The organism is Luteolibacter yonseiensis (assembly GCF_016595465.1).
Taxonomy (GTDB): domain Bacteria; phylum Verrucomicrobiota; class Verrucomicrobiia; order Verrucomicrobiales; family Akkermansiaceae; genus Luteolibacter; species Luteolibacter yonseiensis.
The window spans coordinates 403,701-461,371 of the sequence record NZ_JAENIK010000012.1 but is presented as its reverse complement, the minus strand read 5'-3'; the positions used below and the strand labels follow the sequence as shown (position 1 = coordinate 461,371).

Annotated in this window: 51 protein-coding genes, 1 tRNA gene and 1 pseudogene (1 of these 53 only partly in view); 35 read left to right on the top strand and 18 right to left on the bottom strand. The window is 59.4% G+C overall.

All coding sequences use genetic code 11. From position 1 onward, the window contains the following. Positions 1 to 694, top strand: the 3' portion of a protein-coding gene (locus JIN84_RS17640) for a glycoside hydrolase family 16 protein (protein ID WP_200352389.1). The gene continues 83 nt to the left of window position 1, outside the view; 694 of the gene's 777 nt are visible here — the last part of the coding sequence; the start codon falls outside the window, past its left edge; the stop codon is at positions 692 to 694. Between the two features lie 150 nt (positions 695 to 844). Here the strand turns inward: JIN84_RS17640 and JIN84_RS17635 are convergent, their stop codons facing one another. Further along, positions 845 to 1,783 carry a squalene/phytoene synthase family protein gene (locus JIN84_RS17635; RefSeq protein ID WP_325099615.1) on the bottom strand — a complete coding sequence of 313 codons (939 nt, stop codon included), beginning with the start codon at positions 1,781 to 1,783 and terminating at the stop codon, positions 845 to 847. Between the two features lie 119 nt (positions 1,784 to 1,902). Here JIN84_RS17635 and JIN84_RS17630 point away from each other — a divergent pair, with 119 nt between their 5' ends. Further along, positions 1,903 to 3,534, top strand: a complete 1,632-nt coding sequence (locus JIN84_RS17630; RefSeq protein ID WP_200352387.1) for a SpoIIE family protein phosphatase — start codon at positions 1,903 to 1,905, stop codon at positions 3,532 to 3,534. Positions 3,535 to 4,022: 488 nt separating this feature from the next. Here JIN84_RS17630 and JIN84_RS17625 read toward each other — a convergent pair whose 3' ends face one another. The 9 genes from JIN84_RS17625 to JIN84_RS17585 form a co-directional block, all read right to left on the bottom strand. After that, positions 4,023 to 5,111 carry a nucleoid-associated protein gene (locus JIN84_RS17625; RefSeq protein WP_200352386.1) on the bottom strand — a complete coding sequence of 363 codons (1,089 nt, stop codon included), beginning with the start codon at positions 5,109 to 5,111 and terminating at the stop codon, positions 4,023 to 4,025. A gap of 269 nt (positions 5,112 to 5,380) precedes the next feature. Beyond that, positions 5,381 to 6,205: a hypothetical protein gene (locus JIN84_RS17620; RefSeq protein ID WP_200352385.1), complete on the bottom strand. Its 825-nt coding sequence runs from the start codon at positions 6,203 to 6,205 to the stop codon at positions 5,381 to 5,383. Positions 6,206 to 6,330: 125 nt separating this feature from the next. Further along, positions 6,331 to 8,013: a glutamine--tRNA ligase/YqeY domain fusion protein gene (locus JIN84_RS17615; protein WP_200352384.1), complete on the bottom strand. Its 1,683-nt coding sequence runs from the start codon at positions 8,011 to 8,013 to the stop codon at positions 6,331 to 6,333. Positions 8,014 to 8,053: 40 nt separating this feature from the next. Then, on the bottom strand, positions 8,054 to 9,385 hold the full coding sequence (locus JIN84_RS17610) for a dipeptidase (RefSeq protein ID WP_200352383.1): 1,332 nt from the start codon (positions 9,383 to 9,385) through the stop codon (positions 8,054 to 8,056). 92 nt (positions 9,386 to 9,477) lie between these two features. Next, positions 9,478 to 9,855 (bottom strand): PH domain-containing protein, encoded by a 378-nt coding sequence (locus JIN84_RS17605; protein ID WP_200352382.1) that lies wholly within the window; start codon positions 9,853 to 9,855, stop codon positions 9,478 to 9,480. A gap of 42 nt (positions 9,856 to 9,897) precedes the next feature. Further along, the gene (locus JIN84_RS17600) at positions 9,898 to 10,782 is read right to left on the bottom strand and encodes a transglutaminase family protein (RefSeq protein WP_200352381.1); all 885 of its coding nucleotides are present in this window, start codon (positions 10,780 to 10,782) and stop codon (positions 9,898 to 9,900) included. A gap of 1 nt (position 10,783) precedes the next feature. After that, positions 10,784 to 13,255 (bottom strand): circularly permuted type 2 ATP-grasp protein, encoded by a 2,472-nt coding sequence (locus tag JIN84_RS17595; protein ID WP_200352380.1) that lies wholly within the window; start codon positions 13,253 to 13,255, stop codon positions 10,784 to 10,786. A gap of 38 nt (positions 13,256 to 13,293) precedes the next feature. After that, positions 13,294 to 16,641, bottom strand: a complete 3,348-nt coding sequence (locus JIN84_RS17590) for a transglutaminase family protein (protein WP_200352379.1) — start codon at positions 16,639 to 16,641, stop codon at positions 13,294 to 13,296. Positions 16,642 to 16,746: 105 nt separating this feature from the next. Further along, positions 16,747 to 17,310, bottom strand: a complete 564-nt coding sequence (locus tag JIN84_RS17585; protein WP_200352378.1) for a hypothetical protein — start codon at positions 17,308 to 17,310, stop codon at positions 16,747 to 16,749. A 72-nt stretch (positions 17,311 to 17,382) separates the two neighbouring features. Here JIN84_RS17585 and JIN84_RS17580 point away from each other — a divergent pair, with 72 nt between their 5' ends. From JIN84_RS17580 to JIN84_RS17555, 6 genes are all read left to right on the top strand, one after another. After that, the gene (locus JIN84_RS17580) at positions 17,383 to 19,908 is read left to right on the top strand and encodes a ligase-associated DNA damage response DEXH box helicase (protein WP_200352377.1); all 2,526 of its coding nucleotides are present in this window, start codon (positions 17,383 to 17,385) and stop codon (positions 19,906 to 19,908) included. Continuing rightward, positions 19,908 to 20,558: a ligase-associated DNA damage response endonuclease PdeM gene (pdeM, locus tag JIN84_RS17575; protein ID WP_200352376.1), complete on the top strand. Its 651-nt coding sequence runs from the start codon at positions 19,908 to 19,910 to the stop codon at positions 20,556 to 20,558. Before JIN84_RS17580 ends, pdeM begins: the two co-directional genes overlap by 1 nt. Positions 20,559 to 20,786: 228 nt before the next feature. Then, positions 20,787 to 22,499 carry a circadian clock protein KaiC gene (kaiC, locus tag JIN84_RS17570; protein WP_200352375.1) on the top strand — a complete coding sequence of 571 codons (1,713 nt, stop codon included), beginning with the start codon at positions 20,787 to 20,789 and terminating at the stop codon, positions 22,497 to 22,499. Continuing rightward, positions 22,486 to 22,836, top strand: coding sequence for a circadian clock KaiB family protein (locus JIN84_RS17565; protein ID WP_200352374.1), 351 nt, complete (start codon positions 22,486 to 22,488; stop codon positions 22,834 to 22,836). The genes kaiC and JIN84_RS17565 overlap by 14 nt, the downstream gene beginning before the upstream one ends. Next, positions 22,833 to 23,228, top strand: coding sequence for a circadian clock KaiB family protein (locus JIN84_RS23120; RefSeq protein ID WP_200352373.1), 396 nt, complete (start codon positions 22,833 to 22,835; stop codon positions 23,226 to 23,228). Before JIN84_RS17565 ends, JIN84_RS23120 begins: the two co-directional genes overlap by 4 nt. After that, positions 23,225 to 24,901: an ATP-binding protein gene (locus JIN84_RS17555; protein ID WP_200352372.1), complete on the top strand. Its 1,677-nt coding sequence runs from the start codon at positions 23,225 to 23,227 to the stop codon at positions 24,899 to 24,901. The genes JIN84_RS23120 and JIN84_RS17555 overlap by 4 nt, the downstream gene beginning before the upstream one ends. A gap of 27 nt (positions 24,902 to 24,928) precedes the next feature. On the opposite strand, the gene JIN84_RS17550 is transcribed toward JIN84_RS17555, so the two are convergent. Together JIN84_RS17550 and JIN84_RS17545 are read right to left on the bottom strand one after the other, a co-directional pair. Further along, entirely contained in the window at positions 24,929 to 25,147 is a 219-nt protein-coding gene (locus JIN84_RS17550) for a hypothetical protein (RefSeq protein ID WP_200352371.1), read from the bottom strand. Positions 25,148 to 25,269: 122 nt separating this feature from the next. Beyond that, positions 25,270 to 25,800 (bottom strand): HD domain-containing protein, encoded by a 531-nt coding sequence (locus JIN84_RS17545; RefSeq protein WP_200352370.1) that lies wholly within the window; start codon positions 25,798 to 25,800, stop codon positions 25,270 to 25,272. A gap of 268 nt (positions 25,801 to 26,068) precedes the next feature. On the opposite strand from JIN84_RS17545, the gene JIN84_RS17540 reads away from it, so the two are divergent. Genes JIN84_RS17540 through JIN84_RS17520 form a run of 5 tightly spaced genes read left to right on the top strand, consistent with a single transcriptional unit; the run spans position 26,069 to position 33,711 of the window. Next, positions 26,069 to 28,162 carry a catalase gene (locus JIN84_RS17540; protein WP_200352369.1) on the top strand — a complete coding sequence of 698 codons (2,094 nt, stop codon included), beginning with the start codon at positions 26,069 to 26,071 and terminating at the stop codon, positions 28,160 to 28,162. Between the two features lie 24 nt (positions 28,163 to 28,186). Continuing rightward, positions 28,187 to 28,969 (top strand): alpha/beta hydrolase, encoded by a 783-nt coding sequence (locus JIN84_RS17535; RefSeq protein WP_200352368.1) that lies wholly within the window; start codon positions 28,187 to 28,189, stop codon positions 28,967 to 28,969. A gap of 28 nt (positions 28,970 to 28,997) precedes the next feature. Continuing rightward, positions 28,998 to 30,284: a zinc-dependent alcohol dehydrogenase gene (locus JIN84_RS17530; RefSeq protein ID WP_200352367.1), complete on the top strand. Its 1,287-nt coding sequence runs from the start codon at positions 28,998 to 29,000 to the stop codon at positions 30,282 to 30,284. Positions 30,285 to 30,312: 28 nt separating this feature from the next. Continuing rightward, positions 30,313 to 31,788, top strand: a complete 1,476-nt coding sequence (locus tag JIN84_RS17525) for an alpha-amylase (RefSeq protein ID WP_200352366.1) — start codon at positions 30,313 to 30,315, stop codon at positions 31,786 to 31,788. Between the two features lie 18 nt (positions 31,789 to 31,806). Next, positions 31,807 to 33,711: a hypothetical protein gene (locus JIN84_RS17520; RefSeq protein WP_200352365.1), complete on the top strand. Its 1,905-nt coding sequence runs from the start codon at positions 31,807 to 31,809 to the stop codon at positions 33,709 to 33,711. Between the two features lie 30 nt (positions 33,712 to 33,741). Here JIN84_RS17520 and JIN84_RS17515 read toward each other — a convergent pair whose 3' ends face one another. From JIN84_RS17515 to JIN84_RS17500, 4 genes are all read right to left on the bottom strand, one after another. Beyond that, entirely contained in the window at positions 33,742 to 34,548 is an 807-nt protein-coding gene (locus JIN84_RS17515; protein ID WP_200352364.1) for a hypothetical protein, read from the bottom strand. Between the two features lie 45 nt (positions 34,549 to 34,593). Then, positions 34,594 to 36,228 (bottom strand): AarF/UbiB family protein, encoded by a 1,635-nt coding sequence (locus JIN84_RS17510; protein WP_200352363.1) that lies wholly within the window; start codon positions 36,226 to 36,228, stop codon positions 34,594 to 34,596. 179 nt (positions 36,229 to 36,407) lie between these two features. Beyond that, positions 36,408 to 37,211: a glutamate racemase gene (gene murI / locus JIN84_RS17505; RefSeq protein ID WP_325099614.1), complete on the bottom strand. Its 804-nt coding sequence runs from the start codon at positions 37,209 to 37,211 to the stop codon at positions 36,408 to 36,410. 116 nt (positions 37,212 to 37,327) lie between these two features. Next, a complete protein-coding gene (locus JIN84_RS17500; protein WP_200352361.1) occupies positions 37,328 to 41,953 on the bottom strand; it encodes a LamG-like jellyroll fold domain-containing protein in 4,626 nt (1,541 codons plus the stop codon). 250 nt (positions 41,954 to 42,203) lie between these two features. On the opposite strand from JIN84_RS17500, the gene lipA reads away from it, so the two are divergent. From lipA to JIN84_RS17470, 6 genes are all read left to right on the top strand, one after another. Then, positions 42,204 to 43,214, top strand: a complete 1,011-nt coding sequence (gene lipA, locus JIN84_RS17495) for a lipoyl synthase (protein ID WP_200352948.1) — start codon at positions 42,204 to 42,206, stop codon at positions 43,212 to 43,214. A 4-nt stretch (positions 43,215 to 43,218) separates the two neighbouring features. Then, entirely contained in the window at positions 43,219 to 43,677 is a 459-nt protein-coding gene (locus JIN84_RS17490) for an EVE domain-containing protein (protein WP_200352360.1), read from the top strand. Positions 43,678 to 43,691: 14 nt separating this feature from the next. Next, entirely contained in the window at positions 43,692 to 45,017 is a 1,326-nt protein-coding gene (locus JIN84_RS17485) for a CCA tRNA nucleotidyltransferase (RefSeq protein ID WP_200352359.1), read from the top strand. 62 nt (positions 45,018 to 45,079) lie between these two features. Continuing rightward, on the top strand, positions 45,080 to 46,186 hold the full coding sequence (locus tag JIN84_RS17480; protein ID WP_200352358.1) for an Lrp/AsnC family transcriptional regulator: 1,107 nt from the start codon (positions 45,080 to 45,082) through the stop codon (positions 46,184 to 46,186). A 197-nt stretch (positions 46,187 to 46,383) separates the two neighbouring features. Continuing rightward, positions 46,384 to 46,459: transfer RNA gene (locus JIN84_RS17475), tRNA-Thr, on the top strand. A gap of 251 nt (positions 46,460 to 46,710) precedes the next feature. After that, complete coding sequence (locus JIN84_RS17470) at positions 46,711 to 47,193, top strand: hypothetical protein (RefSeq protein ID WP_200352357.1); 483 nt, start codon at positions 46,711 to 46,713, stop codon at positions 47,191 to 47,193. 73 nt (positions 47,194 to 47,266) lie between these two features. Here the strand turns inward: JIN84_RS17470 and JIN84_RS17465 are convergent, their stop codons facing one another. Beyond that, positions 47,267 to 47,536 carry a helix-turn-helix domain-containing protein gene (locus JIN84_RS17465; protein ID WP_200352356.1) on the bottom strand — a complete coding sequence of 90 codons (270 nt, stop codon included), beginning with the start codon at positions 47,534 to 47,536 and terminating at the stop codon, positions 47,267 to 47,269. A gap of 107 nt (positions 47,537 to 47,643) precedes the next feature. Between JIN84_RS17465 and JIN84_RS17460 the strand changes: the two genes are divergently transcribed. The 16 genes and pseudogenes from JIN84_RS17460 to JIN84_RS17390 all read left to right on the top strand — a co-directional run bounded on the left by JIN84_RS17460 (position 47,644) and on the right by JIN84_RS17390 (position 57,159). Further along, on the top strand, positions 47,644 to 48,099 hold the full coding sequence (locus JIN84_RS17460; RefSeq protein ID WP_200352355.1) for a hypothetical protein: 456 nt from the start codon (positions 47,644 to 47,646) through the stop codon (positions 48,097 to 48,099). A 65-nt stretch (positions 48,100 to 48,164) separates the two neighbouring features. Then, positions 48,165 to 48,302: pseudogene (locus JIN84_RS23550) on the top strand (DUF4339 domain-containing protein); the annotation flags it as partial. 231 nt (positions 48,303 to 48,533) lie between these two features. After that, complete coding sequence (locus JIN84_RS23115; protein WP_234043553.1) at positions 48,534 to 48,827, top strand: hypothetical protein; 294 nt, start codon at positions 48,534 to 48,536, stop codon at positions 48,825 to 48,827. Positions 48,828 to 48,994: 167 nt separating this feature from the next. Continuing rightward, the gene (locus tag JIN84_RS17450) at positions 48,995 to 49,198 is read left to right on the top strand and encodes a hypothetical protein (protein ID WP_200352353.1); all 204 of its coding nucleotides are present in this window, start codon (positions 48,995 to 48,997) and stop codon (positions 49,196 to 49,198) included. An 85-nt stretch (positions 49,199 to 49,283) separates the two neighbouring features. Then, positions 49,284 to 49,832 (top strand): hypothetical protein, encoded by a 549-nt coding sequence (locus JIN84_RS17445; protein WP_200352352.1) that lies wholly within the window; start codon positions 49,284 to 49,286, stop codon positions 49,830 to 49,832. After that, positions 49,829 to 50,680: a RecB family exonuclease gene (locus JIN84_RS17440; RefSeq protein WP_200352351.1), complete on the top strand. Its 852-nt coding sequence runs from the start codon at positions 49,829 to 49,831 to the stop codon at positions 50,678 to 50,680. The genes JIN84_RS17445 and JIN84_RS17440 overlap by 4 nt, the downstream gene beginning before the upstream one ends. Then, complete coding sequence (locus tag JIN84_RS17435) at positions 50,677 to 50,844, top strand: hypothetical protein (protein ID WP_200352350.1); 168 nt, start codon at positions 50,677 to 50,679, stop codon at positions 50,842 to 50,844. Before JIN84_RS17440 ends, JIN84_RS17435 begins: the two co-directional genes overlap by 4 nt. A 12-nt stretch (positions 50,845 to 50,856) precedes the next feature. Then, positions 50,857 to 50,997 carry a hypothetical protein gene (locus JIN84_RS17430; RefSeq protein WP_200352349.1) on the top strand — a complete coding sequence of 47 codons (141 nt, stop codon included), beginning with the start codon at positions 50,857 to 50,859 and terminating at the stop codon, positions 50,995 to 50,997. A gap of 99 nt (positions 50,998 to 51,096) precedes the next feature. After that, a complete protein-coding gene (locus JIN84_RS17425) occupies positions 51,097 to 52,116 on the top strand; it encodes a DUF3150 domain-containing protein (protein ID WP_200352348.1) in 1,020 nt (339 codons plus the stop codon). A 34-nt stretch (positions 52,117 to 52,150) separates the two neighbouring features. Beyond that, positions 52,151 to 52,714: a hypothetical protein gene (locus JIN84_RS17420; RefSeq protein ID WP_200352347.1), complete on the top strand. Its 564-nt coding sequence runs from the start codon at positions 52,151 to 52,153 to the stop codon at positions 52,712 to 52,714. Positions 52,715 to 53,051: 337 nt separating this feature from the next. Beyond that, positions 53,052 to 53,441 carry a DUF1257 domain-containing protein gene (locus JIN84_RS17415; RefSeq protein WP_200352346.1) on the top strand — a complete coding sequence of 130 codons (390 nt, stop codon included), beginning with the start codon at positions 53,052 to 53,054 and terminating at the stop codon, positions 53,439 to 53,441. Next, positions 53,438 to 53,644 (top strand): DUF2997 domain-containing protein, encoded by a 207-nt coding sequence (locus JIN84_RS17410; RefSeq protein ID WP_200352345.1) that lies wholly within the window; start codon positions 53,438 to 53,440, stop codon positions 53,642 to 53,644. The genes JIN84_RS17415 and JIN84_RS17410 overlap by 4 nt, the downstream gene beginning before the upstream one ends. After that, on the top strand, positions 53,641 to 53,889 hold the full coding sequence (locus tag JIN84_RS17405) for a hypothetical protein (RefSeq protein WP_200352344.1): 249 nt from the start codon (positions 53,641 to 53,643) through the stop codon (positions 53,887 to 53,889). Before JIN84_RS17410 ends, JIN84_RS17405 begins: the two co-directional genes overlap by 4 nt. A gap of 33 nt (positions 53,890 to 53,922) precedes the next feature. Beyond that, positions 53,923 to 54,276, top strand: a complete 354-nt coding sequence (locus JIN84_RS17400) for a hypothetical protein (protein WP_200352343.1) — start codon at positions 53,923 to 53,925, stop codon at positions 54,274 to 54,276. A 95-nt stretch (positions 54,277 to 54,371) separates the two neighbouring features. Then, positions 54,372 to 55,910, top strand: a complete 1,539-nt coding sequence (locus JIN84_RS17395; RefSeq protein ID WP_200352342.1) for an AAA family ATPase — start codon at positions 54,372 to 54,374, stop codon at positions 55,908 to 55,910. Positions 55,911 to 56,076: 166 nt separating this feature from the next. Further along, complete coding sequence (locus JIN84_RS17390; RefSeq protein WP_200352341.1) at positions 56,077 to 57,159, top strand: WGR domain-containing protein; 1,083 nt, start codon at positions 56,077 to 56,079, stop codon at positions 57,157 to 57,159. A gap of 256 nt (positions 57,160 to 57,415) precedes the next feature. Here the strand turns inward: JIN84_RS17390 and JIN84_RS23545 are convergent, their stop codons facing one another. Beyond that, entirely contained in the window at positions 57,416 to 57,655 is a 240-nt protein-coding gene (locus tag JIN84_RS23545; RefSeq protein ID WP_425602306.1) for a manganese efflux pump, read from the bottom strand. Between the last annotated feature and the right edge of the window lie 16 nt (positions 57,656 to 57,671).

Sequence of the window (57,671 nt, the reverse complement as noted above, 5' to 3'; positions counted from 1 at the left end):
TGACAAGGCAGGGCCACCCGACCCGGCGAAATGGGGTTTTGAAAAGGGAATGCTGCGCAACAACGAAAAGCAGTTCTACACCGATCGCATTCGGAACGCCAGGGTGGAGGATGGCAAGCTGGTTATCGAGGCTCACAAGGAAGTGATGGAAGGAGGCTCTTTCACCTCCGCCAGCCTGAATTCGAGAGGACACGGTGAATGGACCTGCGGACGTTTCGAGGTGAAGGCGAAGATCCCCGCGGCCCGCGGCACCTGGCCGGCGATCTGGATGCTTCCAACCGACATCGGCAAGGTTGCCTGGCCGAAATGTGGCGAGATCGACATCATGGAACACGTCGGCTATGACCCGGACATCATCCACGGCACGCTGCACACCGAGGCATACAACCATATCAAGCACACCCAGCGCGGCGAAAAAATCAACGTTCCAACAGCGACCACGGAGTTCCACATTTATTCAGCCGAGTGGACCCCGGAACGGATCATCATCTCGATCGACGGCAAGGCATACGGAACTTTTGAAAAAAAGCAGTCCGACACGGTGGACCAGTGGCCCTTCGACAAGCCTTTCTATCTGATCCTCAACCTCGCGATCGGCGGTGATTGGGGTGGACAGAAAGGGATCGATGACGCGGCATTCCCCCAGCGCATGGAGGTGGACTATGTCCGCGTCTACCAGCAGCAGAAAAAGTGACTCCGCCTGCGAAGGCATGCCTCGAACCGTGGACCGGAGCACGACGGCGACGGGCGGCGGGAAAATCGCAGGTCCACGCCCTGGCGGCGGGATGGCGGGCCAAGAAATGGTCACGGATCGCGAAAGCCGCCCATTGCCCCGGCCGGAAAATCAACGTTGGAGATCAGTCTCCACGTGAGGCAGCAGGAAAGCCTGGATCACCGAACGATAGATCCCATGGCGCGGAATCTTGATGCGGCCTTGCAGAGCCTCCCAGGTCGCTTCACGAAGCGCGGGCAAAGTCTTTCGCGCGATGAGCGCTGGCAGGATGGTCGCCGCGCGCAGCCGCCGTAGATGCAGGGACTCCGCATAGCGTTCTCCCTCCCCTATCCAAAGCTCCGCCGTCTCCAGCCATCGCCGGTGGGCCTCCAACACCTCCACACGGTCGAACGGGTTTCCGACCGGCAGATAACAGCGCCCATGGGAGAGATCTTCGGTGACGTCACGCAGGATATTGACGAGTTGCAGGGCTTTCCCATAGCGGATGCCCCTCTCCAGGAGTTCATTTGCCGGGGTGCTGGAAAACCTGTCGCCCATGGTGAGGAAACCCAGCTTTGTCCAAAACGCACCGACACAACCCGCCACCCGCCACGTGTAGTCCTCCAGCGCGGATTCATCCGCCAAAGCGACGGGATGCTCCCCGGTGGCACGGGAGAAACGCTCCATATCCAGCCTCTGGCCGCTGATGATGGTGGCCAGCACCTCCCTCACGAGATCACCTTCCGGTTCGCTCAGATTCTCCAGCCATTGGAAAATCTCGCCGCCGCATTCGAGAAGATGGCGCTCGCGCGGGTCGGGAATGGCGTTCAGCAACGTGACCGGCCAGCGTGGTGCGTCCGTCTTCTCCGCCACCGCACGGCGGAACTGATCCATGCAGGAAACCCGCAACTCCAGCGGGGCGGTGACGGTGTCGGCGAGGGTGTCGCTGGTCCGGGCCAGCAGATAGCCGAGGCTGGCCGCCTCGCGCATGGGTCCGGGCAACAGCCGCAGGCTGAGGTAGAACGAGCGCGACACCCCCTTGAGCACTTGTTTTCCCAGTTCATCAGTCACTGGCTCCAAACAAGAGACATGGAGAAAGGATGTCAACCCGCCACGTCGGGGCGAAACACCGCATTTCCTCATGAAATCCGGTTGCGATCCGTGCGAAGAACACGCAACCTGCTAGCGGAATGAACGACAATCCGGATCCATCCCAGGAGAGAAACCGAGTGAAGCTGGAGCGCCTGGAGCTCGCCTTGAAGGCATCGAACGAAGGCATCTGGGATTGGCATACGGATGAGCGGGAAATATTCTACTCCCGGCGCATCCTGGAATTCCTCGAATGCGGCAAGGATCGCGCGCCGAATCTCTTCATCCCGCCGTTCGACCATATTTTCCAGGAAGACCATCCCGCCTTCGAGCGGGCCGTGGCAAACGCGCTGCTGGATGCCGGGCCGGATACCCTGGCCATGGATGCACGTGTCCTCACGGGCGGCGGCGACTGGCGGTGGCTGCGCATCCGGGGCACCGTCGTGCGGAATCGCGAGGGCAAGGCGGTCCGCATCGCCGGTTCCATGATCAACATCAGCAGGCGCAAGGCGGCGGAGGCACAGGTGGAGGAAGAACGCTTCCTGCTGCGGCAGCTCATCGATCACGTGCCGCTCCAGCTTTATTTCAAGGACACGGAGTCCAAGTTCACCATGGCGAACCAGCGCATGGCCGAGTGGATGGGTTTTGAAAAGGGCTCGGATCTCACCGGAAAACACGATCGCGACTTCTTCGAGACCGACCACTGGAAACCCGCCGAGGAAGACGAGAAACGCATCATCCGGACCGGTGAGGCGATCATCGACCAGCTCGAACACGAAACCTGGCACGAAGGCGACGAGACGTGGGTCATCACCTCCAAGTTTCCATGGCGCGACCGTCTCGGGCAGATCAAGGGAACGTTCGGCGTTTCCAGTGACGTGACCAAGCTGGTCAAGGCCCAGCGCGAGGCGACCGACCTGGCCGGACAACTCCAGGTAAAGAACGAGGCTTACGAGGAAGAGCTCCTGCTCGCCCGCGAGATCCAACAGGCGCTCGCAGGCGAGGGATTCCCGAAAGCCACAGGTACCAATCGAAGCCATCTGGACTTCAGCGCGCGTTACATCCCCATCTCCGGCCTCGCGGGGGACTTCTTCGAGGTGATGAAGGTGAACGACGACTGCTTCGGCGTCCTGATCTGCGATGTGATGGGCCACGGCGTCCGCTCCGCGCTGATCGTGGCGATGCTGCGGGGTCTCCTGGAAAAACAACGTGCCCAGGCTTCCGACCCCGGACTCTTCCTTCAAGGTCTGAACGACGGCCTCGCCGCCATCCTCCAACGCGCGGGGACGACGATGTTCGCCACCGCGTTCTTCGGAGTGGTGGATCTCGCGGCAGGCACCTTCAAATACGCCTGCGCCGGGCATCCCGGGCCGATCGTATCCGGAAAAAACGGCGTGCGCCAGATCGCCTGCGAACGCTCGCACAAGGGCCCCGGACTCGGACTCATCAGGGGCATCGGCTACCCGACCAACGAGATCAGCCTTTCCGAAATCGACCGTATGGTTCTTTTCACGGACGGAGTCCTGGAAGCGGAGAATCAAAGCGGAGAACCGTTTTTCGAGAAACGGTTGATGGAAATCGTGGACAGGAAATCCGATTCTTCGCTGGAGAACACTTTGGACGGCATCCTCTCCAGCGTGCTCGCGTTTTCAGATGGCCAGCATTTCGACGACGACGTCTGCCTGTTGGGAATCGAAGTCACGCGCGGTGGAACGAGCGCCCTCACCACGTGATCTTATAGGGCATGCCACCGCATACCGCCACACCGCAATCCGTCGGCGATACTTCGCCACAATGCCTGCAGCGGAGATGGATGCGTGAGTTTTCCGTAAAATGATCCCCCACCGGCTGTCCGCACGCGGGACAGGGTATCCGCAGGAGGTTGCGATTGGCCCGCAGGATTCTCGGCAGCACGCCAAACACGGCCATCGCCAATATACCGATACCGATCGCTTGGATCCACGGGAGATGAAAAATTCCGCCGAGGAGCCATAGCGCCGCATTGATCGCAAGAAACCAGATGATCAGCGATCGCAGGCCATCCAGCAGGATCGACCGCTGGTCATCAGTACATGATACGACTGTTTTGGCGGTAGGAGTCATTTGGTCAGGTGCTGTGGGACGGGGCATACCGTGACTCATGACCAACTGGAGATTCAAGCATAGAGAAGCCCCGGACAGGATGTCCGGGGCAGATGGCCGCCGGGATGACGGAGCTCCATCACTCCGCCAGATCTTCGTTGAAGTAGATCTTGATGAACTTCATCTTCCTGCCTTCGTCGAAGCCGTGCTCGAGAACGGCGTCCGGCTTGGCGGCGAGCGCGGGCTTGAGGCGGACCTCCGCTCCGGTGTCGAGTTTCATCACGGTCTTGATCTTGTTCTTCGCCTTGGTGACATCTTTCTTGGAAATCTCGAAAGTATCCTCGAGGCGGTGTCCCTGCTCCTCTTCGACCTTGCTGCGGTGCTCGGCGAATTTCGCCTTGGCTTCTGGTGTCTTGAGTACCTGCTCCTCGAATTCCTGGAGGCTGAATTTCTCCTTCTCCTCGAAGTAGGTGATCGCATCGCGCGCGGCGTTCGAGGTGTCCCACGGCGGAGCATCATCATCGGGTGCCGAGGCCTTCGGGTTTTCCTTCTTTTCCTTCTCCATGAAGGCGACGGCCATGTTCGCGTATTTGTTCGTGAGGAACGGACTGTCGGTGATGGGGACGACCCCGAGGAAATCGCGCACCCAGAAGCGTGAATCGGTGCCGCTGCGGTCGAAGGTCAGCACATAATATCCCTTGGCCGCCAGATGGTTGATGATGAGGCAGCCCTTGTCGATTTTCTCGGGATTGATGCCTTGTTCGGTGTGCAGTTCCAGATCGCCGTCACGGGTGGAGATGCTGAGGAACGGCACCACGCTCTCTGATTTCAGAATGCACAGGCCCTGGGTGAGCTGGCCATCGACATCGATGTCCTTGATGAGCGAGATGCAAAGATCGCCGGACTTGATGTTCGGGTGGTTCGACTTCGCGTAGAGGCGCTTGGCGATTTCACAGCCCTTTTCCAGCAACCCGTCGTCCGAGGCGAAGATGGCGGACGCGTAGGCGTTCATCTCGTGCTGCTCAAGCGACGCGTGGTGGCTGAAACGGTGGGCGGTGAGATTTTTGAACGGCTTGAGGAAGATGGCGGAAAGGGCTTCCTGATCCTTTTCCTCGATCTTGAAAACCTCCTTGGAGGTCTGAAGCGGCTCGTCACGCTGAGGGTGACCGACTTTTGCAAGCACCAGCCCGGTGGCGGTGGCGGAGGTGAAACGAATCTTGGCGGACATGGGGGGAGGAACCTAGATGACAGACCGCGTTTGGGAACTCTGAAATGGAGGAAAATGGAAACCTGGCTCGTCAAGCCGCGAGTCGGGAAAAGATTCCTACCTGGGTGCTTTTGCCATCGACTTTTCGCAAAAAATCCATGGTGGATTTTTGCAATCGGTCAGGAGTATTGCGCTTCCCGATCAACACGGCTGTGGGTGCCTCCGCTCCCCGTCACAAGTATCGCCAGCAGCGGTGAGAGCATGACCCTCCGTGCGGAGATTTCTTCATCTCAGCGCTCGCTGTTCTTCACACGCTCTTTCTCAGCGGCGAGTTTTGCATTCATTGCATCGAGCAATGCTTGGTCGGTCTCAAACTCCCTCTTGGCTTCGATATAATCCTGGGCGTCTTTCCCTCTTTGAACCGCCTCCGCCTGGGTGGTCTGGTGAATCTCTACCAATTTTTTTCTGACACCGACCAGCTCCGCATGAAGCTGGGATTGGATCGCATCGAACCGGGAATCCAGTGCTGCGATTGATGATGCGTCCGCTCCGCTGCCCGCGGCACGGAGTTGCTCGAGATCTCGTCTTGTGGCGGGTAGCTGGGGATAAAGATCCTTGATGCGGTTGTCGGAAATATCCAAGCCTGCGGCGTAGGGCAAAAGCTGCTCGTCCGGATACTTCAACAGTGTGGCAATCTGACTGAGGGTTTGGACGCCATCATCCGCTTTTTGGTTTTCCGAATTTTCATCTGGCGGATCAAACTTCGAGTCCGTCCCTTTGTAGATGATGCCTTTCGTCCGGCTGAGCGCAGCGAGAAGCTTGCGGCGCTCTTCGACTTTTTCCTGCTGCTGATCCACCGCTTTTTCCAGTTCAACCAAACCCGCGCGACTCTGTTGGTGCCTTTCGATCTCGCCCGTCGCGTGACGCGGACTTGGAGCTATCCCGGTCGATTCTTCCCTCGTGGCATCAATCAATGGTGCCGGAGCCGCCGTCGCTTTTGATGACGACGTTGCGGTGGGTGTCGCCTTTTCCGTCACTTGAGATTTGCCGAACCACCAGACGATGCCGCCGATAGACAGAAACACCAAGACGACGAGGGGGCTGCGTTTCAACATATGGAAAATCTGTGATGCCGATTGAAACGACGCAAGAACAAACTTTGCAACACAAAGTCTGTTCTTGATAGACCTGCGCCAAGACCGAATCGGGTGGGCCGTGGTCCCTCCCTTCTTACGGGTTCTTATCTCCCGCCCTTTTTCACCCAGGAGTCTTTCAGCGCGACGGTGCGGTTGAAGACAGGAGTGATGCCGGGTTGGTGGTCGACGGAATCGGCGACGAAGTAGCCGATGCGGTCGAACTGGCAGCTGAAGCCGGGCTCCACCGTGGCGAGCGCGGGCTCGATTTTCGCTGTCACCGTTTTCAGAGAGTCCGGGTTGATGACGCTGAGGAAGCCGCCTTCCGCATCGTCGGGATTCTCCTCGGTGAAGAGGCGGTCGTAGATGCGGACCTCTGCATCGGTGCCCGTGGCGACATCCACCCAATGGATCGCGGCCTTGCAGACGACACCTTCAGGGGAATCCGCGCCGACGGTGCCGGGGAGGATCTCCGCACGGATGAGCGAGATTTCACCGGCGGCGTCTTTTTCAAATCCCGTGCAGCGGATGATGTGTCCGCCCTTGAGACGGACGTAGCGGTCCGGGCCGAGGCGGAAGAATTTCTTCTCGGGAACTTCCATGAAGTCCTCGCGCTCGATCCAGATTTCTTTGGAAATGGAAATGTCGCGATTTCCCATCTCCGGATTCTGCGGATGGTTCGGCACCTCCACGGTGGCGAGCGGCTCGGCGGACCAGTTTTCCAGCACCACCTTCACCGGGTCCAGCACCGCCATGCGGCGTGGCGCGGAGTGGTTGAGGAAATCCCGGATGTCGAATTCCAAAAGGGCGACATCGGTGGTGCCGTTGAATTTGGTGATGCCGACGCGTTTGCAGAAATGTACAACGGCCTCCGGCGGATAACCACGGCGGCGCAGGCCGGAGATGGTGGGCAGGCGTGGATCGTTCCAACCGCTGACGTGGTCTTCCTGCACGAGTTGGAGCAGCTTGCGCTTGCTCATCACGGTGTAGGTGAGGTTCAGGCGGGCGAACTCGATCTGGCGCGGCTTGCTCGGGACGGGGCAGTTCTCGATGAACCAGTCGTAAAGCGGGCGATGGTTTTCAAACTCCAACGTGCAGAGCGAGTGCGTGATGTTTTCCAACGCGTCTTCCAGCGGATGCGCGAAATCATACATCGGGTAGATGCACCATGAGTCGCCGGTGTTGTGATGGTGCGCGTGCATGATGCGGTAGAGCACCGGATCGCGCATGTTCATGTTGGACGATGTCAGATCGATCTTCGCACGCAACACCGCCTCGCCCTCCTTGAATTCCCCGGCCTTCATGCGGGCGAACAGATCGAGGTTTTCCTCCACGCCTCGCGAACGACCTGGCGATGGAGTTCCGGGTGTGTTCACATTTCCCCGGCTGGCACGCATTTCCTCCGCCGATTGTTGTTCGACGTAGGCCTTGCCTTCCTTGATGAGGTGGACGGCACAATCGTGGAAAAAATCGAAGTAGTTGCTGGCGAAATAGAGGTCGCCCCCCCAGTCGAAGCCGAGCCATTTCACGTCCGCCTTGATGCTCTCCACATACTCGGTTTCCTCCTTCTCCGGGTTCGTGTCGTCGAAGCGCAGGTGGCATTTCGCTCCGGTGGCGGCGTTCTCCTGGCCGATGCCGAAGTTCAGGCAGATCGACTTCGCATGGCCGATGTGGAGGTAGCCGTTCGGCTCCGGCGGAAAGCGGGTGATGGTCGTGGCGTGTTTGCCGGTGGCAAGGTCATCCGCGATGATCTCGCGGATGAAGTCGAGCTTGGGAGATGGATCAGACATGGGAAATCAATAAGTCGGATAGAACTTCTAAGTCCTGATATCAAAGGGCCAGTTCTTTCAGCAGAGCCTGGTTCAGACGGATTCCCGCCTCGAAGTTTTCGACCGGGAAGTTTTCGTTCGGCGCATGGATCTGGGCGTCGGAGAGCGCCAGTCCCAACAGCAGCGTATCCGAACCAAGGATGTCGCGGAAGGTCTGCACGATCGGAATGCTGCCGCCTTCCCGGATCAGGACAGGCTCGGCGTTGAAGGACGCCTTCAGCGCGGCCTGCGCGGCGAGGCCGTACTTCGAATTCGGATCGGTCGCGTAGGGTTTGCCATCGTGGCCGACGCGGACCTCCACCTCCACCCCCGGAGGGCAATGCCATTCCAGGTGGCTCTGGACCTGTTCCATGATCTCCTTCGGACTTTGGTCGGGCACGAGGCGGAATGAAAGTTTCGCGAAAGCTTCCGCAGGCAGGACGGTCTTCGAACCTTCTCCCTGATATCCACCACCGATGCCGTTCACCTCCGCGGTGGGGCGTGCCCAGGTGCGTTCGGCGGAGGTGTAGCCCGGCTCGCCGAAGAGGCCGGGAGAACCGGTCACCGAAAGGAAATCCCCATCGCTGACACCCGGAAGATTCTTCCACATCTCGTGCTCCCAAGCTTCCAGCGGTCTCACCCGATCGTAAAATCCCTTGATCGCGACACGGCCGTCAAGCGCGTGCAGGCTGGAGATCAACCGTGCCATGGCGGTGGCCGGATTCGCCACGGCACCACCGAAGAGGCCGGAGTGGAGATCTCCCTTGGGGCCGCGCAGAATGACCTCGCAGCAGGCGATGCCGCGCAGCCCGTAGCCGAGCGTGGGCACACCGGGTGCCACCATTCCGGTATCGGAAATAGCGATGACATCGCACTTCAGCTCATCGCAGTGGTGCAATAGGAAAGACGCGAGGTTCGGACTACCGATCTCTTCCTCCCCTTCGAAAAGGAAAATCAGATTCACCGGCAACCCTTGGTTTTCACGGAGGGTTTTCTCGACCCCCAGAACATGGGCCATCATCTGCCCCTTGTTGTCTGTCGAGCCACGTGCCCAGATCCTTCCGTCGCGGATGACCGGCTCAAACGGCGCCGTCGTCCACAGATCCAGAGGATCAACCGGTTGCACGTCATAATGTCCGTAAATGAGCACCGTCCTACGTCCCGCGACATGCTCGTTTCTCGCGACTACCACGGGATGCTTCGGAGTTTCGTGAAGCTGGGTGGCGAGGCCCATGCCTGTCAGTTTCGCGACCAACCATTCCGCACAGGCCCTGACGTCGGCGGCATGGTTCGAGTCCGTGGAAATGCTGGGAAATCGCAGGAACGAAAAGAGATTTTCAAGTTCGGGAGTCACGCTGGAAATGCTGGCGGCTTCCGGGTCCACCTCGCAAGGCGAAACCTTTAAATTTCCATCCCGCTCCCGGAACACGACGCCCGGTACATCCGCTAGCGCAGGAGATGGGACGCGAGCAATTTTTGAATCCCGATGATGTCCGTGCCTTTTTTGAACTCTTTTTTGATGACCGACGGATAGCCCGAAACCCAGATCCTCAATTCCGAATCGAGATCAAAATGGCCCGCCGTCTCCACCGAGAACTGGGTGATCGATTTGTAGGGGATCGAATGGTATTCCACCTTTTTTCCGGTCATTCCCTGTTTGTCCGTGAGGATCAGCCGGTATTGGGTGAAGACAACCACATCCCTGACCACCTTGAAGGCTCCGTTGATCTGCTCGCCATCAATGAGAATCGGCGAGAATTCCGCTTCAAGTTCCGCCGGATGGATTTGCGAGGCGATCCCGAAAAGTGCGTTGATGATTCCCATATCGGTTGAAAAAATACAAAATTCCGAGCCGCTTCATTCCCATCACAGCTCATCCACCGGGATCACGTCCACGGCGACGGCGAGCCGCTGGCCACCGGCACCGAGAGTCACTCCGCGCAACGGGCTGACATCCGAAAAATCGCGACCCCAGGCGACGGTGATATGGCGCTCCCCGGGCAGGATGTTGTTCGTCGGATCCGTGTCGATCCAGCCTGCGGATTCGCCACAAAAGACGGACACCCACGCGTGCGAGGCGTCCGCCCCGGTGAGGCGGGGCTTGCCCGGCGGCGGAGCGGTTTCCAGGTAGCCGCTGACGTAGCGCGCGGGCAGACCGATCGACCGCAGGCAGGCGAGCATGAGATGGGCGAAGTCCTGGCAGACCCCCGCGCGTTTTTTCAACACCTCCGAGACAGGCGTGGTCACATCCGTCGCCTTCGGGTCGAATTTGAAATCACGGAAGATACGGTTCGTCAGGGCCAGCACGCCTTCAAGGATGGGACGGCCCGGTGGAAATTCCGTGATGGCGAAGTCCGCGAATTCCTTCCCGAGCGGCACCATCGGCGAGGAGAAGCGGAACGCCCCCGACTCCGATCCCGGGGTGAGCTTTTCCAACTGGCAGGCGTCGCGGATGCGTTCCCACGGAGGCGTCGTGCCGGCTTCCGGGTGTTTGGTGGGAAAAACCTCCACCATGCTGCGGGCGATCACTTCCAGTTGCTCGTGTTTTCCCTCGACCTCGAAATAGGTGGTGGTGTTTCCGAACGAATCCAGATGCACGCCACGCCCGACCGGGACCGGCTTGATCTCCAGTTCATGCCACGGACAACGCTGCCCCGGCAGGGTGCGCGGCGCCAGCCTCGCAAGATGGTGCGAGACGGTGACCGCGCCCTCGTAGGAGTATTTCGTGCGATGGATGAGCCGGTATTTCATATCAATAAACGCTCCTCACCGAGTGGCTGAAAAAGTGCTGGGTCAGCATGTCCGCGAAGACCTCCAACGATTTTGAAATCTCCTTGAACTCCTCCTCACCCGGCGGTGTGGGATCGCCGCAACGGCGGTCGAGGATTTCCAACTGCTCGCGGATCTGTGGCAGCAGGCCGAAATCCGGGTCGCCGGAAAACCGCGTGATCTCATGGCTGATGATCCCGATCTGGTAGGCGACCGAACGCGGGTTCGTGGGATCGAAGAAAATCAGGTCCACCACGGAATCCAGCTTGGGTCTTGAGAAATGGCGCCGGCGGTAGGTCATCACGCTGTCGCAGGTCTCCAACAACGGATCCAGCAACGGCGACTCTCCATCCCCCCGCCCTGCCGCGGAGCGGAGCAAGGTCAGGCCGCTGAGCGCACGCTCCACCCGGCGACCGATTTCGAGAAAACGCCAGCCCTGGCCGCGCGTCATGTTTTCCGCCTGCATCCCGGCGAAGGCGGCGAGGTGAAGCACCAGTGTGTCCAGCGTCCGGAGCAGGTCCGACGCACCGGGTGTCGCCGCGGGCATGTGGACGACACCTTCCAAGCGGTTGAAAAACCGCCAGGTATCGTCGGACAAACGGTCACGGGCGGCGGCGGCGTTCAACAGAAGCGAACGGGTGAGGTTCGGAATGCCATTGCGCGCCGTCTGATCATGAACCAGCCCGGTGAGGGTTTTCAATGTCTGCGTGGGATGAACGGCCAACTCCTTGGGGGCGAGATTGCTGTCCCGGAGCAACGTAAGGCTCGCGCCAAGCTGCTCCTGCTGGCGGGGCCCCAGCTCACCGCTGAGATTCCGCAGTGTCACGCGCAGCAACCGGGTCGCCAGTTCGATCCTTTCGGCGTAACGGCCGACCCAGAACAACTGCTCGGCGATACGGCTCGGCACCTCCAGCGCGGAGGGGTGGCGGTCCTTCACGGGACGCGGGCTCCCCACCTCCGTCTTTGCCTTGAAATCCCCGGCTTCGTCGGAAATCCATACATCCTTGGTGAAACCCGCGTGTCCGGGCCAAAGCTGTGGAGCCTGGCCGGTTTTCCCCACACGGGCAAGACCACCGGGCATGACGGAAGGCCTGCCCGCCGCATTCACGGCGAAGGCACGCCAGACGATCGGCCGCTGGCGGACCGAACGGGTTTCAAGCGAAGGCGCCTCGCTGGGCGTCACGTCCAGTTGCGCGACGAAATCATACGGCCGCTCCTCGATCGCCGCCACCCATTGCTTCCGCGCGGCGGGAGACATTCCCGAGCAGCGCATCGGCAGTTGCGAATCCCGGCCATAGGCGGACAGCAGCACGTAGCGATGGAGATTCTCAAGCACCCGCCTGCGGACGAGCGGCTGGCTGAGCCACCATGTTTCCACAAAAGGCAGCTTCATTTCCTCGCCGAACCACTTGCGGCAGATGCCCGGGAGGAACGGCATGAGCGCGGGCGTCGAGGCGAAACCCGCACCCGGAGCGTTCGCCAGCGCCACATTTCCGGTGCGCCACGCCTCGATGATTCCTGGCACGCCACCGCCACCGAGTCCCCAATGTTCCAACGGGTCCAGGCGGTGATCTTCGATGCGGCAGGCCACCCCATCGATGCGGCGCAGACCCGAGAGCGTTTTCAAGAACAGCCGGCGCTCCCGTACGGTGAGGTCCGCCGGCTCCACGAGAGGAAACCCCAACAACCGCGCCTTGTAGGCATGTTCGAAATAAGACGGGTGACGGAATCCGGGTGTGAGGAAAACCACGTTCGGCATTTCCCCCCGGACGTTGAGCAGGGATTGCAGCGTCGTGCGCTCCGTATCAAAAAACGAGCCAAGCCGTGCGATGCGGAGCGACTCGAACAAGTCTGACAACAGGCTGGATGTGACATTCCGGTTTTCCAACACCTGCCCGAGACCTCCCGGCGCGCTGGTGTGGTCCCGGAGAACCGTCCACTGGCCGCCGGGCATGCGGATGAGATCGCAGCCCGTGGTGACGACGAACCTCCCGCCGACCGGTTGCGCGCCGCGCGCGTATTGGAGAAACGCCGGGCTGGAATTCACCAGGTCCGGCGGGATCAGGCCGTCGCGAAGCAGTTGTTGAGGACCATAGATGTCGGCCAGGACCGCATCGATCAGCCGCATCCGCTGTGACAGGCCGACGGAGACCTGCCCCCACTCCCCCGGTGACACGATCAACGGGATGGGATCCAGTTCGTAGGGTTGTCCCGCGCCACCCGCATCCGTATAGACATTGAACGTCGTACCCAGATCCTCGATCATCCGGCTCGCGGAGGCGGAAATGGAAGCGCGCTCCTCGCTGCTCCAGCGTTGGATTTTTCCACTGAGTCCCTGCCAATGGGGCCTCACCTGTCCCCGCGGATCCGTCATTTCATCCCAAGCGGATGCCGTCGCCATAGCAGGAGGCTGGGGCGGCGCGGCTTGGTTCGGTGAGCGGGAGCTGTCAGCCATGAATCACGGGAGTCGTCCGGAAACGGAAGACAGAGACTCTATGGAATCATCCGCAAGTCCAGCGTGAAGGGGAAGTCCGGGCTGGCGGGAGCCTCCCGTGCCTCCATCTTCCCACCGGTGTGGCCATGTGGGAAAAAACGCGCGAGACGCCGGGCTTCCGCCTCGTAGGAATTCACCGGGAAACTCTCATGATTGCGCCCGCCGGGGTGCGCCGCATAATAGGTGCAGCCACCCATCGAGCGGTCGTTCCAGGAATCCAGCAGATCAAAAACCAGCGGCGTGTGCACCGGGATGGTCGGATGCAGGCAGTTCGGCGGCTGCCAGGCCCGGTAGCGCACCCCGGCGACGAATTCACCATGCGTGCCGGTGGGTTTGAGGGGTACTCGGATGCCATTGCAGGTGAGAGAGTGCCGTTCGCCCGTCAGGCCCCGGACAAGCACCTGCATGCGTTCCACCGAGCTGTCCACATAACGGACCGCGGCACCGGCACCGCCTTCCTCACCGAGAACGTGCCACGGCTCGATGGCGTGGCGCATTTCCACCTCCACACCTTTTTGGGTGAACTCGCCGATGCGTGGGAAACGGAATTCGAGATGCGGTGCGAACCAGTCGTCGTCGATCCAGTAGCCCTGCCCGCGCAGATCGGTCAGCACATCGCGGAAATCCTGCCAGATGAAATGCGGCAGCATCCAGCGGTCATGGATCTCGCTGTCCCAGCGGACCAGCGGCTTCGTGTACGGCTCGCGCCAGAACCTCGAAACCAGCGCGCGCAGGACCAGGTGCTGGGCGAGACTCATCTGGTAATGGGGAGGCATTTCGAAATTCCGCATTTCCAGCAGTCCGAGACGCCCGGTGGAGCTGTCCGGACTATAAAGCTTGTCGATACAGAACTCGGCGCGGTGGGTGTTTCCGGTCGGGTCGATCAGCAGGTTCCGGAACGCACGGTCCACCTGCCACGGCAACGGGGTTCCCTCCCCTTCGAGTGTCTTGAATGCGATCTCCAGTTCGTGGATGGAATCATTCCGCGCCTCATCCACCCGTGGGGCCTGCGACGTGGGACCGACGAAGAGGCCGGAAAACAGGTAGCTCATCGACGGATGATGATTCCAGAAGGTGACCATGCTCCGCAGCAGATCCGGCCTGCGCAGCAGCGGACTGTCCGACGGAGTCTCGCCTCCGATGATGATATGATTGCCCCCACCCGTTCCGCAATGGCGGCCATCCACCATGAACTTCTCCGTGGCGAGGCGGCAGAGGTGCGCCTCTTCATACAGCGTCGCGGTGTTGTTCACCAGATCGTCCCACGATGCGGCGGGGTGCAGGTTGACCTCGATCACGCCGGGGTCCGGCGTCACCTTGACCACGCTCAGGCGGGAATCGAAACCGGGCGGCGTGCCCTCCAGCACCACCGGTATTTTCAAGGACGCCGCCGTCTGCTCGATCGTCGCGACGAGATCCAGGAAGTCATCGGTATCGGCCACCGGGGGAAGGAAAATGTGGAGCGTTCCATTCCGGGGCTCCACACAGAGCGCGCTGCGTGTGATCCATGATGCGGACTCCTGCGGCTCGGGTTCGCGTTCCCATGGCTTTTCCTCAGCGGAATTCTCTCCCTCGCGATCCAGCTTCGCCGTCAGCGCGGCGATGGTTTTTTCCTGCCCGCGACGTTGGAGGGAAAGCACGCTGCCGGATGCCTGGACGAACTTCGGCAGGTCCCGCGTCGGATCCTTCGGGATGTGCCAGGGATACTCGGATTCTTTCACCCATGGCAGCGAATCCAATGGAAGTCGGTAGCCCATCGGGGAGTCACCGGGCAGCAAATACATCCGCTCATCGCGCATGAACCAGGGACCGCTCGTCCAGCGCGATCCTTGCGGCGTGTTCCTTCGTTCCAGCGGCAGCGCGTAGCCGACGATCTCATCAATGCCTTGCTGGAACAGGCGTGTCAGCCGGTCCCGCTCGTTCTTGTCCTTCAGATTGGACTTCAGCGGATCCACATTCGCCGGCAGGCGTTTTTCCCTCCACATGTAATAGAGAGCGTCCTCATAAGCCGGGATCAACCACTGCGGATCCGCCCCGAGAGCAACGGTCAAAGCATTCGCGAAATGCTCGGCATGCGTCACGCCGAATTCATATTTTTCCGTATCGTCCGCGATGAGCTTGTCGTCCTCCCAAATCGGCTGGCCGTCCTTTCGCCAGTAACATGCCAGCGACCAACGCGGCAGCACCTCGCCGGGATACCACTTCCCCTGGCCGTAGAAAAGCAGGCCGCCGGGAGCGAATTTCGCCCGCAGGCGCTTGATGAGCTGGCCGGAGAGTTTCCGCTTCGTGGGTCCCATCGCGGCGGTGTTCCATTCCGCACCGTCGAAGTCATCGATGGAAATGAACGTCGGTTCGCCGCCCATCGTCAGGCGCACGTCCATGGCGTTCAGGTCGTCATCGATCTTGCGCCCGGTTTTCAAGATTTCCGCCCACTGCTCCTCGCGGTATGGCAGTGTCGTCCGGGGGGACTCGTAGATCCGCGTGACGGTCATCTCATGCTCCATCGTCGACTCGCACGGCTCCACCCCGCCTGTCACCGGCGCGGCGCTGGATGGCTCGGGCGAGCAAGCCAGCGGCAGGTGCCCTTCCCCGGCCAGCAGGCCGGAGGTCGGATCGAATCCGATCCACCCCGCGCCCGGCAGATAGACTTCCGTCCAAGCATGGAGGTCGGTGAAATCCACCTCGGACCCGACGGGGCCGTCCAATGACTTCACATCGGGCTTCAGTTGGATGAGATAACCCGAGACAAACCGGGACGCCAGTCCGAGATGGCGCAGCAGCACCACCAGCAGCCAGGCGGAATCCCGGCACGAACCCGACGCCAGTTCCAGAGTCTCTTCCGGCGACTGCACCCCCGGCTCCATCCGGATCTTGTAGTCGAGAGCTCCCTGCAGATAGGAATTCACCTCTACAAGAAAATCGACGGTGCGTCCCTTCTTGTATTTGAACAATGAAACCAATTCCGTCAGAAGCGGTCCCGGTTCCTCAGTGACCAGGAAGGGAGAAAGCTCGCGCTTGAGCTCGCCATCATAGGCGAAGGGAAAGTTTTCAGCCTCCGGCTCCAAAAAGAAATCGAACGGATTCTGAACCGACATCTCCACCACCAGATCGACGGTGATGTCCAGGCGGGCGGTGGGCTCGGGAAACATCAAACGCGCCAGATAGTTCGCCTGCGGGTCCTGCTGCCAGTTGATGAAATGCTCCATCGGCCCCACATTCAGGCTGTAAGCCAGAACATTCGAACGGCAATGCGGCGCCGGCCGGAGCCTCACAACGTGAGCGCCATGCCCGACAGGACGATCATATTGATAACTGGTGCGGTGATGCAGTGCGACGTGAATGGACATGGGTGCGACCTATGCTCAGCAACTTCGGTGCCGACTTGCCAGCTAAGTCTCAGGTATTGTCATAAGCCGCTGCTTTTGACCATCCCCCGCCGACCACAGTCAAGCCTAGCTGTTTTTCCAAGCCGCACGGATGCTCGCTTGGGCGATTTGTACGGCAGCCGGATTCACCAGAGGTGCGTCTCCGGAAAGTTCGGCCCCGACGATCGTTGGGAGCAGATCGGTAAGTTCTACTATCAGCCCCGGTAGTTGTTCGATCCCCTGTTCCGCGATCACCACACATTCCCGGTGCCCGATGGACAGGCCGAGCGTCAGCAGCATGCCGTAACTCACCGACGCGACTTCCAGAGCGACGATGTCGTCCCTGACCATCCGCGACACAGGATGCTCGCGCATTTTCCCGTATATTCCCGCCAGGGTTCCGGTGATGGCGGTGATCCCCTCCTTGACGGCGGCTCCGAGCGCCCCGCCCTCCTCTTCCGAAATTCTCTTGAGAACCTCGAGACGTGCTTCGCCGTTATGGACGATCTGATCGAGAACGGCTTTCAACTCTCCGAAGGCGAGCAACCGCTCGTCCTCCGTCTGAATTTTAACGGCGTTCGCGATATCGCGCTCCAAGCCGATCATGTCGTTGAGGTATTGTTTCAAACTGTCGTGGTGTTTTTCGTTCATCACCTTTCATCATCGCACACCATGTTCCAAGTGCAGATCGCCGGAAATGAATCACTTGCGTAATGGGACAGCGTGCCGATTGCAATAAACACCGACATTTCCACGGGCAATTTGCAGGGTGCGGAAAAGGTCTTCCCATTTGAAATCCCGACCGAACCGGATGACATTTCCCCGATGCCCGCCGCCGATCCCCACACCTTTTTCAAAACCAAGGGTTGGCAGCCATTCGATTTCCAGAGGCACACGTGGGAAGCATATTTGTCCGGCCAGTCCGGACTGCTGCATGCGCCGACAGGATTGGGCAAAACCCTGGCGGTTTATCTGGGGCCGCTGGCCGACAGCTTCGCTCACGGCGAGGGATGCAAAATCCTGTGGATCACGCCGCTCCGGGCATTGGCGGCCGATACCTTGCGTGCGCTGCGTGAGCCGCTGGAGGTTTTCGCTCCCGGTCTGGAAGCGGAAGCCCGCACGGGTGACACGCCATCCGCCCTGCGGGCGCGTCTTCGGAAAAAACTTCCACACACGCTGGTCACCACTCCGGAGTCACTCTCGCTGATGCTGACCCATGCTGACTTTCCCGACAAACTCGGCGGGCTGCGCTGTGTGATCGTGGACGAGTGGCACGAGTTGCTGGGAACGAAGCGCGGCGTGCAGACGGAACTCTGCCTGGCAAGGCTGCGTGCGTGGTTCCCCGAAGCGCGGATTTGGGGACTTTCCGCGACGCTGGGAAACCTGACGGAAGCCCGGATGGCGTTGCTGGGAGATGCGTTCGACGGATCGGCGGAAATCACCGCGGACATGAAAAAGCCACTGGTGATCGAAACACTCATCCCCAAGGAAATCGACCGGTTTCCTTGGGCCGGACACATCGGCACACGATTGGCGAAGCAGGTGGCGGATGAGATCGAGAAGGCCAATGTCACCCTGCTTTTCACCAACACCCGTTCCCAAACGGAGATCTGGTTCCAAGAACTGCTCTCGATCCGGCCACGGTGGAAGGGCAAGATCGCCATGCATCACGGCTCCTTGGATCGTGGGGAACGAGACTTGGCGGAAAACGGGCTGCGGGACGGTTCGTTGAAATGTGTCGTCGCCACTTCATCGCTTGATCTCGGGGTGGACTTCTCCCCTGTCGACCAGGTGATCCAGGTGGGATCCCCCAAGGGTGTCGCCAGATTGCTCCAACGCGCCGGTCGCTCGGGCCACCAGCCTGGAAATGTCTCACGAATCGTGGGGGTACCCACCCATGCACTGGAGCTTGTGGAATTCGCCGCCGCCCGGGATGCGGCACTGGCCCGCGATGTGGAGAGCCGCAGGCCGTTGAGGCTGCCGCTGGACCTGCTGGTGCAGCACCTTGTGACCTGCGCGATCGGCACACCGTTCGAACCGGATGAGATGCTCCGGGAGATCCGCTCCACCCACGCCTTCGCGGACCTCGCCGATGAGGAGTGGCAATGGGCGTTGGGATTCATCTCCAACGGCGGCAGCGCGCTCGCCGTTTATCCGCGCTACCGGAAGGCGCATGTGGTGGAGGGAAGATACACGGTGGACGACAAGCGCCTGATCACCCAGCACCGCCTCAGCATCGGAACGATATCCAGCGATCCCGCTGTGACCATCAAGTATGCCGGTGGCCGGGTGTTGGGGACGGTTGAGGAATCATTCATCTCGCGGATCCGGATCGGCGGTTCCCTGGTGTTCGCCGGGAAAAGTCTGGTGCTGGTGCGTTTCCACCAACGGACCGCGACGGTCAGGAACGCGCCCCGTGACAACAAGGGGCAGATCGCCATCTGGGGCGGGAACAAGATGCCGCTGTCGAACGAACTCGCGCATGCGATCGCGAAACGCCTGCAGGGAATCGGTCCGCCCGCCCGTGAAATGGACGCGGTCGCGCCGATTCTCGACATCCAGGCCAGGTGGTCGCGTCTTCCCGGGGATGACGCGCTGCTGGTCGAACACATCCGCTCGCGTCAGGAAGAACATCTGTTTTTCTATCCGTTCGCCGGTCGCCTGGTGCATGAGGGACTTGCCGCGCTGGTGGCCTACCGGATCTCCCGGGAGACGGGCGAAGCGATCGTGACCACCCAGAACGACTACGGCTTCTCACTCAGTGCGAAACGCGGACTCGTGCTGGACGAGCGGATCCTCCGCGACCATCTGTCCGGTGAGAACCTGCTGGACGATCTCATCTCGTGCATGAACACCGCGGAACTCGCCCGCCGGCAGTTCCGTGAAATCGCGCGGGTCTCCGGTCTCATCCTGCAAACACCGCCGGGCCAGAAGGATCGCTCCATGAGGGAGCTCCAGGTCAGTTCCTCGCTGCTTTACGAAGTCCTGACCCGCTACGACGCGGGCAATCTCCTGTTGGAGCAGGCCCGCCGGGAAATCCTCGAACGCCAGTTGGAACTCACGCGCCTGGGCAATGCGATCCACCGGCTGGAGGCGTCCCCGATGCATCTGGTGGAGGTGGAGAACCTGACGCCCATGGCCTTTCCCTTGTGGGCCGACCGCCTGTCCGCCACACTTTCTCCGGGCGACGCGGCCACCCGTCTCGAATCCATGTTGCGCACCCTCAATCAAGCCGCCTCCGTCAGTTGATGCATCCTTTTCCGAAATTACCCTCCCTCTCGTTGCTTGCCGAAGGTGTGGTCTTCCTGACCGACACCTCCACACTCGTGGTCGCGGATGTCCATCTCGGAAAATCGGCGGCGTTCCGCGCGCGCGGGTTGCCCGTTCCCGAAGGAGACACGGCCAGGGATCTGCAACGGTTGCTGGAACTCGGAAAAAGGTGCGGAGCAGGTCATCTTGTCATCGCCGGAGATTTGTTTCACTCCCCATCCGGCATCACCCCGGAACTCGAGGTGGCTCTCGGCGGATTTATCGAAGAGCTGGGCATTCCCCTGACGCTGGTGGCGGGCAACCATGATGCGAAGCTCGCGGCCCTCCCCGCAGGTCTGACCCGCGTTTCCCACCTGGATGTCGGTCCGGGTGTCCGCGTCGTTCACGATCCGGCCCACGCGGCGGGAGACATTTTCCACCTTTCCGGCCATCTGCATCCCGTTGTGAATGTGCGTGACGGAATCCGCGCGTCGCTCCGGCTCCCCTGCTTCATTTTGAAGGACCAGACCCTTGTCCTGCCCGCTTTCGGCAGTTTTACGGGAGGCGCGCCCGTGAAACCGGGAATCGAGGACCGGGTGTTCGTTCCATTGCGGGGCAAGGTGGTGGAACTTCCGGTGGAGATCTGTTGAGATGCCGTTATCTTTTTCATCATCGCGCCAGCGTTGGGAAATGAAAGATCCGGGTTCCAGCCCGTAGCGGAGTCCTTTTCCCGGGCGACCGGCGTCATGACATTTCCGAAATGCGGGTTATTTCTTTTCTCCGTGTATTAATCCGATAGCTTGCTTCTTCCGGAGGGGTTTCTCTTGAATCCCTTTGACATCTCAATAACTCTGGATCAAGTAGCAAGCCAGTCAACCATGTCCACGACACCTTCTGAAAACCCTGAAAAATACCGTTTGATCAAGGCTCCCACGGGAATTACCGGGTTCGATGAAATCACTCTGGGAGGACTGCCCGCCGGAAGACCAACGCTCGTCTGCGGATCGGCAGGTTGTGGCAAATCCCTTTTCGGTGCGGAATTTCTGGTGCGCGGCGTGAGGGAGTTTGGGGAAAACGGCGTGCTTTTCACTTTCGAGGAATCCGCGAACGACATTTACACCAACGTCGAGTCGTTGGGGTTCGGTCTTCCGGAGCTTGTCGCACAGGAAAAAGTCGCGCTCGACCACATTACCATCGACCGCCAGCAGATCGACGAAAACGGCGAATACGATCTGGAAGGACTCTTCGTACGTCTCGCTTACGCGATCGAGTCCGTGAATGCGAAGCGCGTGGTTCTCGATACCATCGAAACGCTTTTCGCGGGATTCCAGAACCAGGCCATCCTGCGTTCCGAGCTACGCCGCCTCTTCGACTGGTTGAAGGATCGCGGGATGACGACGGTCATCACCGCCGAACGTGGCGATGGAGCTCTCACCCGGCAGGGACTTGAGGAGTATGTTTCCGACTGTGTGGTTCTGCTGGACCACCGGGTGACCGGACAGATCTCCACCCGCCGCCTGAGAGTGGTGAAATACCGTGGCTCCGCCCACAGCACGAACGAATTCCCCTTCCTCATCGACTCGGAAGGAATGTCCGTCCTTCCCATCACCAGTGCCGGAATGGATTACGATGTTTCTGACAAGCGCCTTTCCAGCGGGGTGCCGGCTCTGGACGAGATGTTGGACGGCGGCTATTATGAAGGCAGCTGCATCCTTCTGACCGGTACTGCTGGAACCGGCAAATCGACACTGGCGGCACATCTGGCCAACAAAACCTGTGGAACCGGCCAACGCTGTCTCTATTTTTCCTTCGAGGAGAGCCCCAAGCAGATCCTCAGGAACATGCGTACGATCGGCATCGATCTCCAGCCCAGCCTGGAAGACGGATCGCTGGAGATCTGTTCTTCAAGACCGGCCGCCTTCGGACTGGAGATGCATCTGGTCCAGATGCACAAGAAGATCGACACTTTCAAACCGAATGTGGTCATCGTCGACCCGATCTCGAATCTCCACACTGCCGCGAGCGGAGATGAAAGTTCGCAGATGCTGCTGCGTCTCATCGACATCCTCCGGTCGAAACGAATCACCACCTTCCTCATCAACCTCACCCGCAGCGGCAATCTCACGGAAACCAGCGGGGAAGCGCTCAGTTCCATGGTGGACACATGGCTGCTTCTTCGCGATGTGGAAACCTATGGTGAACGCAACCGTGTGATCTATGTGTTGAAGTCCAGAGGCATGCCTCACTCGAACCAGCTTCGCGAATTCATCATCACCCGAAAAGGAGTGGACCTGATTCCCGCCTATCTGGGGTCGGAAGGCGTGCTGACCGGATCGGCGAGATTGGCACAGGAACAACGGGAAACAGCCGCCGCCGCACGCATGACCGATGAAGAGAAGATGGCGGCCCTCAAGCTCGAACAGAAACGGCGGGCGCTGGATGCGCAGATCGAGGTGCTTCGGGCAGAACATCTTGCGGCGGAGGAAGAGCTTTCCAAAATTTCGACAAACCGATCCATCAGGGAAGAGCTGGCCTCCGCCAACGAACGTCAGATGAACCAAAAACGCCTGCGTACCAATGAATCCCGCTGAATTCCATCACAACGTAGACCCCGCGGAGGTAGATCGGGACGATTCCTGGCAGCTCATCCTCTTCGTGGCGGGTCAGAGTCCGAAATCCCTGATGGCATACAGCAATCTCCGGAAGGTCTGCGACAGCCACCTCGCCGGGCGGCACAACCTCCGGCTTGTCGATCTTGCCAAGGAACCTGCGATGGCAAAGCTTCACAAGATCGTGGCCATTCCGACGTTGGTGAGAGAGACCCCCTCTCCCGCCAAACGCATCATCGGCAGCCTTTCCAACATCGACAAACTGCTGCACGACTTGGACCTCGGGCCTGCCGTTTCCTTCCCCAACACACTCACGTGACTGATTTCCCCCCATCCGGCGATTCGCTGTCCCCCAGCGATGAAACACGCCTGGAATTCGAGCGTTTGCTCAGTGGAGCTCCCGCGCAGGATCACTATGTCCTGGTCCTGTTCGTCACCGGTAGCACGCCCAAATCAGCCCAGGCGATTTCAGTGGTCCGGGCCTTGTGCGAGAAACACCTCGCCGGTCGATACGAACTAGAGGTGGTGGACATCTATCAATCCCCCGGTCGTTTGGCCGCCGATCAGATTCTGGCAGCTCCGACCCTTTTGAAAAAAGAGCCGTTTCCCGCCCAAAGGTTGGTCGGCAATCTGGACGACAGCGAGCGGGTGCTCATCGGTTTGAATCTGAAAAGCCCTGCGGAAAACAACATCAACTGGCTTGAAGTATGAGTGACAACACCGCTATCGTGCCGTCGGCTTCAAACGAGCAAGGCCAGCCGAACCATCACTGGGTCAGCAGTTCCGAATTGCTTGCACTCAAGCAGAAACTGCGGGAGGCCCAGGAAACCCTGGAGGCGATCCAGTCCGGAGACGTCGATGCGGTCGTTGTGAGCAGTGAGGAAGGAAGTCATATTTATACGTTGAACGGTGCGGAAGAGCCTTACCGGATCTTCGTGGAGCAGATGCAGGAAGGTGCGGTCACCGTTTCGGAAGAAGGTCTCGTTCTCTATTGCAATCGCAAGTTTTCGGAGTTTCTGGGCTTGCCTCTCGAGAAGGTCATCAGCTCCCCTCTTGCGGATCACTTCGAGGAAAGCGTCTGGAAATCCATACGCCACGGACTATCCCAAGCCGGTACTACGGCGGTCAAGGTGGAGACATCCCTTCCGGGATCCGGCCGGCCCCTTCCCGTCCTGATCACCGCCAGCACCCTGATGACGGTTGGCGAGGAGATCACCTGCCTGGTGGTGACGGACCTGTCGGATCAGAAGCGGAATGAAACGCTGACGCTCGCGCGCGACGTCGCGGAAGCGGCGAACCACTCGAAGGATTCGTTCCTTGCGGTGTTGAGCCATGAGCTTCGCACCCCGCTGACTCCCGCTCTCATGGCGGCATCCCTGCTGGAACGTGATCCGGCGCTGACCGACCAGTCCCGTGAACTCGCGGTGATGATCCGGCGCAATGTCGAGGTGGAAACCCGGCTGATCGACGACCTGCTCGATCTCACCCGGATCACCCAGGGCAAGATCCAGCTTCGCAAGGAGATCATTGATGTCCACAAGATCATCCGGGACGCCGCCGCGGTATGCCAAGCGGAACTGGATGACCATGGACAGCACCTTTCCCTCGAACTGGTGGCCGCCAGAAGCCAGATTGTGGGAGACCCGGTGAGGATCCAACAAGTGCTGTGGAACCTCATCCGCAACGCGAGCAAGTTCAGCGGGAGGGCGAAACAAGTCTTCATCACATCCGAAAACACCGCGGACGGCACGCTCAGGGTGGCTGTCAGGGATGAAGGGGTGGGGATTCCCGAAGACATCCTGCCACGCTTGTTCAGCCCCTTCGAACAAGGGAGCGAGGAGATCACGCGCAGGTTCGGAGGATTGGGACTCGGCCTCGTCATCAGCAAATCCATTGTGGAACTCCATGACGGACGCATCGAGGCCTTCAGCGAAGGGCAGGATCGTGGAAGCCGTTTCGAACTTTCCTTCCAACCTCTTCCGGCGAAAGGTGAAAAGCGGTCGCCCGAGGGTTCTCCGAACAAGGGCACGATCCTCCTGGTGGAGGACAACTCGGATTCCCGCCTCACCATGACCATACTGCTGAATTCCCTCGGCTACGCGGTTGAAGGGGCGAAGGATCTGCGCACCGCCCTGAGTTCCTCCGAAGACAGGAACTTTGATCTTGTTATCAGCGACATCGGCCTGCCCGATGGAACCGGATACGAGTTCATGCGCGAGTTCCGGACCCGGTCCAAGATCCCGAGCATCGCAGTGAGTGGTTACGGACAAAATGAGGACATCGAAAAGGCCTTGGAAGCGGGCTTCAATTATCACTTGGTGAAACCCGTGGATTCCCGGTCTCTTGAAGCCACGGTGTTGAAAGCGCTTCTCTCAGGATCCTGACCATCCGTCATCCCCACGGACCGGACGTCATTGCTCGGAAAGCAGGCTCTCCAATTTGTTCCGGGTTTGTTCCCACAGGCGCCAATAGACACCGTCATCTTCGGGGAATTCGTAGAGGATGACGGATGAAAGGTCGCGCTGCCTGAGTTCCACCTTTGCGGTGAACGGATTCAGATAGAGCACGGAAAGCTTCCGGTCCGTTTCCTCGGGAAAATCGATCACCACCCCTGCCGCATGGAATTCCATTCCATCTTCGAGATTTCCCGCTGATTCGACATCCCTGAAAAAACGTCTGACCGATCCCACGGGTAGCGGGATCGGCCGGGTTTCCGGCAAAGGTGCGGGAACGGCAATTTCCGGATCGGTCATCATTGGAGGGTCGGTCTACCTGTGGCGCGTTCCACGGCGGAAGCAAGGGCTTCTCCCAGCACGCGGCGGGCGGTCTGGATCGGTATTTCTTCCGAATAGGCCAGCTCCAGAGCCCGTCTACCGCTTTTGATCCTCCTCGGCAGTTCGTCGGCCGGACAATCGAGATGATCGAGGGCGTCCGCCATCTTGATCAGGCGGGCCTCCCACACCTCATCATACAACCGTTCCCAATATTCGGCTTTCGCATATCCATCATCCTTGGTCATCGCGACCACCAGATGGAGCACCCGCGGTCCAAGGGTCTCCCTGATCTCGGCACCTGTCAGACGGGTTTTTTCCAAAGTGTCGTGGAGCAGCGCGGCGGCCGCCACCTCGGGATCGGTGCAACCGAAGAGGCAGGTCACCGCCATTGAAACGCCCATGGCATGCGCGATGTAGGGAATGTCAGTGTTCCGGATTGTCTGTCCGGCATGTGCTTTCGCCGCGAGGGCGGCCGCGGTCTGGAGGGTGTTGACGGAATCAAAGCTCATCGCTGAAGCCATTCGCAGTTATCATACCATCCGGAGGACCGTCCAATCACGTCAAATCTCAAGCTGCGGATTCCACACGTCATGCGGGTCTGCACGATGGAACAGGAACAGCAGTGCAAAATACAGCTGGATCCGATCACTCCTTAGGAGAGGTTTCCCGTCATGTTACTCCTTCCGGGCTTGTTTACAAGCGTTCTGAGTTCATCCCGCTTCCCCCGCCACTCATGGTATGCCGCCTGCGAGGACGCCGCGACCGTCCTCAGAATCCATGGCCACTCATAAAAAAACCCCACGTCCTACCACTCCCGAGCAGGCGAAACTTCCTGCGGAAACCCATCAGACGGCTTCCGAAAGCCAGGTGGTGCTCACCACCAATCAAGGTCTTCCGATCTCCGACAACCAGAACTCGCTCAAGGTTGGCGAACGCGGCCCCGTTCTGTTGGAAGACTTCATCCTGCGGGAGAAGATCACACATTTCGACCACGAGCGCATCCCGGAACGTATCGTCCATGCCCGCGGCTCCGGGGCACACGGCTACTTCCAACCTTACGAGTCCCAAGCGGATGTGACCAAGGCCAAGTTCCTTCAGGATCCAAAGAAACGCACCGAGGTTTTCGCGCGGTTCTCCACTGTCGCAGGCGGAGCAGGATCGGTGGATCTCCCACGGGATGTGCGCGGGTTCGCGGTGAAGTTCTACACCGAGGAGGGAAATTTCGACCTCGTGGGAAACAACATCCCGGTCTTCTTCATCCAAGATGCGATGAAATTTCCGGATGTGATCCACGCCGTGAAAATGGAACCGGATCGCGGATTTCCCCAAGCGGCATCCGCACATGCCACTTTCTGGGACTTTATCTCCCTCACGCCGGAGAGCATGCACATGGTCATGTGGGCCATGTCGGACCGGGCGATCCCGCGTTCGCTGAGAATGATCGAAGGCTTCGGGGTCCACACTTTCCGGCTGATCAACGAACAGGGCGAGTCACGTTTCGTGAAATTCCACTGGCGTCCGACCATCGGAGCCTCGGCCGTTGTCTGGGACGAGGCGGTGAAAATCAGCGGGGCGGATCCGGACTTCCACCGGCGCGATCTGTGGGAAGCCATTGATCGCGGGGATTTCCCGGAATGGGAGCTCGGTTTGCAGATCTTTGATGAGAAGACCGCGGCTTCGCTGGACTTCGACGTGCTGGATCCGACCAAACTCATTCCAGAGGAAATAGTGCCATTGCGCATGGTCGGAAAAATGGTCCTCAACCGGAATCCCGACAATCATTTCGCTGAGACCGAACAGGTGGCCTTCTGTCCCAGCCACATCGTCCCTGGCATCGGTTTTTCAGACGATCCCCTGTTACAAGGGCGCCTCTTCTCCTATCTTGATACCCAGCTCAGCCGCCTCGGCGGACCCAACTTCCATCAGATACCCATCAACGCGCCGCGCTGCCCGATGAGGAATTTCCAACGCGACGGTCTCCGCCAGATGGACGTGCCAAAAGGCCGCGTCGCATACGAACCGAACAGTTTGGAACCACAGGCCCCGCGTGAATGCCCGATGCACGGCTTCCGTACTCCACCGGAACCGGTCGACGGCACCAAACTCCGCAAGCGTGCCGAGACCTTCGCGGACCACTACTCGCAGGCCCGCATGTTCTTCCGCTCGATGACACCGCCGGAACAAAACCACATCGCTTCAGCGCTCGCATTCGAACTGGCACACGTTGAGATCAAACCGATCCGCCGCAAGATGCTGGGTCATTTGAAAAATATCGACACCGCCCTCCATGACACCGTCGCGGCGGCGCTCGGAATGGAAGGCCAGACGGAAGAGGTGAGCCCTGCGGTGACTCCCCGCGATCTTCCTGCCTCGCAATCACTCAGTCTGCTTGCGAAGGATCCAGCTACGCTCAAAGGCCGGAAGGTCGGCATCCTTTTGAGCGATGGCTTCGACTCCACGCTGCTCGCGAGTATCAGATCCACGTTGAAAAAAGAGCGGGCGGCCATCGCTCTGATCGCCCCCAAGATCGGCGGAGCCACCGGATCCGATGGCGTGCACCTGGAAGTGGACTTCGCTTTGTCCGGCGGCCCCTCGTTCTTTTTCGACACTGTCATCCTGCTCTTGTCCGAATCAGGCTGCGCGGAACTGCTGGAAGAAGCCGCCGCGGTCAATTGGGTCCGCGACGCATTCGGCCATTTGAAGGTTATCGGCCATGTTCCCGCCGCCCTTCCCCTGCTCGATGCGTCGGCTGTTGTGGCCGATGAAGGAATCGTGCCCATCACCGGTCGAAAGGACCTCACCACCTATATCGCTGCGGCCCGTGGCGGACGCCGCTGGGAACGGGAGCCCAAGCTCAGAAGCATCGGCTGATGCGGCAATCCAACCACGCAATTCATGAAACCGAAAATCATCTTCATCCACGGCATGTTCCTCACTCCCAAAAGTTGGGAGAAATGGGTCGGCTATTTTGAGAACCTCGGCTACGAATGCCATGCTCCGGCCTGGCCGATGCATGAGCAGGAACCTGCGTTGCTCAGGGAAAACATCCCTGCCGATCTCGGCAGCCTCGGGCTGGCGACTCTCTATCGCCACCACGCGGCGTTGTTGGAAAAACAGCTCACACCGCCTGTCGTAATCGGCCACTCCATGGGCGGGCTGCTGATGCAGAAGCTCGCCGCGGCAGGATTGATCCGTGCGGGTGTGGGGATCTGTTCCGTTGCTCCTAACAGGATGCTTGCCGCAGACTGGGGATTCCTCCGCAACAGCGCATCGATCACGAATCCATTCGCCGGAGATGAGCCTTACGAGATGACTCCGGAGCTTTTCCACCAGAACTTCGGAAACACGATGACGGAAGAGGACAGCAACTCCGCGTATCGGGACTTCGCCGTCCACGAAAGCCGACAGGTCCTGCGCAACATCATGGGCGAGGACGGGCAAGTGGATGTCGACCAGCCGCACGTTCCACTGCTCTTTCTGGGAGCGTTGGAAGACGAGATCATCCCGAACACCTTGGTCGCGCGAAACGCCCATGCCTACACCGATGAGAGATCCCACTCCGAATACTTCGGATTCTCCGGCCGCGGCCATTTCATCTGCGGCCAGAACGGCTGGGAAGAAGTCGCGCTGCACATCGCCAACTGGCTCGAATCCCACCTCGCCGCGACGAGATCCTGATCAACCTCACCCATAACACATTACGATAATGAAAGCTCTTTGCTGGCATGGAAAAAGCGACGTCCGCGTCGACACGGTGTCCGATCCCGAGATTCTCGATCCCCGTGACATCATCATCCGCATCACCGCCACCGGCATCTGTGGCTCAGATCTACATCTCTACGACGGCGTCACTCCGACGATGGAGGCCGGTGACATCATCGGCCACGAACCGATGGGCATCGTGGTGGAAACCGGGCGGGACGTGCGAAAATTCAAAAAAGGCGACCGCGTCGTGGTGCCGTTTGTCATCGCCTGCGGCAGTTGTTATTTCTGCGAGAAAACCTTGTTCTCCTGTTGCGACACCACCAATCCCGGGGCCGACTTGGCAAAAGCGGCGATGGGCCAGGCTCCTGCCGGACTGTTTGGCTATTCCGGGATGATGGGTCGTTATCCCGGCGGCCAGGCGGAGTATCTCCGCGTGCCGCATGCGGATGTGGGACCTATCAAGATCGAGTCCGATCTGTCCGACGAGAAGGTCCTCTTCCTATCCGATATTTTCCCGACCGGCTACATGGCGGCGGAAAACGCCGGGATCGAGCCCGGTGACACCGTCGCCATCTGGGGCTGCGGCCCTGTGGGCCAGTTCGCGATCCAGTGCTCATGGATGTTGGGTGCCGGCCGGGTGATCGCCATAGACCGCGTGCCCGAACGTCTCGAAATGGCACGGGTTCACGGCAAGGCGGAGATCCTGAATTTTGATAACGATCCCATCCACGAACGCCTGATGGAGATGACCGGAGGCCGTGGCCCGGACAGGTGCATCGATGCGGTGGGTGCGGAAGCCCACGGCGCCGGCTCCCTCGATGCCGTGATCGACAGGGCGAAACAGGCGGTGGGACTCACGATGGACCGCCCCCATGCCTTGCGCCAGGCGATCATGGCGTGCAGGAAAGCAGGCACGCTGTCGATCCCTGGTGTTTACATCGGACTTCTGGACAAGGTCCCCTTCGGTGCGATTGTCGGCAAGGGGTTGACGGTCAAATCCGGCCAGACACACGTCCAACGCTATCTGGCACCGCTCCTCAACAAGATCGAAGCGGGCGAGATCGACCCTTCGTTTGTGGTCACACACCGCATTCCCCTCGAACACGCCCCTGCCGCATACGAAAAATTCCGGGACAAAACGGATGGCTGCATCAAGGTGGTCATCAAGCCCGGCATGGATGGCAGCGACCTGACTCCGGCGGCCGACACACTGCGGGACGAGACCGAGAGCATCGGCCTGCAAGCCGGTTTGTCGCGTGACGGTGGGATGCCTCCGGTATTGGCATGATTGGGATTTGTAATTTTTAAAAACGATTATGGAAAATATCAACGGAGTGATGATGCAGTTCTTCCACTGGTACAATGCGCCGGATGGATCGCTGTGGAACGAATTCAAGAAGGAGATTCCTTCTCTGGTGGAAGCCGGGTTTACCGCCGTATGGCTGCCACCGGCTTACAAGGGAGCGGCAGGCGGCATGGACGTGGGCTATTCGGTCTATGACATGTACGACCTCGGCGAGTTCGACCAGAAAGGATCCGTCCGCACCAAATACGGCACGCGGGACGAGCTTCTCTGCGCCGTGGCGGAGGCACGCCGGGCCGGCATCCACATCTACTGGGATGTGGTGCTGAACCACCGCATGGGTGGAGACGAGGAGGAGGAATTCACGGCCACTCCTTATAATGATGAAAACCGCAACGAACAGGCCGGAGAACCGCGGACCATCAAATCCTACACCCACTACACCTTCCCCGGCCGCAAGAAGAAATATTCGGAGATGGAGTGGCATTGGTGGCACTTCACCAGTTGCGACTACGACGCGAACAATCCCGACAGCAACGACATCTTCCTTTTCGACGGGAAGGAGTTCGACACGGAGGTGGACCTTGAGAAAGGTTCGTTCGACTATCTCATGGGATGCGATGTGGATGTGAAGAACGAGGAGGTTAAGAATGAGATCAAACACTGGGGCGAATGGTTCCTGGATACGGTCGGGATGGACGGTGTCCGTTTCGACGCGGTGAAACACGTGCAGGCGGGATTCTTCCCCGAGTGGTTGGACCACGTCCGGAACTACGCGCAGCGGAAGATCTTCGCGGTGGGTGAATACTGGTCTTATGAAATCGAAGCGCTGCACCACTTCATTTCCGTGACCAACGGAGATGTCGCCCTCTTCGACGCGCCGCTGCACCGCAATTTTTCCGAAGCGAGCAAGGCTGGAAACAGCTTCGACATGTCCGCCATTTTCGAAAACACGTTGGTAAAGAACGAACCGGAGCTCGCGGTGACCATCGTGGCCAATCACGACACCCAGCCATTGCAGGCGTTGGAATCCGTGGTCGAGGAGTGGTTCAAACCTCTGGCCTACGCGTTGATCCTCCTCCGCCGCGAAGGCTACCCCTGCGTTTTTTATGCGGATTACTACGGGGTCAGCTACGAGGACGTCGGCAGGGACGGGAATACCTATCAGATCGAAATCCTCTGCCATCGGAAGACCATCGACGACCTCATGCGCGTACGGGGCACCCATTCCTATGGAGATCAGTATGATTATTTCGATCATCCCAATACCATCGGATGGACCCGCCTCGGAACGGAGGAGCATCCGGGAGGACTCGCGGTGGTCCTGAGCAACGGCGAAGCGGGAACCAAGCGGATGGAAACCTCGCTCGTCGATCACGAATTCTATGACGTGCTGGGGAACATCGACGAGGTCATCCGGACCGACTCCGAAGGGTGGGCCGAGTTCCGCAGCAATGCCGGAAGCGTTTCGGTCTGGCTTCCAAGGTAACCCGCTCCCTCCGTACCGATGAATCTGACAGACCATGCCCGCAGGGTCACATCCTCCCGCAAGGGAAAATGGATCGTGGGGTGTCTCGCCGTCGCCATCATCGGCTGGTGGGCCGGCAACAGTCTGATCGCCTCCGGTTTGGAAAAATCCCTTACTTCCGGAGCCGCCAAAAGAGGCATGCTGCTGGAGTGGAAAACCTCGTCATGGGATCCATGGCGCGGTCTCCACCTCACCGGGCTGCGACTGAGCGAACGGGCCGATGGCGGATCAGCCATCGCCGAGTTGGAGAACCTCAATCTCGACCTGCCGCTGGGTCAGTTGTTCGCCGGAAGCGCGAGAGAGACCCGTTGGTCCGTCAAGGATTCGAACGTGGTTCTTCGCGACACAGCCGGGACGGTGAACTTGGAACGGGTTTCGCTGGAGATCCGGGCCAGCAACGGTGAGATCAAGGTGCTCAGTTTCAAGGGCGGCAAGGAAGGTCTCAGAACCGATTTGACGGGAAAGATCATTTTCAGCCGGTTCCGGACAAGCCCTTCGGTCCACCGCGCTCTCGATCTGCGCCCGGTAAGGGCCACGCTGGCGACCTTGGATGTCAGGCGTGAAACCGGCACCTTCCACGTTACGGGAAATTTCACCGTCGACCTCAGGAACGGCGAACGGCATTGGCTTGCGAACCTGGCCGGCACCGGGCGTGATCTGGAATGGAAAGGCGTGCGATGGACCTCCGCGAACGCACGGGCCACCATGTCCTCCACAGTCTCTGAAATCCGATACGATCTCGCCACCGCCAATGGTTTCACGCAGGGGAACGTCTCAAAGGCCGGATGGCACGACTCCCCTTTCACATTCAAGGGAGAACTGGGCGACTCCAAAGGGCACAAGGACGAATATCACGGCAACCACCACAACCGCGTGTTGACGGTTCAAGGCCTTGAGGGCGAAGCGGACCTCTTTCTTCTTTCACAGGACATTCCGGCACTCGCTCCACTGCGTCCCCGGGGAGTGTCATTTGAAACCTTTCCCATGGTGGATCTGCGGGGGCTGATCTTCGATTTCTCATCAGGAACTCCCCGCTGGTCATTCGACTCCCTCGCGGTCCGGACGAAAGAAAACGTCACCATCACCGCAGATGGGAAGGACCTGGAATTACGCGATTTGTCCGTCGATGCCACCCACGATGGCGACCGGTTGGTCGTCAGGAAATCAACTGCCGGAGTTTTCAATGGCAGGGTCAACCTCGCCGGCACCTATCGGGATGGAGGGTTGCGCGACGCGCGAATCGGCATCGAGAGCATCAAGCTTGCGGAGATCAAGCAGATGATCGGCACCGGCAAGAAGAGGAGCGGTCCGGGAGTGTTGAGCGCCGACTATAGGGGAGACATCGATTTCCGAACCAAGCTTGCCGATGGCAAGGGGACGATGCGCCTTGAGAACGCTCCGGTACTAGAGGTGCCGTTGCTGGATCAGGTTTACGACATTTTCATGGAGTTGATCCCCGGAGTCAAACGTGCGGATGAAGGCACGTTCGACGCCGGGTTCCGGGTAAGGGGAAAGACTGTAGAAGTGACCGACTTCGAGGCGCGGGGTGGTTCCCTCACGGTCACCGCGGTGGGAACGGTGGACCTTGACGCACACCGGGTATCAGGACGGGCCCGGGGAAAACTTGTCGGGCTGCCGGGTGTTGTCACCAGCCCGCTGAGCCGTTTGTTGGAAATGGAGGTCGCCGGACCTTACGAGGACATCCGTGTCAAACCGCTCGGGCCGGCGAAGCTTGCCTCCAACACGGCTTCCGGCGTGGTGGGCGTGGCGGTGGACACCATTGAGGAAACCGGCAAGGTCATGGGCACGGTTCTCGCCGAGGGAGTGAAATTGCCTTTCCGATTGTTTCAGCAAGACGAGGACGACGGCAAGAAAGCGGATTGACGAAACTCCGGATCCAACAGAGGCCACCGCTCACTTGTCAACCGGCAGCAAGGTCTTTCCTTTCAGGTGGTGCGACCAGCGTTTGTCAAAAACCGCCTCGGCGGAAATGGGAGTCCCGTCGTCCGGATATTCGGTTGGAAGGAGACCGCTGCTCATTGCACCCGTCCCGGTGGTGGTCGTGGCGGCCAGAGAACCACTGGGGTTTCGGGTGATCCGGAATGAGGTGGTTTTGGTCGTGTTGAAATAATACCGATCCCAATCGATGCTGCCGATCAGGGCTTCCGCGACATCGGACGGCAGGCTGCCGCGCAAGCCTTCCTGTGTGGTGGCGATCACCTGTTTGGATGGTTCGTCCATTCCGGTCCGGTCCAGCGAAATTCCGGTCTCATCGGCCATCGTGACCCGGACATGTTTTTTCTCCTCGTCTAGAATCTGCCGATAGCTCGCCTCCATCACTTCAAGCGCCGCTTTTTTATCAGAATCGCCGACCCCTAACATCGTCAGGGCATCAGGCATTTTCCGAATGATCACTTCGAAGTCACTGTATGAGAACTGGCTCTCTTTCAAGATCTCGGTGACGGCTTTCAAAGGGATTGAAACGCGTGGCTCCTTTTCACCGGCTGTCCTGTCCGAACGTGAAACCCGGCGGCGGGAATCGGAATTGGGATTGTCCTCTTGGGTACTGATGACGGAGTTGAAGCCCTCCCTGTGTAATTTCACCTGGGTTGGAAGTGGAGAGGCTTTGACCGTGGGACCGGTCGTAAGTCGTCCGGCGAAGAACGAACCCGCTGCGGCGAAGACGCAGATAACCGGCCATTTCGATTTCATGTATGTCATGCTCCCAGATTCTCCAGCCTCCGTCACGACTGAAGGAAACCCGCGTCACTCGTCTTTCCAGAGGATTTGCACCATCAACAGCGCGGCGCCGACGAGGGCGAATAAAAAGAATATCATCGCCAGCCCGGGATAGCCGAAAATCCTGAACGAGGTCTCCACCCGCGCGAGCATGGAAGATCCCACGATGAACGCCGCCAGGATCAGCCCGGTGGTGATCCGGTTGGCGACCTTCTGCAGGCCCTGGACAAGCTTGTGTTCGTCCACGGAGTCCACCTTCACGCTGAGCTTGTTGTCGGCGACCATTTCCAGAATGCGGTTCATCCGGAAAGGCAGCTCACCGAGGAATTCCTTCGTCTCGGTGAGCGCGCCGAGCATGTTCGCGGAGGTGAGGGATTCCTTGAGACGCTTGCTGGCGAACTCTGAGAGGTGGCGGCGGATCGATTCGTTGGGGTTGAAATTCGGGGACAAGGCGATGCCCACGCGGTCGAGATTCATCAGGGTTTTTCCCAGCAGGCTGATTTCCGATGGAATGCGGATTCCGGCATCCGCGCACGCCTGCATGACCAGAAGCACGATGGCTCCCACCTGGAGGTTGTCCATACTCCTCGTCTTGATGGACCCGACGATTTCCTCAATGGAATTGATGAAAAGCTTGCGATCGATAGTCTCCCCGCGCGGTTCGCCGATCTTCATGGCGGCCTCCGCGGTCTGGACGCCGTCGCCATCGGCGATTCCGGCGAGCAGATGAAGAAGATGATCCCGCATTCTCTGGTTCATGCGGCCGATCATTCCCAGATCAAGGATGGCGATGTTCCGCTCCGGCGTAAGCAACAGGTTGCCCGGATGGGGATCAGCATGGAAAAAACCATCCACCAGGATCTGTTGGAGATAGGCGCGGAAAAGTTCCTCCGCCAGCACGTCGCCATCCAGATCCACCAACACGGTCCCGGCCAGCGAGGTGACCTTGGTGCCGGAAAGATACTCCATTGTCAGAACCTGGCTCGTCGAATAGTCATCGACGACGGTGGGAATGCGCAGCCGGTGGAACTCCTTGAGATTCCTGCGGAGTTCGCTGAGGTGGAGAGCTTCCTTCTGATAGTCCAGCTCGCGCATCAGGGTGGATCGGAAATGCTCCACGATGCGTGCGGTCTCATAGCGCTTGCCAAAATCGGTGTGGGAGTCGATGAACTCCGCGATATCCGCCAGGCTGGCCAGATCCTCGACGATTTGTGCCCGGATTCCCGGTCTCTGCACCTTTACGGCGACCGTCCGGCCCCCGCGCAGCGTCGCCAGATGGACCTGACCCAGTGAAGCTGCCCCCAACGGCTTTTTTTCGAAACTCTCGAACGCCTTTGAAATCCTGACACCCAACTGGTCCTGGACGACTTTCTCGATCTCTTCATAAGGCAACGGGCCGACCTTGTCCTGCAGCCTGCTGAGCGCGTCGAGGTATGGCTGGGGAAGGAGATCGGCACGTGTGGAAAGAAGCTGGCCGATCTTGACGAACGTGGGTCCGAGTTTTTCCAGATCGTCGGTCAGTTCGTCGGGTCCGCCTTTGTTGGTCCGTTCTATTTCCGGTGTCCCCAGATCCGCATCCTTAAAGATGTCCGACCGACCATACTTGTAAAAAAGGAGTGCGACATCCTTATAACGTTTGAGATGGGAAGGAGCGATTTTCACGTGTCGCTTACTTTAGCAACGGTTGTGCCACCCGCCTTAACGCGGCTTTTCCAATGAAATCATGCATACGGTTTCCCAAACCTGGAAACATAATGCACGATAGCCTCCATCACCGTGCAGAAAGCAATTGCCTGTGGAGACTCAAACCGGTCACCACAGTCCGGCTGAACAAGAAAATCCTAGCTACCTAAAACCGCGCGCCGTATGCGCCCGGGCGATTTCTTGAGGAACTGTTTCGCCAAAGATTCAAACTCGTCGGAAAGGTCCGTTAGGTGGATTTCCAAGGTGCCGTCACGAGCTTCGGGATTGAGCAGGTCAAGGCGGGTGAGCTCGGTCTTCAGGTGCTCGGCACAGGTCGTAGCGGAATCCACCAGCCGGATTTCCGCCGGCAGCAGATCCTTCAGAACGGGAATCAACAATGGGTAATGCGTGCAGGCGAGCATCAGGGTATCGATCCCTTTTTCCACCAACGGGTACAGATAGCTTTTCAATATCTGCCGCGTCGCGGGATGGTCGATCCAGTTTTCCTCGATCAGCGGAACGAGAAGCGGTGTGGCCTGTCCGTGAATGATGAGCCCCGTCTTCCGCAGCGCGAGGGCGTGTTGATAAGCGTGCGAACCGATGGTGCCGCGGGTGGCGATGATGCCGACACGCTCGACATTCGGACAGGACACGGCCGCATCCACCCCCGGCTCGATCACACCGAGAATGGGAACACGATACTGCTCCCGGAGCTGTGGCAAGGCATGCGCGGTGGCGGTATTGCAAGCGACGACGATGGCCTTCACGCCCTTGGAGATCAGGAAACGGACGTCCTCATCGGCGAACTGTCGGATGGTTTCCGGGCTTTTGGACCCATAGGGCAGTCGTGCGGTATCCCCCAGATAGAGAATGTCTTCCGCAGGCAAAAGCTCCTGCGCCGCCCGCACGACGGTCAGGCCGCCGACGCCGGAGTCAAAAAATCCAAGAGGTGCCGAATTCACTGGCGCGATTGTGACAGAGCCGATGCCCGCGCCAAGTGCAAACAGGAAGGTTGTGGGAAGCATTCTCCCCATTCCCGGGACAGCGGTCGATGGGGAAACCGGAGAGTCGCATGGATTCAATCCTGCCCTACCAGTTTCAACCTCATGAAGCCACGTCCCCCGGTCACGTCCTGCGTGAAAATCCACGTACGCTCTTCGAACTCCCCCAGATCCCGGACAAGAAAAGAGGCGACGTTTCCGCTTGAAGCCGGAGTATCCAGTTGTTCGAGGTCCGTGTTGGCCTGTGGGATGAGCATGTGGCCGGGAAGACTTTTCCGGACACGGGCGGTCAGCGTGAGGTAGGTTTTCCCGGCTGCGGCGGCAGGATACTCGGCGGTGGTGAGCGTCCGGATACCGGATTTCGGCAAAAGGGAAGAATCCGGACCAAGCGGGTCCGCACCCAGCAACCATTCGATGGAATTGACCATGCCGTCCGCGTCCGGGTCGGATGCAGGACCGTTCTCTCCGGGGCCGAACGGGTGGGAGGCGGACCAATACGAATAGTCGGAGTCGATCCGGATGACACCGCTCGTCAACGCGCTGGTGTTCCAGGTCAGACCGGTGGCCAGAGCGGGCAGACTGACGGATGAAAAACTTCCCGCGATGGTGTTGGCCTGGAAAAGCGTGAAACTGTCCCCACCCGCGAGTGTCCCGCCGAGATTCGTGACATGAAGGCCCCCTCCCAATGTGAGCGTTCCGTTCACGGTGAGTTTGTCGGCGGTTGCCGTGATCTTGTTCAGCTCCATCCGGGTGGCCGAGCCGGATTGGAGGACGACGTTGCCATTGGCGGCGAGGGTCCCGATCCCGTTCACGCCGGGAGCGAGATTCGCCCCTGACTGGAGAGTCACACCCCCGACGGTGCCGGAGCCCCCCAGGGTGGCGGAGCTGGCAACGGTCGTGGAGCTGGTGGTCGTACCCCCACCCACATACAACGCGCCAGCGCTGACGGTGGTGGGACCTGTATAAGCATTCTCCCCCGCGAGCAGCAGGGTTCCCGCGCCGGATTTCACCAGCCCGCTGGCCACGAGATTTGCGGAGGTGTTGAGCAGTTTGGCGGAAATCGTGAGATCGGCTGCCGGACCGGCCGTGACGTCGGCTACGTTGAAGGTGATGGATTGTCCGGCGGTGGCGTTCTGTCCGAGGTGGATGCCGTTCGCCGTGGCGTTGGACGAGGGGAGGTTTTCAATCAGCGATGGTGTGGAGCCACCGGCGGTGACGGTGCCGACGAGTGCCAGGCCTTGGAAATTCGTGGGATTCGCTCCGCTTCCGATCCGCATCGTGCCCCCGTTCAAATTGACCGAGCCGATCTTGTTCCACCAACCGGTGTCAGGACCATCCAGCCCGGTGAGGAAAAGACCGCCCGCATTCAGGACGAGGGTATTGTTGGCGAGGGTGTTCGTGCTGCCTCCTGTGCCCAGCACATTTCCTCCGATGAGTGACAGCGTGGCTCCGGCGTTCACGGTGATGTTGCGGTTCGCAGCAGGTTGCAAGGCACCGAGGTTGCTCGCGGCGGGTGTGCTCCCCTGCCCTGTCCCGGCGGTGACGATGCCGCCGCCGATGGTGAGATCCCCGGTGAAGGTATTGGTCCCGCCGAGATGGAGACCGCCGGTACCGGTTTTCACCACGGCGATACCTGCGGTGGTCGTGCCATTGGAGATGAGACCACCGATAGAAAAATTTCCCGCCCCTTGGAAAGTGAGCGCGCGGGCGGAGGCTGGCGCGTTCGAGGTGATCGCCGCCAGATTGAGCACACCCGCATCCGACTGGAAGGTATAGGTGCCTCCTCCGGATTGAAGAGTGATGGTGCCGCCGAGGGTATTGTCTCCCGCGAGATTCCTGATGGCGGGAATGATGTTTCCGCGTCCGCTCAGTGACAAGGCGGCGGCGGGAAGAGTGGTGACGTCACCCGACGTGCCGTCGAGTTCAAGGGTGGATGCTCCGGAGTTGTTGTTGCGGATCTGGATGCCGGTGAGGCTGGAGGCTGCGTTCGGATTCGCGAGGCGGACGACGCCTTCGTTCACGGTCGTGCTGCTGGTGTCGATGTTCAGAGTGCCAGCCAGCGAATTGTCTCCATTCAAAACAAGCGTGCCGGTCCCGGTCTTGGTAAAGCCCGCGGTGCCGGCGAGCGACGCGGAGATGGTGGCGGTGTTTTGGACAACGGTGATGACCGGCGTCGTGGCGAGCCTGAGATCCTTGCCTTCGGACGAGAGCAGCGTCCAATTCTGCGCGCCCGAGGTATCGCCGAAAACAAGGCTGCCGATGCTCCGCGAGGTATCAAGCATGACGGTCCGGTCGGCGGTGATGTTCAGAGTGCTGAAATTGGCACTGTAGGTCTCTCCGTTCGCAGGGAAGGCGCCGGTCCATTTGGTGGCGTCGCTCCATGTCCCGTCCGCGTCCGTGGCCCAGGTTCCGTTCCCGATGATGACGGGCAGCGTGATGGTGAGCACGGCCACGTCGTTCGCCCCCGCACGGTCCGTGACATGCAGCACGAATTCCTCGGCACCCGCGTCATTCATGGTCGGCGTCCCGGAAAGCGCTCCATTGGTGGCGACATTGAGCCAGGCAGGGCCGGAGATCTTGGTGTAAACCAAGGCTTCCCCCGCGTCGGCATCCGTGGCGGAACCCGCGATGTTGCCGGTGTATGCCACCGACTGGGTGGCGGCACCGCCATTGATGGTGGGATTCGTGAACTCGGGTGGTGTGTTCGCCGGCATCGCCGCGACCTGTGCGTCGGTGAGGGCGTGGGGGTAAAACGCGACATCGTCGAGTTTCCCGGCGAAAAGCGGATCCGCGGCGAACTGGCTTTTCCCGAGGTAGTTCGCATTGGTGCCGAGATCGACGGGATTGATGGTCATGGCGGTGTTCGTGTTCACGAGCGCGCCGTTCACGAAGAGTTTGCCGGTGTTCCCGCTGATGGTGACCGCGACGTGGGTCCACGTGTTCAGCGGCAGCGGCACGGTATGGTTGAGCTGTTGCTCGCTGCCGCCATTCGACCGCATGGCGAAGCGGAGATTCCCGGACCCGGAAATCGGAGAAAGGAACATGTAGGTCTCCGTGCCGCTGCCGAGATCGAAAATCCGCTGCCACTGGCTGCCCGACGTCGGATAAACCCATGCGCCGAAGCTGAAGTCCGTGCTGTCTCCCAAGCGGTCGGAAAGCAGGACATGATCGTTGTTTGCGGCGGCGCCGCTGAGTTCCAGGGCCTGGCCCGTGTGGCCGGCATCAAAGTTAGCCTGTCCCTTGAGGATGGCGGAGTTTCCGTAGGCGGAACCGTCCTGCGCGTTGTTTTCGAATGAGTGGAACGCGCCGGATGAGGTGGAGACGACCGGGATTTCCTGCAAATAGGCGATCGGTGCAGCCCGGTCGCGATACATCACCCCCATGGGCGTGAGGGAGCCGTCGTCGTAGTTCGTCTTGCGGAACCACTCGACATTACTATAAACGGCGTAGCGCTCGATCCACGGCGTGGAGTCCATCATGTTCATCATCGCCTCGATGACGTTCTTGTTCTGGTCGGTGTTGGGATCGTGCGCGTTGTCGGTCCAGTTCGCGCCGTTGTTGAATTCGGTGACCCAGATGGGCTTGCCCGTGGCATCATGGATGCTCTTCAGGAAGGCATACATGCTGTTGGCCGCCGTGGTCGGATTGTTCCCGGATGAGGAACGGTAGTAATGCACCGGGACGAAATCGATGCGATGCCCGGCGGTGTTCGCCTTGTTCACAAAATCCACGATCCACGAATAGCCGCCGTCCGTGACGGCCGGCGCGCCGACACGCAGGCCGGTGCCGAGCAGATCCGGCATGCGGGCGACGGCGTCGTCCACGGAACCGACCGGGGTGAGGTTTTTGTAGGAATCCTCGACCGGGTTGTTCGGTTCGTTCAGGCCGAGCACATGGTTCACCCCCCGCGCTTTCCAATCCTGCGCGAGGCTGGGCCAGTGAGGTTGTTGTTTGATGGCGACGTATTCCCAATTCAACGCGGAATTCTTATCGATGTTCCAGTTGTAATGCCATGTGGCGTTGAGCGCGGTGGGATCGACGTCGCACGAGCCTTTTTTCGTCACCCATCTCCATGGGAAGATGCGGATGAAGCTCACGGAGTCGTTCATCCCGGAGGGCATCACCGCGACCTCGATGTCTCCATCCTGAGCCACGTAGTTCCGGCTCATGCCGGTGCCGCTCGCGTTCTGCGCGAGGGTGGCGGTGTAGCCTCGTTTCAATTTGAACGAACTGACGTTGTTGGCCAGGACTCCAAGGCTGGAGTCGTTGTAGGCGGTGTAATTCGTCAGCTGCATCGAGGATCCGGTGAAATAGCTGCCCGAAAAAACCTGCAACGGCGCGAAGGTGGAGGCGTGCGGAATCACCACCGTGCCGTCGCCGTATTCGACCACGCGGCAGTTGGTGTTCAGTACCGCCGCGGCCCCATTCACCCGGACCTGGCTGAGGTAGGAGGAACTCACCGTCGCCGGACGGACGGTGGTCATGAAAAACCACGAATCGGGTGAATTGAGGTGGATGACGCAGCCTGTGATCGGGGCGGTGTTCCCGGTGATGCGAAGTTCCGAACGGCCCGTCATGGTCACGGTCGTGCCGGACAACGTCGCAAACGACTGGCTGTCATTGGCCAGCGTGAGTGTATGGCCGTGAACGTGGCCGCTGAAGAACAGCACGGCACAAGCAAGCAGGAAAAAATGGCGGATCATGTGGGTTTGGAGCTTCCTGAGGGGACGATGCCGGTGCGGGCTCCGGCAAAAACTCATGGGTGAACGGCAATGAAACGTCGTTTCCCGCTCAGCGTCAAACACCCCCGCCCCCTCCCCCCAACAATGGGGGGAATCTGTCATGTGACATCCGTTGATCCTCCCGCCGGTCGGGCGACATCAAACCTTCCATTTTCACTCCCCCATGTTTTCCGCTTTCCCGGCGTGGTTCGCGGGATTAGTTTCCCGCCAGATGAGCAGTTGTGGCCCGAAAATGAAGATGGATCCGGCATTGCACCGGGACAAGAAACCTTCCTGGATCAAGGTCCGGCTGCCGAACAATCCGGCGTTCTGGTCCACCAAATCGCTGATCACCGACCTGAAACTGGTGACCGTTTGCGAGGAAGCCCAGTGCCCGAACCGTTGGGAATGCTGGGGACAAGGCACCGCCACCTTCATGATCGCCGGTGACAAGTGCACCCGCGCCTGCGGCTTCTGCGCGGTGAAAACGGCGAAACCGAACGCACTGGAATCCGACGAGCCCGCCCGCGTCGCCGAGGCCACCCGCCGCATGAACCTGCGCCACGTCGTCATCACCGCGGTGGCGCGCGATGATTTGCGCGACGGCGGAGCGGAGCATTTCAAGCTCACCATCGACGCCGTCCGCCAGGCGAATCCGGAGATCATCATCGAGGTGCTGGTGCCGGATTTCAACGACCGTGACTGGGCGCTCTCCATGGTGATGGACGCCCGTCCGCACATTTTCAACCACAACCTGGAAACCGTCGAGCGGCTCACCCCGCTGGTCCGTTCCCGCGCGCAATACCAGCGCAGCCTCACCGTCTTGAAAAAAGCGAAGGCGATGGTGAATGGCAAGGTGGCCACCAAGAGCGGCATCATGCTCGGCCTCGGCGAACGCCATGAGGAAATCCTGCGGGCGATGGATGACCTGCTGTCCGCGGATGTCACCGTGCTCACGCTCGGCCAATATCTGCGTCCCACGCCGAAACACCTGCCGGTGGTGGATTACATCACGCCGGATGCCTTCGACGAATACAAAGCCATCGCCCTGGCGAAAGGCTTCCGCCACGTCGCCAGCGGACCGCTGGTGAGAAGCTCCTACCATGCGGCGGATTTCCGCCCGGAGCTGGATGTCCTGGAAGCCATCGAGGCGGACGTCCGTGCGGCCCAAGGCCTGGAGCTCGGACCGGAGCACCTTTCCCTGCCCGCCATCAAGCCCGCACTCATCAAAGCAATCGCCTGACAGGATGCACCACTGGCTCATCAAGTCCGAACCTGACGTCTTCGGCATCGACCACCTCGCCGCGGTGAAACGGGAGCCGTGGAGCGGGGTGAGGAATTACCAGGCGCGCAACTATATGTGGAAGGACATGAAGGCGGGCGATCTCGCGCTCTTCTACCACTCGAACGCCAAGCCACCCGGAGTGACCGGCATCGCCCGGGTCGTCGGAGAGCCTTATCCGGATCCGACGCAGTTCGATGAAAAAAGCGAATATCATGACCCGAAATCCACGCCGGAGAATCCCCGCTGGTGGCTGAGGGATTTTGAATTCGTCAAAAAATTCGATGAAATGCTGACTCTGGAAGCACTCAAGGCGGATTCCCTGCTTTCGGAAATGCTCGTCTGCCAGCGTGGCACGCGGCTTTCCATCACGCCCGTGGAAGCCGTCCACTACAAGAGGGTTTGCAAGCTCGCGGGTGCGTGAGGCACATTGTCCCCATGTCTCCTCGTGATGCCGCACTGAAACTCGCCAGCCGCCTGACCGCAGCCGGGCATGTGGCGCTTTTCGCCGGCGGCTGTGTCCGGGACAAGCTGCTGGACCGTGAACCGAAGGATTTCGACATCGCCACGTCGGCGAGACCAAGCGAGGTATTGGAAATTTTTCCCGGCTCGAACGAAGTCGGCGCGCACTTCGGTGTGGTCATCGCGAAACACGCCGGACACCACGTCGAGATCGCGACATTCCGAACGGACGGTTCCTACAAGGATGGCCGGAGGCCGGAGGCGGTGACTTTTTCCACACCGGAAGAAGACGCGCTGCGACGGGACTTCACGGTGAACGCTCTGTTTGAAAATCCTGTGACGGGTGAGGTCATCGACCATGTCGGTGGTTTGACGGACCTCCGTGCCGGAGTGCTGCGGGCGGTGGGAAATCCGTCGGAGCGCTTCACCGAAGACGCGCTTCGCCTGCTGCGGGCGGTGAGATTCGCCACGGTGCTGGACTTCACGCTCGATCCGGGGACACGTGCCGCGCTCGCCGAATGCGCCCATCTCCTGGCGAAAATTTCGCCCGAACGGATCCGCGACGAATTCTCAAAAATCCTGACCGCCCCACGCCGCCGCAAGGGCGTCGAACTGTTGGTCGAAACCGGACTGATGGCCCACATCGTGCCGGAATTCCTGGACACCCTGGGCTGCGACCAGCCACCGGAGTGGCACCCGGAGGGCGATGTCTACGTTCACACATGCATCATGCTGGAGATGCTGAAACCGGACGCGCCGCTGGAACTCTGCCTCGCCGTACTGCTGCACGACATCGCGAAACCACCCTGCCGCACCATCGACGAGGACACCGGACGCATCCGTTTCAACGGTCACGACGCGATGGGTGCGGAAATGTCAGATGTCATCCTGCGCCGCTTGCGCTACCCGAACGATGTCGTCGACGCGGTCGTTCCAATGGTCGCGCGCCACATGCAGTTCATGAACGTGCAGCAGATGCGGACCGCGAAGCTGAAACGCTTCATGGCCTCGCCGACCTTCACCGAGGAAATGGAGCTGCACCGGGTGGATTGCGGGTCATCCAATGGATTCACCGACAACTACGAGTTTCTCCAGGCCAAGGGCGAGGAATTCGCCGTCGAGCCGCTCATTCCCCAACCGCTTGTGACGGGAAGGGACCTGATCGCGCTCGGACTGGCTCCCGGCCCTCGCTTCAAGGAGATCCTGGAACTGATCCAAACCGAGCAACTCGAAGGACGAATCCTTGATCGTGAGCCTGCTCTGGATTACCTCAGGGCGCTCGCCGTTGAAAATTCCGCATGATCCGCGCGGTATCCGGTAAGATCGGCGTAGCAAATCCGGCCATTCCCCATCATTTTTCATCCATGAATTCCACCATCCCTGTCGAGCATACCGATCCCATCAACGCACAGATCCTCGCGATTTCCGAGGACCTGGTGTCCGGCTTCCAACGCCAGCCGTTCCATGTGATCGCGGAAAAATCCGGTGTGCCTCTTGAGACGGTGATCGAGCGCATCCGCGCGATGGTGGAGGCGGGAATCGTCCGCCGCGTCCGGCAGACGCTGCTCTCCACCAAACTCGCCCACGGCGCGCTGGTCGCGTGGAAAGTGCCTGAGGAAAAGCTCAACGCGGCGTTTGATTTCATGGCGAAGGACGATCCTTTCTCCGGTCACGTCGTGATCCGTTCGACCGACACCGAGGTCTCCGGCTCCGGCTACCGCCTCTGGACCACGCTGAAAGTGCCGGTCGGTGAGTCGCTGGACTTCCATGCGTCCGCGCTGGTCCGTCTGACGGGTGCCACGGAATACCTGCTCATGCCGGCCAATGGCGTTTTCGCCCTCGGCGTGGGCCACACACGTCGGAAGGTGTTGGAACCGGGCGACCGGGCCGACGAACCCGCGTCGATGATGACCACCACCGCCGTGGATCTCACCACCGAAGAATGGGAGGTCCTCCTCGCGCTGAAGGAAGAGCTCACGCTGGATGAAATCTGTGAGACGCCATGGGACAAGCGCGCGGAAATCGCAGGCGTCAGTCTCGACCGCTTCTGCGAGGTGGCGGAGACGCTGAACGCGAAGAAAGTCATCGGCCGCTTCTCCACTTTCCTCGAACATGTGAAACCCTCCGCGACCGGCGAACGCGTCACCCGTTTCAACGGCCTCTTCCACTGGGCCGTGCCGAAAGGCCGCGAGCAGGAAGCCGGCGGAGAAGTGGGCCGCCATTTCTGCATGACCCACGCCTACTGGCGCGAGGGAGGCCCCCAGTTCGGCAACGTCAACATCATGGGCGTCATGCACGGCACCGAGAAACCACGGGTTTTGGAACACAAGGCCGCCATCGACAAACATCTCGCCGAAGCTGGCATTCCGGTCAGCTACACCAACGTCTTCTGGGGCGGTCGTTCCGAGATCAAGCCGTCCGAGATCTCACCGAAGGTCTATGCGGAGTGGCATGCGAAGCACGAGGGCTGAGGGACCGCAGGGGGGAATGTTTTCATCGCGATCCCGCGGCTGATAGGAGCTTTCCTGGCAACGGTGAAAACGACGGAACCACTTCAAGCTTCCAGGCATCCTGGGTATCCCGCGAAATAAAATTTCACTACATTGAAATTTGAGCTTCCCGCAGCGACGAGAATCAAGATACTCCGCCCCGACCTGAAAGGGTCATTGCCGGGTTAGCTCAGTTGGTAGAGCAACTGATTTGTAATCAGTAGGTCGTCGGTTCGAGTCCGACACTCGGCTCCATTGAAACTACGTTAATTGTAGCAAATTCAGGGCTTTGGGCTGCTAAGGCAAATTTAGTCCATTCCGCCAGAGTCCGGGACATTCCGCTGGAATCCGAAAAAACGGTGCAATTTGGACAACTAAACGGACAACTTTTTTGAGGGATCGCCGACCGTCAGCTCCCCGGCGGAATCGTCGGACACCCCCTCTAAAACAGAAATCTGGTTCGAGTTTATCCGTGCCATTTGACGGTGAGGGTGGATCATCCCTCCGTGAGCAAGCCTTCGTCCAAAGTTCCTCCCTCCGGTTTCCCTGAGTTCGCTGTTCGCCGCGAAGCCATCTGTAATTTTTTCGATCCTCCTATGGCGAGCAGCACATTTTACGATTTGGTAGACAAGGGGATCATCGTGCCGTTGAAGGAACCTAAAGGGTTTTACCGCCTTAACGAGTCGCTGAGTCGTTTGGGATTACGTGAGGTTCCCCACCCCCCTGGGCAAATAGCCAAGCGCACTTCCGAGGATATTCTTCGACTGGCTCTATGGATGATCGATTCTTCTTTGTTTATGATGCCTTCTTGGTACCTAAATGGTGGCGAAAATTGTCGTATCGAAGAGGAGCATGCGGCACTGCTCGCACAAATGATTCGTGCTGATATTGACGCATTGCCAACTTATCAGGAAAAGATCGCAGCTGGAGCTGGAATGCTGCATGCCCAAGCCGATCTTGAAAGAATCGAAAACGGCACCTTCCGGTGAAGCGGGTTCAAGAGCGTTGAACACATACCTGCCGACGTGGGGGGATTCTGAGATCCGTATTTGAGGGGTGTGGCTAATCCCGACCCTGTCTCAAGACATCTTTGATCCTGGCTGGGCGATTGGGGAAGAGCTCCTTGATTTCGTGTCCAAGCACCGCAGCTAACAGGAAAATTTCGGCGTCGTTCACCAGGCGCAGGCGTGATTCGATTTTGGAAACTCCGCCGCGGCTGATGTCCCAGCCTTTGACCTGTAACTTGATGGCCAGGTCATTTTGGGACATGCCAGCGGCTCGTCTGAGCCGACGGATCTGGGGGCCTACAAGGTTCTGGGATTTTTCTGCCATTGCTCCGATTTCGGAGCTTGACGCTAGCGGCTCTAAATCATGTAAGTGCTCCGAAATCGGAGCACTTCTCCTTTTGTCGTCAGATCTTTCCTACCCCCTTCTTGCAAATGAAACGCCGTTCCCCAACGTTGGAATTCCTCCTCTCTTTCTTGCTCTTTGTAGTGACATCCTCGGCGCTGTGGGTGGTCTTCGGAATCGTTGGCCAGCAATTTGTGTCGGATATGACCGCGACGGCGATGGGGTTCCCTTTGGCCCTTGCTCTAACCTCGACGCTGTGGTTCTGGCGCTCCAACGGCGGGTGGATCGTTTCAACCGTCGCTTTTCTGATCGTGTTCCTCTTGCTTTCCACCGCCATGACCACGCCCTTGCAGCAGCAAAAAATCCAAAACGTTGGAATGTATCGATTGTTGGTTGGAGTGGCATTCGCGCTCACGGGGATTATCTGGTCTCTGCGGTATCGTCTTAAACCGGTGGGGGGGGAAGAGAATACCGGCCCCATCCATCACTGCAAATGGGGAGGCATGAATGGAGCCATCACGTGCCCGCGCATGTTCCGTTTCTGAAGTTTGCTGAGAGCTGGTCCCATTGAAATATTTTAATCCGTCATCACTCGTTAGAATCACTCACCATGCAATGGTATTACTGCCGCGATGGACAAACCGTTGAAGGGCCAATAATTCTGGATGATCTCGTCCGGTTGTTTTCCGACGGAAAGCTTACTCCCGACACTATGGTGGCTGCCGAAGGGGAACAAGAGTGGCGCGCTCTGAAATCTGTTATCCCGGTAAGTTCGACAGTCCCTCCGCCACTTCCTCAGCAAGTCGACTATGTGGCCAAGCTCCTGAGCGTCACGGTTTCGCTTCTCGGGTGGTTTTCTCAATTGAAGTTTCGGTGGAGGCTGGCCTTGGTGGGACTTGCGCTGCTGGCACTGTTTTCAGTTTTTAAATCACATGAACCTTCATCAGAGACCGTGCGTGGGAATTCAGGGTCCGAAAGGATGACGGAGGAAGAAAGCGAGGCGATGTATCGGAAAGCGATGGCAACCCTGCCGAACAAGCAGCACACCTGTACCGTCTGCGGTGGGACAGGCGAGGTCGCCAACACAACGGTGAGACCGAGGACCGGACTCACCGGTTCCTCCGAGGGGCAGTGCGACACGTGCCACGGAAACGGCTCGTTCCGCACGCCCTCGGGATATGATGCCGTCTGCCCCACATGCGGAGGCCTCGGAGGCAGGAAAACGACGACATGCCGGAGCTGCCAGGGGAGAGGTTATGTTCTGGGTTGGTGAACGTGCGGGGCCTGCAATGGCCGACCCCTTGGTGTTATAAATATTTGATAGACGGTTTCGTTCCGTCATTCCGCCACTCGCGTCGGGCGGCGGTTTTGGTTTTACATGGACAGCCATGCGCTTCGATGGCGCATGGCTTGTCTTGGAACCCACAAAACCAAACCACCATGTCCAGAACCCTGTATTCACCACGCTTGTCCGATGACGTTGTCCGCCTGCTTTATCAGGAAGGGAAACGCCGTCGGATGCCCATGACCCGCCTGGCTGATGAATTGCTCCGCTGCGGTCTCCGTGCTGAGCAATTAGTCGTGCCGGAGGAAGTTGCCGCCGATCCTGAGTCCGTGATCGTACGTTTCCCGGACGCCGCGTGATCCGGATTTTTCTCATCAACCCAAAACCCAAGCCCGTGCCGCAAGGTGCGGGCTTTTTCGTTTCAACATCAAACCACCCAATACCATGGCTATCAAACTCATCGCAAATTACTCCAAGCGTCTCGGGCTTCCCGGTTACTCGTCACACCAGTTCTCCGTCTCCGTCGAGACCGAACTGGTGACCACCGACGATGTGGCGGGCGAATCCGAGCGTCTCTATCATCGTCTGCAATCCACCGTGGACGAGCAGATCCTGCACACCGGTTTTGTTCCTCCCGCCGACTACGGGATGGATCCGCCGGAGGCTAAGAACGTCATCCAGCGGGATGCCGGCAGCTCTCCGAAATCCGGGGGCAGCACCCAAGGAAACTGGCGGCAGGGTCCGGCGTGGAAATGTTCCGACAAGCAGAAGGATCTCATTCTGAAACTGGTCGAAGAACATCTACTCGACAAAGCGGATGTCGAGGCGCTCGCCGTCGAGCGCTTCGGCAAAGGCGTGCGGCTGCTCAACAAGGTCGAGGCCTCCGGGCTGATCGACGAATTGTTCGACACCCACGGTGGTGCGGATCACCAGGGCGGCAGACGTCGCAACGGCTCCGCCTATCAGGGATCCAACCACAGGAGGGCGGCATGATCGCGGCGGTCCAGGATGCGCCCTTTTCCACCGGTCTCAGCAAGTGGGCGCAGTCCCTGCCGGACCACATCAGTCCGACGGCGGCGAAGGCCTATCTCAGCTGTTCGCTGATGTTCTACTTCGAGCGGGTCGCCTGCATCAAACGCAAGACCCCGGTGAGCCTTCACTTGGGAAAGGCGGTGCACGCGGCGCTTCAGGCCTTCCATCTCGCACGGTGGAGGGGCGGAGACGATTCGCCGGAAACGGTCGCCGCGGCGTTTGACAAATCTTTCAGGGATCTCGAACGCGACGAAGGTCCGGTGAATTACGGCAGCGAGCAAAAACGCGAGAAGACCCGTATCGACGGACTTCGCGTGATCGCCGCCTACCTCGACTCCCCGGAGGCGCTGAAGGACAAGCCGCGCGCCGTCGAGGTGTTGCTGACAGAAACGATCCCCGGTCTCTCCGTCCCGCTGACAGGTGCGATGGATCTGATCGAAGGGAATTTCACCCCGGTGGATTTCAAATCGAGCGCGGCCAAACCCGACAAGTCGCACGCCGCGTTCGATCATGAAATCCAGCTGGTGAGCTACCAACTCCTCCTGGAAGCCGCCATCGGTGAAACCCCGCCGTCGCTGGACCTCGTGTTTTTGGTGAAGACCAAAAAACCGCAGACCATCCGCGTGACGAGCAAACCGGCCGATGCCCATCGCAAGCGCAGGGTTGTCGCCCTGTTGGAAACCGCTGTCGAGGGAATCGCGAGCAACCGCTTCCACCCCCAACCGGGGATGCAATGCTCGTGGTGCCAGTTCCGGAACGAATGCATGGCCTGGCTTCCGGTCCATGAGGAGGAAAGGAAGGCCGCATGAAGATCATCCTCGCCACGATATTCACGTCCCTGCTGGGGGCATGCTCCGCGCCCGTCGCTCCGACCGCTCCAGATATGGGACCGATCGGCGACGGGTTGAAGGTCATCGGCTACGCCCTCATCGGCATGGCGGTGGTCATCACCGCGGGACGTTCCATCCGCTAGCATCCATCAGATATGAAACCGGTTCCCTACCTCCATATCTTCGCCGTCATTTCGATCACCGCGCTCAGCCTCCAGATTTTTACGGATTTCTGGGTGCCCGTGGTGATCGGCGCGGTGGCGATGTTCTTCGCCGCCGTGATCCTGCGGCGGTGAACCCAAAAAATCCCCACACGCCCGCCCGGTCATCCGACTGGGCGGGCGTTTTTTATTCTCATCAAAAACACACCACAACCCCAACCACCCGACATCATCATGAATCCAACAAACTCCAATCAATCGCTCCTCGACGGCATCTGCCGCCGGGGAGTGCTCGTCTCCACCTCCGTCCGCTATTGGCGCGGTTGCAAGCGGCTCACTCCAGAGGACCTCGGTCTTGATCCCGCCCGTGTCAGCGACCGGCTCATCCTCTTAGGCCAGAAACGCCTGATCCCACGCGATGCCCTGCAGGCCTTCGCTCTCATCGAATCCCGAGTGCAGGCTACGGTCGAAAGTTCGAGCTTCCCGTTCTTGGGTGGCATCGGACGTTTCGTGCCGAACGCCCGCCTTGCGGACATCACCGACAAGCTCGAAAAGCTTCGTGATGAATTCCGCGAAGCCACACTTGATTTCGTCGCCCGCTACTCATCGTTGCGGGAAGCCGCGATGATCGAATGGCGGGATGCCGCGCAGAACCTCAACGGCAGTGCCGAACGATTGATCGCCACCATCGAGCAGTCGTTCCCACCTGCTGGTGAAATCGCCAAACGCTTCGGGTTCGACACCCGGTTGTTCCAGATCGCCGCGCCCGACAGCATCCGTCTGGAGGTCGTCGAAGGCGTGGAACAGCTAGAAGTCGCCGAGAACCGCCGTCGCATTTCGGAAGATGCCTCACGGCGTCTCAACTCCGGCATCGACGAGTTCATCCGCGAGAGTGTGGCCTCCATGCGTGACGAGACGGCCCGGCTTGCCCAGGACGTTCTCACCACGATCAACAGCAGCGAAAATGGGGTGCACCAGCGCACGTTGAACCGGCTCACCGGATTCATCGACAGCTTCCGCACCCTGAATTTCGCGGGCGACCAACAGTTGGAGCAGACACTAGAACGGTTCCGCCGCGACCTGCTGGGCCGGAGCGCCGAGGACTACCGCAACAACAGCGGTGCCATGGCCAGCCTGACCGACGGCTTGTCACGCTTGCGCGAAACCGCTGTGCAGCTCGCCCGCAGTGACGCGCGAGAGGTGGTTTCCCGCTTTGGTCAGATGGGCGCGCGCAAGCTCGCCGCCGTCGGCTGAATTCAGAGCTTCGGGGGCGTGATGACTCCGAAGCTTGTTCCGCTCGCTCTTGACACAGTTTCGGATTTACCGCCATAAGGACCTGAAGCCTGTGACGACGACTGATATTCTTGCCCGCTTCCGCTCAGCCCTTGCGACTGAATCGTTCGTCGCGTTCATCCGCGCATTGGATGGGTTTGGACTTGAGTTCGACGTTCGGGGGAAAAATCCGCGAATCCGGGAGTGTCAGGCAGCGAAGAGTCATCGACTGCGAACACTTGGGGGACTGCCAGAATTCCTAAAACGGCTATCTCAGTGGGATCATTTTGAGTATGGCCTGGATTTAACTTCTGATGACTGCGCTCTCTTGACGATTAGATTGCACTGGATTGCCGGCACCAGTTTTAACGAGGATATTTCTCCAGATAATTTTAGTGGTTTGAGCTATTTCACGCATAAGCTCGGGCTGCCGGTAGTAAAAGACGCTATGACTACAGCGCAGCGAAAAATCGACTCTGCCCACCTGGATGATCGATACCGCTACTTCTGTGGGATTTGTCACAATAAAATCCGGGACAACGGACCCAGCGTGAATGGGCTCGACCCGGCACAGAACTGACTGGAAATTCTTCCAGCTAATTAATCGAGGCCGACCTCGAAGATTTACAGCACATTTTCAAGCCCGCCCGGAATTCCGCGCGGGCTTTTTCGTGCTCCGATCCCGGGCGTCCATTCCCTTTCCACACGTCACGCAATACCCACACCCGACACGCCGATTTATTCCTCACCAGCCATATTTTAAACCACCACCACTCCCACTTCCTCGAAAGCCAATACCATCACCCGACACGCCAAATAACCACCTGAACTCCGCGCCAAGGGCGGCCCTCTCACAGGGGCCGCCCTTGGTGCATCCACCTCTCAAACCATCCAACTGAAAACCAACCATCCATTCCATGAGCCATTTCACCACGATCAAAACCCAGATCCGCGACATCCCTTCGCTGGTCGATGCCTGTGTCGAACTCGACCTCCGTCTTGTTCCTGATTCCTATTGCCGGGGTTACGCCGGTGTCAGCCGCGCGGCCCCCTACGTCATCAAGCTGAAAGGCCCGTATGACATCGCCGTCGATCACTCGGCGGAAAACGATGGCGGCTACGGCCTTACCGCCGATTGGTGGGACGGCCACGTCGCGAGGGAGGTGGGAGCAGGCTACGGCCGGCTGCTGCAATCCTACGGCGTGCATCGGACCATCCGCGCCGCCACCCAGCGGGGCCTCCGCACGACGCGCAAGGTCGAAGCCGATGGCTCGATCCTGCTCACGTTGGAAGGAGGTTCGCTGTGAGCCGCCAGATCCGCGTCAAGGTGTCGCCGACCGGAGATGTGCTTGTCGAGGCTTACGGCTTCAAGGGCAACGGTTGCGAGGCCGCCACCAAGGCGATTGAGGAGGCGCTTGGCGCGAAAGTATCGAGCCGCCGCAAGTCCGACTACTGGAGCCAGGACATCACCCGTCAGAACCAGCAAACCCTCGGCGGGGGAGATTCATGAAATCGACCCTCCGCTTCACACCCGGCGGTTCCATCGACTGCCTCTACACCGAAGCGATTGATCTTCGTGACCTCGGACGGCTCCAAGTCGTCCGGGCCACGGACATCCGTTTCAACGGCTCCAGCCAGGAGTGGGACGTCCACGATGCCGATACCGGTGGAGTGTTGTTTTTCCACGCTTCCCGCGACGAATGCCTGCGATGGGAACAAACCCACCTCCAGCCCGGCAACCCGTCACCCAACTGATTCCCTGTCCAAACCCCATCTATTAAAAACATCATGAAACAAATCCTTATCATCGCATGCACCTTCCTGTTCGTCGCCTGCGGTCCCGACAGGGCCCGGCTGCGGACGGAACTTCAATCCATCGAAGCCGAAATGGTCCAGCTGCGCATCGCGGCGGAACAGCAGCGTGCCCAGATGGACCAAGCCGAGTTCAACGTATTCATCGGATCCTTCGCCGCCGGATACGGCGCGACGTCCGGTGACTACGAACTGGCCAAGGACGGCGTTGGAACAGCGGTCGATTCGTCGCGCCAATACGATGTCTCCAAGTACTCCCACGAGCAGCTGAAGCAACGTTACGACACCCTCGCCACACGGCGGACGGAAATCGTCACGCAACTGAACTGAGCCGCATCAACCACCATCATCCAGCCCCGGTTCTCCGCGTGAGAACCGGGTTTCTCTTTCCTGAACTGAAAACTCCAAACCAGCAAACTCCATCCATGCAACACCAACTCACCACCTACCTGCGGGCCGGCTATCCGGGGCTCGCGATCATCACTCCGGAGGAAGCTCGTGCGGAAGCCGAGATCTCCGCCGCCTGCACCACAACCGGTCACCATCTCCACGCCTGGTCCTCCTCCGAGGGACTCGTCACCATTGCCGGAGGCAGGGTCCAATCCTGTTCCGATCCATTGGAGGCACTGCCGTTGATCGAGACACTGTTCGGCGACGACAGCGGACGTCATGTCATCGTGATGCGCGACATTCAGCCCCACCTTGATCAAATCGACCTCCTCCTGCTCCGCCGAATGAAGGACCTGCTACGGCTGGCAAAATCCCGGGGCCATTCGATCATCCTGTTGGGCTGCCGGTTGAAGCTGTCCCCCGAACTGGAACACGAGATCACCCATCTCGACTTCAAACTCCCGGACATCATCCAACTCGATGCCGTCCTCCAGGGCATTCTGGAGGCAAACCGAATGGAAGCCCCTGACGAGGTGGCTCTCGAAAGCGTGCTCCAGGCTGCGCTGGGACTCACCACCGTAGAGGCGGAGAACGCTTTCGCCCTCTCCGTTGTTGAAAAAGGCGGCATGGACCATCGGATCGTCGCCCGGGAAAAAGCCCACACGCTGAAACGCGGCGGTCTCGTGGAAGTGATCGAGTCCCCTCCGTCATTGGCTGACATCGGCGGCCACGATCCATTGAAGGAATGGCTCAACCGCCGGGCCGGAGCCTTCAGCGCATCCGCCAAAGAATACGGACTACCCGCACCAAAGGGTCTGCTGATTGTCGGTATCCCCGGCACCGGCAAATCCCTGACGGCCAAGGCAGTCTCATCCGCGTTCGGTCTGCCGTTGCTGCGGCTCGACATGGGACGAGTCTTTGGCGGCATTGTCGGGCAATCGGAAGCGAACCTCCGCTCGGTCATCCAGACCGCTGAGGCCATCGCTCCGTGCGTTCTGTGGATCGACGAGATCGAGAAAGGTTTTTCCGGCAGCCAGTCCGGTGGTTCGGACGGCGGTACCTCATCCCGCGTCTTCGGCAGTTTCCTGTCGTGGATGCAGGAGAAGCAGAAGCCCGTGTTCGTGGTGGCAACAGCGAACGATGTCTCGAAACTCCCGCCCGAATTCCTGCGGAAGGGACGGTTTGACGAAATGTTTTTCATCGATCTTCCCAGCCAAGCGGAGCGCTCCCAAATCTGGGAGATCGTCATCCGCCGACATGGCCGCGATCGGGGTGCCTACGACATCACCCAACTTGCACGTGCCTGTGACCAGTTCACGGGAGCCGAGATCGAGGCGGCTTTCGTCGATGCCATGTTCGAGTCCTATGCCGAGGGTGATGAACCGAAACCTGGATATGTCACCGAGGCGATCACCCGCACGGTTCCGCTGGCCCGGCTGATGGACACCCAGATCACCGCACTCCGCCAATGGGCGAATGGCAGGGCCAGAAACGCCAGCTCCAATGGAGTTTCGCCCAGTAGTTCCACCAGCAAGCCGCCGCGCAACGCCCGGCGTGTGGCGGAATCCAACTGAAACATTTGTATCAACACCGTCCTCCCCAACCGGAGGACCATCCCGCCGGCACGACACGCTCAAGCGTCGGCGGGACCAAACACACAGGCCGCCATGGACAGAAGGACTGTCCGTGGCGGCCTGATTCTTTTCACCCAAACAACCAAACAAAACAATCCCGTCAACCATGAACACCCCATGTATCAAATCCACCTCCCTCCATTTCAGCGAGGGAGTTTCCGACAAGGTCTACCAAGTCACCATCGAACCGAAGGACGACGGCTACATCGTCACCTTCGCCTATGGCCGACGCGGCAGCACCCTGAGCACCGGTACCAAAACCCCGCACATCGTCACGCTCCAGCAGGCGCATGACATCCATGACAAGCTCGTCGCCTCGAAAGTCAGCAAAGGCTACAAACTTGATAGTGAACCCGCAACCGCTTACCAGACATTCGGTAAAGAAGGAAACGACAGCGGCATCCGCTGCCAGCTCCTCAACCCGGTGGATGAGATCAAACTCACCGAACTGCTCAACGACAGTCGGCACTGCCTTCAGGAAAAGCACGACGGACGGCGTATGCTCGTTCGAAAACAAGGGGACGAAATCACCGGCATCAACCGCCGGGGACTCGTCATCGCCATCCCTGAGCCGATCCGTATGGCGGTTAAGAAAATCCCCTTCGATGTTCTCATCGATGGAGAGGCGCTCGGCGACACGCTGCACGCATTTGACCTACTGGAACTGAAAGGAAACGACCTGCGCCAACGCCGTTACATCGACCGTTTCGCAGGATTGCTCCAGGTCCTTCCCTCCAAATCAAAACACCTCCGCCCGGTGGGCACGCTCATCCGCCCGGAAGACAAACTCCGGGTATTCGGCCAGCTCAAGCAGGCCGGTCGGGAGGGCGTCGTCTTCAAAGACACCGAGGCACCGTTCAACAGCGGCCGCCCGGCCTCGGGAGGTAGCCAGTTGAAATACAAGTTCGTCGAAAGTGCTTCATTCATCGTCACCGCGGTCAACTCCAAGCGAAGCGTCTCGCTCTGCTTGTTCGATGGAGGCGAACTGGTCGGCGCCGGCAATGTCACGATTCCACCGAATCACGAAATTCCCCAAATGGGGACTGTCGTGGAAGTGAAATATTTGTATGCGTTCAGAGAAAGCGGCTCGATCTATCAGCCCGTGTATCTCGGCAAGCGCGACGACATTCACGCAAGCGACTGCACGACCGATCAGCTTAAATACAAAGTTGAACCGGCCGCCGCATGATTCCATTTCGGGAAGGCAACCCCAGAGGAAAGCCCGGTCACACGACACGTCCAAGCGTGACCGGGGTAACAAAGGGCCGCCATGAAACATTCGGAGATGTTTCGTGGCGGCCATTTTCATTTCCAAAACCGGCATTCTGATGAACCTACATTACGTGTGTGTATGTGAGGTAATGTCATTTTTTTAGGTCATACATGTTTCGCCAAGATTACAGGAACCTAAGTCGTCAAGGAGGTCGGCCAGATCGTCGCGAGTGTTAACCATTTGGTGGCACGCTTTCGCCGCACAACATACCCAGCCACACGAGAATCAAGCTGCAAATGGCGAAAGCAACGCACGCGAAAATCAGACTCACTGACAGATTCAGGAAAGTGATACAGAGGCTCGAAGCTCCCAAACCCGAGGCCATCGCCATCGTTAGCCTGTGGTGGCTTCGGCCTCGGCAGGGCGTTCGCGGTTGCTGACACGGGTGAAGGGTGGTGTGCGCATGTTCCAAACTTCAGTAGCTAACA

What these genes read in the sequence shown, in the direction of transcription:
- JIN84_RS17620 (WP_200352385.1), bottom strand. Translation starts at nt 6,205, where the DNA reads ATGTTGAAACGCAGCCCCCTCGTCGTCTTGGTGTTTCTGTCTATCGGC.
- JIN84_RS17535 (WP_200352368.1), top strand. Translation starts at nt 28,187, where the DNA reads ATGAAACCGAAAATCATCTTCATCCACGGCATGTTCCTCACTCCCAAA.
- kaiC (WP_200352375.1), top strand. Translation starts at nt 20,787, where the DNA reads ATGTCCACGACACCTTCTGAAAACCCTGAAAAATACCGTTTGATCAAG.
- JIN84_RS17500 (WP_200352361.1), bottom strand. Translation starts at nt 41,953, where the DNA reads ATGATCCGCCATTTTTTCCTGCTTGCTTGTGCCGTGCTGTTCTTCAGC.
- JIN84_RS17565 (WP_200352374.1), top strand. Translation starts at nt 22,486, where the DNA reads ATGAATCCCGCTGAATTCCATCACAACGTAGACCCCGCGGAGGTAGAT.
- lipA (WP_200352948.1), top strand. Translation starts at nt 42,204, where the DNA reads ATGAGCAGTTGTGGCCCGAAAATGAAGATGGATCCGGCATTGCACCGG.
- JIN84_RS17545 (WP_200352370.1), bottom strand. Translation starts at nt 25,800, where the DNA reads ATGAGCTTTGATTCCGTCAACACCCTCCAGACCGCGGCCGCCCTCGCG.
- JIN84_RS17485 (WP_200352359.1), top strand. Translation starts at nt 43,692, where the DNA reads ATGTCTCCTCGTGATGCCGCACTGAAACTCGCCAGCCGCCTGACCGCA.
- JIN84_RS17555 (WP_200352372.1), top strand. Translation starts at nt 23,225, where the DNA reads ATGAGTGACAACACCGCTATCGTGCCGTCGGCTTCAAACGAGCAAGGC.
- JIN84_RS17585 (WP_200352378.1), bottom strand. Translation starts at nt 17,310, where the DNA reads ATGAACGAAAAACACCACGACAGTTTGAAACAATACCTCAACGACATG.
- JIN84_RS17465 (WP_200352356.1), bottom strand. Translation starts at nt 47,536, where the DNA reads ATGGCAGAAAAATCCCAGAACCTTGTAGGCCCCCAGATCCGTCGGCTC.
- JIN84_RS17395 (WP_200352342.1), top strand. Translation starts at nt 54,372, where the DNA reads ATGCAACACCAACTCACCACCTACCTGCGGGCCGGCTATCCGGGGCTC.
- JIN84_RS17550 (WP_200352371.1), bottom strand. Translation starts at nt 25,147, where the DNA reads ATGGAATTCCATGCGGCAGGGGTGGTGATCGATTTTCCCGAGGAAACG.
- JIN84_RS17450 (WP_200352353.1), top strand. Translation starts at nt 48,995, where the DNA reads ATGTCCAGAACCCTGTATTCACCACGCTTGTCCGATGACGTTGTCCGC.
- JIN84_RS17630 (WP_200352387.1), top strand. Translation starts at nt 1,903, where the DNA reads ATGAACGACAATCCGGATCCATCCCAGGAGAGAAACCGAGTGAAGCTG.
- JIN84_RS17425 (WP_200352348.1), top strand. Translation starts at nt 51,097, where the DNA reads ATGAATCCAACAAACTCCAATCAATCGCTCCTCGACGGCATCTGCCGC.
- JIN84_RS17615 (WP_200352384.1), bottom strand. Translation starts at nt 8,013, where the DNA reads ATGTCTGATCCATCTCCCAAGCTCGACTTCATCCGCGAGATCATCGCG.
- JIN84_RS17400 (WP_200352343.1), top strand. Translation starts at nt 53,923, where the DNA reads ATGAAACAAATCCTTATCATCGCATGCACCTTCCTGTTCGTCGCCTGC.
- JIN84_RS17460 (WP_200352355.1), top strand. Translation starts at nt 47,644, where the DNA reads ATGAAACGCCGTTCCCCAACGTTGGAATTCCTCCTCTCTTTCTTGCTC.
- JIN84_RS17520 (WP_200352365.1), top strand. Translation starts at nt 31,807, where the DNA reads ATGAATCTGACAGACCATGCCCGCAGGGTCACATCCTCCCGCAAGGGA.
- JIN84_RS23115 (WP_234043553.1), top strand. Translation starts at nt 48,534, where the DNA reads ATGACGGAGGAAGAAAGCGAGGCGATGTATCGGAAAGCGATGGCAACC.
- JIN84_RS17540 (WP_200352369.1), top strand. Translation starts at nt 26,069, where the DNA reads ATGGCCACTCATAAAAAAACCCCACGTCCTACCACTCCCGAGCAGGCG.
- JIN84_RS17595 (WP_200352380.1), bottom strand. Translation starts at nt 13,255, where the DNA reads ATGGCTGACAGCTCCCGCTCACCGAACCAAGCCGCGCCGCCCCAGCCT.
- JIN84_RS17530 (WP_200352367.1), top strand. Translation starts at nt 28,998, where the DNA reads ATGAAAGCTCTTTGCTGGCATGGAAAAAGCGACGTCCGCGTCGACACG.
- JIN84_RS17405 (WP_200352344.1), top strand. Translation starts at nt 53,641, where the DNA reads ATGAAATCGACCCTCCGCTTCACACCCGGCGGTTCCATCGACTGCCTC.
- JIN84_RS17440 (WP_200352351.1), top strand. Translation starts at nt 49,829, where the DNA reads ATGATCGCGGCGGTCCAGGATGCGCCCTTTTCCACCGGTCTCAGCAAG.
- pdeM (WP_200352376.1), top strand. Translation starts at nt 19,908, where the DNA reads ATGCATCCTTTTCCGAAATTACCCTCCCTCTCGTTGCTTGCCGAAGGT.
- JIN84_RS17590 (WP_200352379.1), bottom strand. Translation starts at nt 16,641, where the DNA reads ATGTCCATTCACGTCGCACTGCATCACCGCACCAGTTATCAATATGAT.
- JIN84_RS17525 (WP_200352366.1), top strand. Translation starts at nt 30,313, where the DNA reads ATGGAAAATATCAACGGAGTGATGATGCAGTTCTTCCACTGGTACAAT.
- JIN84_RS17445 (WP_200352352.1), top strand. Translation starts at nt 49,284, where the DNA reads ATGGCTATCAAACTCATCGCAAATTACTCCAAGCGTCTCGGGCTTCCC.
- JIN84_RS17415 (WP_200352346.1), top strand. Translation starts at nt 53,052, where the DNA reads ATGAGCCATTTCACCACGATCAAAACCCAGATCCGCGACATCCCTTCG.
- JIN84_RS17490 (WP_200352360.1), top strand. Translation starts at nt 43,219, where the DNA reads ATGCACCACTGGCTCATCAAGTCCGAACCTGACGTCTTCGGCATCGAC.
- JIN84_RS17435 (WP_200352350.1), top strand. Translation starts at nt 50,677, where the DNA reads ATGAAGATCATCCTCGCCACGATATTCACGTCCCTGCTGGGGGCATGC.
- JIN84_RS17515 (WP_200352364.1), bottom strand. Translation starts at nt 34,548, where the DNA reads ATGACATACATGAAATCGAAATGGCCGGTTATCTGCGTCTTCGCCGCA.
- JIN84_RS17625 (WP_200352386.1), bottom strand. Translation starts at nt 5,111, where the DNA reads ATGTCCGCCAAGATTCGTTTCACCTCCGCCACCGCCACCGGGCTGGTG.
- JIN84_RS17605 (WP_200352382.1), bottom strand. Translation starts at nt 9,855, where the DNA reads ATGGGAATCATCAACGCACTTTTCGGGATCGCCTCGCAAATCCATCCG.
- JIN84_RS17430 (WP_200352349.1), top strand. Translation starts at nt 50,857, where the DNA reads ATGAAACCGGTTCCCTACCTCCATATCTTCGCCGTCATTTCGATCACC.
- JIN84_RS17390 (WP_200352341.1), top strand. Translation starts at nt 56,077, where the DNA reads ATGAACACCCCATGTATCAAATCCACCTCCCTCCATTTCAGCGAGGGA.
- JIN84_RS17480 (WP_200352358.1), top strand. Translation starts at nt 45,080, where the DNA reads ATGAATTCCACCATCCCTGTCGAGCATACCGATCCCATCAACGCACAG.
- JIN84_RS17600 (WP_200352381.1), bottom strand. Translation starts at nt 10,782, where the DNA reads ATGAAATACCGGCTCATCCATCGCACGAAATACTCCTACGAGGGCGCG.